General features: G+C 35.8%; 57 protein-coding genes and 1 tRNA gene (2 of these 58 cut by a window edge). 18 read left to right on the plus strand and 40 right to left on the minus strand.

Features of this window, described 5'->3' with window-relative positions; all coding sequences use genetic code 11:
* The 3 genes from B554_RS0116615 to B554_RS0116625 form a co-directional block, all read right to left on the minus strand.
* A protein-coding gene (locus tag B554_RS0116615) for a YebC/PmpR family DNA-binding transcriptional regulator (RefSeq protein ID WP_004702129.1) crosses the window boundary here: on the minus strand, positions 1–475 show its 5' portion. Its footprint begins 275 nt before the window's first position; only the first 475 of its 750 coding nucleotides appear in the window; it begins with the start codon at positions 473–475; the stop codon falls past the left edge of the window.
* A gap of 162 nt (positions 476–637) precedes the next feature.
* Positions 638–1,183 (minus strand): 1-acyl-sn-glycerol-3-phosphate acyltransferase, encoded by a 546-nt coding sequence (locus B554_RS0116620; RefSeq protein WP_019458939.1) that lies wholly within the window; start codon positions 1,181–1,183, stop codon positions 638–640.
* A 192-nt stretch (positions 1,184–1,375) separates the two neighbouring features.
* A complete protein-coding gene (locus B554_RS0116625; RefSeq protein ID WP_019458940.1) occupies positions 1,376–1,939 on the minus strand; it encodes a TetR/AcrR family transcriptional regulator in 564 nt (187 codons plus the stop codon).
* Between the two features lie 276 nt (positions 1,940–2,215).
* Here B554_RS0116625 and B554_RS0116630 point away from each other — a divergent pair, with 276 nt between their 5' ends.
* A complete protein-coding gene (locus B554_RS0116630) occupies positions 2,216–3,079 on the plus strand; it encodes an iron-containing redox enzyme family protein (protein ID WP_004702120.1) in 864 nt (287 codons plus the stop codon).
* 505 nt (positions 3,080–3,584) lie between these two features.
* Here B554_RS0116630 and B554_RS0116635 read toward each other — a convergent pair.
* The 3 genes from B554_RS0116635 to B554_RS0116645 all read right to left on the minus strand — a co-directional run bounded on the left by B554_RS0116635 (position 3,585) and on the right by B554_RS0116645 (position 6,071).
* Positions 3,585–4,301, minus strand: a complete 717-nt coding sequence (locus B554_RS0116635; RefSeq protein WP_019458941.1) for a LuxR family transcriptional regulator — start codon at positions 4,299–4,301, stop codon at positions 3,585–3,587.
* Between the two features lie 417 nt (positions 4,302–4,718).
* On the minus strand, positions 4,719–5,126 hold the full coding sequence (locus B554_RS0116640) for a hypothetical protein (RefSeq protein ID WP_031944963.1): 408 nt from the start codon (positions 5,124–5,126) through the stop codon (positions 4,719–4,721).
* A gap of 868 nt (positions 5,127–5,994) precedes the next feature.
* Positions 5,995–6,071 (minus strand) — tRNA-Ile (locus B554_RS0116645).
* A 160-nt stretch (positions 6,072–6,231) separates the two neighbouring features.
* Between B554_RS0116645 and B554_RS0116650 the strand changes: the two genes are divergently transcribed.
* Complete coding sequence (locus tag B554_RS0116650) at positions 6,232–7,458, plus strand: integrase family protein (RefSeq protein WP_019458943.1); 1,227 nt, start codon at positions 6,232–6,234, stop codon at positions 7,456–7,458.
* A 251-nt stretch (positions 7,459–7,709) separates the two neighbouring features.
* Here B554_RS0116650 and B554_RS0116655 read toward each other — a convergent pair whose 3' ends face one another.
* Positions 7,710–8,609, minus strand: a complete 900-nt coding sequence (locus tag B554_RS0116655) for a LysR family transcriptional regulator (protein WP_019458944.1) — start codon at positions 8,607–8,609, stop codon at positions 7,710–7,712.
* Between the two features lie 89 nt (positions 8,610–8,698).
* Between B554_RS0116655 and B554_RS0116660 the strand changes: the two genes are divergently transcribed.
* A complete protein-coding gene (locus B554_RS0116660; RefSeq protein WP_019458945.1) occupies positions 8,699–9,136 on the plus strand; it encodes a PACE efflux transporter in 438 nt (145 codons plus the stop codon).
* A gap of 59 nt (positions 9,137–9,195) precedes the next feature.
* Here the strand turns inward: B554_RS0116660 and B554_RS0116665 are convergent, their stop codons facing one another.
* The 3 genes from B554_RS0116665 to B554_RS0116675 all read right to left on the minus strand — a co-directional run bounded on the left by B554_RS0116665 (position 9,196) and on the right by B554_RS0116675 (position 12,372).
* A complete protein-coding gene (locus tag B554_RS0116665) occupies positions 9,196–10,611 on the minus strand; it encodes a purine-cytosine permease family protein (protein ID WP_019458946.1) in 1,416 nt (471 codons plus the stop codon).
* Between the two features lie 252 nt (positions 10,612–10,863).
* Positions 10,864–11,328: a hypothetical protein gene (locus B554_RS0116670; RefSeq protein WP_004702108.1), complete on the minus strand. Its 465-nt coding sequence runs from the start codon at positions 11,326–11,328 to the stop codon at positions 10,864–10,866.
* A 114-nt stretch (positions 11,329–11,442) separates the two neighbouring features.
* The gene (locus B554_RS0116675) at positions 11,443–12,372 is read right to left on the minus strand and encodes a DMT family transporter (RefSeq protein ID WP_019458947.1); all 930 of its coding nucleotides are present in this window, start codon (positions 12,370–12,372) and stop codon (positions 11,443–11,445) included.
* Between the two features lie 94 nt (positions 12,373–12,466).
* Between B554_RS0116675 and B554_RS0116680 the strand changes: the two genes are divergently transcribed.
* A complete protein-coding gene (locus B554_RS0116680) occupies positions 12,467–13,318 on the plus strand; it encodes a LysR family transcriptional regulator (protein ID WP_019458948.1) in 852 nt (283 codons plus the stop codon).
* 953 nt (positions 13,319–14,271) lie between these two features.
* Here the strand turns inward: B554_RS0116680 and B554_RS0116690 are convergent.
* The 4 genes from B554_RS0116690 to B554_RS0116705 form a co-directional block, all read right to left on the minus strand.
* Complete coding sequence (locus B554_RS0116690; RefSeq protein ID WP_019458949.1) at positions 14,272–15,291, minus strand: fimbrial protein; 1,020 nt, start codon at positions 15,289–15,291, stop codon at positions 14,272–14,274.
* Positions 15,288–17,825 (minus strand): fimbria/pilus outer membrane usher protein, encoded by a 2,538-nt coding sequence (locus B554_RS0116695; RefSeq protein WP_019458950.1) that lies wholly within the window; start codon positions 17,823–17,825, stop codon positions 15,288–15,290. Before B554_RS0116695 ends, B554_RS0116690 begins: the two co-directional genes overlap by 4 nt.
* A 54-nt stretch (positions 17,826–17,879) precedes the next feature.
* Complete coding sequence (locus B554_RS0116700; protein WP_019458951.1) at positions 17,880–18,620, minus strand: molecular chaperone; 741 nt, start codon at positions 18,618–18,620, stop codon at positions 17,880–17,882.
* A gap of 73 nt (positions 18,621–18,693) precedes the next feature.
* Positions 18,694–19,230 carry a fimbrial protein gene (locus tag B554_RS0116705; RefSeq protein WP_004702089.1) on the minus strand — a complete coding sequence of 179 codons (537 nt, stop codon included), beginning with the start codon at positions 19,228–19,230 and terminating at the stop codon, positions 18,694–18,696.
* A 444-nt stretch (positions 19,231–19,674) separates the two neighbouring features.
* Here B554_RS0116705 and B554_RS0116710 point away from each other — a divergent pair, with 444 nt between their 5' ends.
* Together B554_RS0116710 and B554_RS0116715 are read left to right on the plus strand one after the other, a co-directional pair.
* A complete protein-coding gene (locus B554_RS0116710; protein WP_004702088.1) occupies positions 19,675–20,025 on the plus strand; it encodes a hypothetical protein in 351 nt (116 codons plus the stop codon).
* Positions 20,026–20,089: 64 nt separating this feature from the next.
* Positions 20,090–20,302: a hypothetical protein gene (locus B554_RS0116715; RefSeq protein WP_004702086.1), complete on the plus strand. Its 213-nt coding sequence runs from the start codon at positions 20,090–20,092 to the stop codon at positions 20,300–20,302.
* A 42-nt stretch (positions 20,303–20,344) separates the two neighbouring features.
* Here B554_RS0116715 and bioB read toward each other — a convergent pair whose 3' ends face one another.
* Both bioB and queG read right to left on the minus strand, forming a co-directional pair.
* Positions 20,345–21,334: a biotin synthase BioB gene (gene bioB, locus B554_RS0116720; protein ID WP_004702085.1), complete on the minus strand. Its 990-nt coding sequence runs from the start codon at positions 21,332–21,334 to the stop codon at positions 20,345–20,347.
* Between the two features lie 87 nt (positions 21,335–21,421).
* Positions 21,422–22,522, minus strand: a complete 1,101-nt coding sequence (queG, locus tag B554_RS0116725; RefSeq protein WP_025465260.1) for a tRNA epoxyqueuosine(34) reductase QueG — start codon at positions 22,520–22,522, stop codon at positions 21,422–21,424.
* Positions 22,523–22,548: 26 nt separating this feature from the next.
* Here queG and B554_RS0116730 point away from each other — a divergent pair, with 26 nt between their 5' ends.
* Positions 22,549–24,009, plus strand: a complete 1,461-nt coding sequence (locus B554_RS0116730; protein ID WP_019458953.1) for a bifunctional ADP-dependent NAD(P)H-hydrate dehydratase/NAD(P)H-hydrate epimerase — start codon at positions 22,549–22,551, stop codon at positions 24,007–24,009.
* Between the two features lie 4 nt (positions 24,010–24,013).
* Here B554_RS0116730 and ruvC read toward each other — a convergent pair whose 3' ends face one another.
* A complete protein-coding gene (gene ruvC / locus B554_RS0116735; RefSeq protein ID WP_002121356.1) occupies positions 24,014–24,559 on the minus strand; it encodes a crossover junction endodeoxyribonuclease RuvC in 546 nt (181 codons plus the stop codon).
* A gap of 226 nt (positions 24,560–24,785) precedes the next feature.
* Here ruvC and B554_RS0116740 point away from each other — a divergent pair, with 226 nt between their 5' ends.
* The 3 genes from B554_RS0116740 (at position 24,786) to B554_RS0116750 (ending at position 26,908) form a co-directional block, all read left to right on the plus strand.
* Complete coding sequence (locus B554_RS0116740; protein ID WP_019458954.1) at positions 24,786–25,379, plus strand: helix-turn-helix domain-containing protein; 594 nt, start codon at positions 24,786–24,788, stop codon at positions 25,377–25,379.
* The gene (locus B554_RS0116745) at positions 25,376–25,921 is read left to right on the plus strand and encodes a GNAT family N-acetyltransferase (RefSeq protein WP_019458955.1); all 546 of its coding nucleotides are present in this window, start codon (positions 25,376–25,378) and stop codon (positions 25,919–25,921) included. Before B554_RS0116740 ends, B554_RS0116745 begins: the two co-directional genes overlap by 4 nt.
* A gap of 426 nt (positions 25,922–26,347) precedes the next feature.
* Complete coding sequence (locus tag B554_RS0116750) at positions 26,348–26,908, plus strand: FxsA family protein (protein WP_019458956.1); 561 nt, start codon at positions 26,348–26,350, stop codon at positions 26,906–26,908.
* 77 nt (positions 26,909–26,985) lie between these two features.
* On the opposite strand, the gene B554_RS0116755 is transcribed toward B554_RS0116750, so the two are convergent.
* Entirely contained in the window at positions 26,986–27,168 is a 183-nt protein-coding gene (locus B554_RS0116755; protein WP_019458957.1) for a hypothetical protein, read from the minus strand.
* 258 nt (positions 27,169–27,426) lie between these two features.
* On the opposite strand from B554_RS0116755, the gene B554_RS19025 reads away from it, so the two are divergent.
* Complete coding sequence (locus B554_RS19025; protein ID WP_004702072.1) at positions 27,427–27,675, plus strand: hypothetical protein; 249 nt, start codon at positions 27,427–27,429, stop codon at positions 27,673–27,675.
* 123 nt (positions 27,676–27,798) lie between these two features.
* Here the strand turns inward: B554_RS19025 and metK are convergent, their stop codons facing one another.
* A complete protein-coding gene (metK, locus tag B554_RS0116765; protein ID WP_002049844.1) occupies positions 27,799–28,965 on the minus strand; it encodes a methionine adenosyltransferase in 1,167 nt (388 codons plus the stop codon).
* Positions 28,966–29,490: 525 nt separating this feature from the next.
* Here metK and tkt point away from each other — a divergent pair.
* Complete coding sequence (gene tkt, locus B554_RS0116770; RefSeq protein ID WP_019458959.1) at positions 29,491–31,479, plus strand: transketolase; 1,989 nt, start codon at positions 29,491–29,493, stop codon at positions 31,477–31,479.
* 53 nt (positions 31,480–31,532) lie between these two features.
* Here the strand turns inward: tkt and B554_RS0116775 are convergent, their stop codons facing one another.
* Positions 31,533–31,940 carry an OsmC family protein gene (locus B554_RS0116775; RefSeq protein ID WP_019458960.1) on the minus strand — a complete coding sequence of 136 codons (408 nt, stop codon included), beginning with the start codon at positions 31,938–31,940 and terminating at the stop codon, positions 31,533–31,535.
* A 213-nt stretch (positions 31,941–32,153) separates the two neighbouring features.
* Between B554_RS0116775 and B554_RS0116780 the strand changes: the two genes are divergently transcribed.
* Entirely contained in the window at positions 32,154–32,735 is a 582-nt protein-coding gene (locus B554_RS0116780) for a YceI family protein (protein WP_019458961.1), read from the plus strand.
* A 46-nt stretch (positions 32,736–32,781) separates the two neighbouring features.
* On the opposite strand, the gene B554_RS0116785 is transcribed toward B554_RS0116780, so the two are convergent.
* The gene (locus B554_RS0116785) at positions 32,782–33,372 is read right to left on the minus strand and encodes a lecithin retinol acyltransferase family protein (RefSeq protein ID WP_019458962.1); all 591 of its coding nucleotides are present in this window, start codon (positions 33,370–33,372) and stop codon (positions 32,782–32,784) included.
* Positions 33,373–33,561: 189 nt separating this feature from the next.
* Here B554_RS0116785 and B554_RS0116790 point away from each other — a divergent pair, with 189 nt between their 5' ends.
* Positions 33,562–34,308, plus strand: coding sequence for a phosphodiester glycosidase family protein (locus B554_RS0116790; RefSeq protein ID WP_019458963.1), 747 nt, complete (start codon positions 33,562–33,564; stop codon positions 34,306–34,308).
* Positions 34,309–34,343: 35 nt separating this feature from the next.
* Here B554_RS0116790 and B554_RS0116795 read toward each other — a convergent pair whose 3' ends face one another.
* The 4 genes from B554_RS0116795 to putA all read right to left on the minus strand — a co-directional run bounded on the left by B554_RS0116795 (position 34,344) and on the right by putA (position 40,345).
* A complete protein-coding gene (locus tag B554_RS0116795; protein ID WP_002050077.1) occupies positions 34,344–34,574 on the minus strand; it encodes a hypothetical protein in 231 nt (76 codons plus the stop codon).
* A gap of 247 nt (positions 34,575–34,821) precedes the next feature.
* Complete coding sequence (trmA, locus tag B554_RS0116800) at positions 34,822–35,907, minus strand: tRNA (uridine(54)-C5)-methyltransferase TrmA (protein WP_019458964.1); 1,086 nt, start codon at positions 35,905–35,907, stop codon at positions 34,822–34,824.
* A 106-nt stretch (positions 35,908–36,013) separates the two neighbouring features.
* Positions 36,014–36,487: a GrpB family protein gene (locus B554_RS0116805; RefSeq protein WP_019458965.1), complete on the minus strand. Its 474-nt coding sequence runs from the start codon at positions 36,485–36,487 to the stop codon at positions 36,014–36,016.
* A 105-nt stretch (positions 36,488–36,592) separates the two neighbouring features.
* Complete coding sequence (putA, locus tag B554_RS0116810; protein WP_019458966.1) at positions 36,593–40,345, minus strand: trifunctional transcriptional regulator/proline dehydrogenase/L-glutamate gamma-semialdehyde dehydrogenase; 3,753 nt, start codon at positions 40,343–40,345, stop codon at positions 36,593–36,595.
* Between the two features lie 124 nt (positions 40,346–40,469).
* On the opposite strand from putA, the gene B554_RS0116815 reads away from it, so the two are divergent.
* Complete coding sequence (locus B554_RS0116815) at positions 40,470–40,958, plus strand: Lrp/AsnC ligand binding domain-containing protein (RefSeq protein WP_019458967.1); 489 nt, start codon at positions 40,470–40,472, stop codon at positions 40,956–40,958.
* A 35-nt stretch (positions 40,959–40,993) separates the two neighbouring features.
* On the opposite strand, the gene putP is transcribed toward B554_RS0116815, so the two are convergent.
* From putP to B554_RS0116885, 14 genes are all read right to left on the minus strand, one after another.
* A complete protein-coding gene (putP, locus tag B554_RS0116820; RefSeq protein WP_019458968.1) occupies positions 40,994–42,484 on the minus strand; it encodes a sodium/proline symporter PutP in 1,491 nt (496 codons plus the stop codon).
* A gap of 408 nt (positions 42,485–42,892) precedes the next feature.
* Positions 42,893–43,600, minus strand: a complete 708-nt coding sequence (locus tag B554_RS0116825; RefSeq protein WP_081400449.1) for an SIR2 family NAD-dependent protein deacylase — start codon at positions 43,598–43,600, stop codon at positions 42,893–42,895.
* Positions 43,601–43,698: 98 nt separating this feature from the next.
* Positions 43,699–44,073 (minus strand): glycine cleavage system protein GcvH, encoded by a 375-nt coding sequence (gene gcvH / locus B554_RS0116830; protein ID WP_019458970.1) that lies wholly within the window; start codon positions 44,071–44,073, stop codon positions 43,699–43,701.
* Between the two features lie 38 nt (positions 44,074–44,111).
* Positions 44,112–45,137 (minus strand): AraC family transcriptional regulator, encoded by a 1,026-nt coding sequence (locus tag B554_RS0116835; protein ID WP_019458971.1) that lies wholly within the window; start codon positions 45,135–45,137, stop codon positions 44,112–44,114.
* 108 nt (positions 45,138–45,245) lie between these two features.
* Complete coding sequence (locus B554_RS0116840; RefSeq protein ID WP_019458972.1) at positions 45,246–45,686, minus strand: MaoC family dehydratase; 441 nt, start codon at positions 45,684–45,686, stop codon at positions 45,246–45,248.
* Positions 45,686–47,533, minus strand: coding sequence for an ABC transporter ATP-binding protein (locus tag B554_RS0116845; RefSeq protein WP_019458973.1), 1,848 nt, complete (start codon positions 47,531–47,533; stop codon positions 45,686–45,688). Before B554_RS0116845 ends, B554_RS0116840 begins: the two co-directional genes overlap by 1 nt.
* Before the next feature lie 374 nt (positions 47,534–47,907).
* Positions 47,908–48,444 (minus strand): DUF2058 domain-containing protein, encoded by a 537-nt coding sequence (locus B554_RS0116850; RefSeq protein WP_004702033.1) that lies wholly within the window; start codon positions 48,442–48,444, stop codon positions 47,908–47,910.
* A gap of 3 nt (positions 48,445–48,447) precedes the next feature.
* Positions 48,448–49,125 carry a YoaK family protein gene (locus B554_RS0116855; protein ID WP_019458974.1) on the minus strand — a complete coding sequence of 226 codons (678 nt, stop codon included), beginning with the start codon at positions 49,123–49,125 and terminating at the stop codon, positions 48,448–48,450.
* 5 nt (positions 49,126–49,130) lie between these two features.
* On the minus strand, positions 49,131–50,333 hold the full coding sequence (gene sstT, locus B554_RS0116860; RefSeq protein WP_019458975.1) for a serine/threonine transporter SstT: 1,203 nt from the start codon (positions 50,331–50,333) through the stop codon (positions 49,131–49,133).
* Positions 50,334–50,758: 425 nt separating this feature from the next.
* Complete coding sequence (locus B554_RS0116865; protein WP_004702027.1) at positions 50,759–51,067, minus strand: ArsR/SmtB family transcription factor; 309 nt, start codon at positions 51,065–51,067, stop codon at positions 50,759–50,761.
* A 474-nt stretch (positions 51,068–51,541) separates the two neighbouring features.
* Positions 51,542–52,108, minus strand: coding sequence for a TetR/AcrR family transcriptional regulator (locus tag B554_RS0116870; protein WP_019458976.1), 567 nt, complete (start codon positions 52,106–52,108; stop codon positions 51,542–51,544).
* A 360-nt stretch (positions 52,109–52,468) separates the two neighbouring features.
* Entirely contained in the window at positions 52,469–53,632 is a 1,164-nt protein-coding gene (locus tag B554_RS0116875) for a cupin domain-containing protein (RefSeq protein ID WP_019458977.1), read from the minus strand.
* 30 nt (positions 53,633–53,662) lie between these two features.
* The gene (locus B554_RS0116880; RefSeq protein ID WP_019458978.1) at positions 53,663–54,256 is read right to left on the minus strand and encodes a Maf family protein; all 594 of its coding nucleotides are present in this window, start codon (positions 54,254–54,256) and stop codon (positions 53,663–53,665) included.
* The gene (locus B554_RS0116885) at positions 54,256–54,639 is read right to left on the minus strand and encodes a DUF2237 family protein (protein WP_004702019.1); all 384 of its coding nucleotides are present in this window, start codon (positions 54,637–54,639) and stop codon (positions 54,256–54,258) included. The genes B554_RS0116880 and B554_RS0116885 overlap by 1 nt, the downstream gene beginning before the upstream one ends.
* Positions 54,640–54,777: 138 nt before the next feature.
* On the opposite strand from B554_RS0116885, the gene B554_RS0116890 reads away from it, so the two are divergent.
* The 3 genes from B554_RS0116890 to fba all read left to right on the plus strand — a co-directional run bounded on the left by B554_RS0116890 (position 54,778) and on the right by fba (position 57,489).
* The gene (locus B554_RS0116890) at positions 54,778–55,965 is read left to right on the plus strand and encodes a phosphoglycerate kinase (RefSeq protein WP_019458979.1); all 1,188 of its coding nucleotides are present in this window, start codon (positions 54,778–54,780) and stop codon (positions 55,963–55,965) included.
* Positions 55,966–56,087: 122 nt separating this feature from the next.
* Positions 56,088–56,330 carry a hypothetical protein gene (locus B554_RS0116895; RefSeq protein ID WP_019458980.1) on the plus strand — a complete coding sequence of 81 codons (243 nt, stop codon included), beginning with the start codon at positions 56,088–56,090 and terminating at the stop codon, positions 56,328–56,330.
* A gap of 121 nt (positions 56,331–56,451) precedes the next feature.
* Positions 56,452–57,489 carry a class II fructose-bisphosphate aldolase gene (gene fba, locus B554_RS0116900; protein ID WP_004702014.1) on the plus strand — a complete coding sequence of 346 codons (1,038 nt, stop codon included), beginning with the start codon at positions 56,452–56,454 and terminating at the stop codon, positions 57,487–57,489.
* A gap of 120 nt (positions 57,490–57,609) precedes the next feature.
* On the opposite strand, the gene B554_RS0116905 is transcribed toward fba, so the two are convergent.
* Positions 57,610–57,671 carry the 3' portion of a peptidylprolyl isomerase gene (locus B554_RS0116905; protein ID WP_019458981.1) on the minus strand. 1,249 nt of this gene lie beyond the right edge of the window, so the window shows 62 of its 1,311 coding nt (coding positions 1,250–1,311); the start codon falls outside the window, past its right edge; its stop codon occupies positions 57,610–57,612.

Raw genomic sequence — 57,671 nt, forward strand, 5'->3', positions numbered from 1 at the left:
CAGCTTCTAGAGCAACTTCCATGATTTTATCTTCTAAAGAGACATCTTCAAAAGTAATTTCACCACGCTTAGTAAATAGATAAGATACAGAACCCGCAGTTCCTAAATTACCATTTGTTTTACTAAAACAGTGACGTACATCTGGTACTGTACGGTTTAGGTTATCTGTCATTGTTTCAATAAGAACAGCAACACCACCAACGCCATAACCTTCGTAAGTTACTTCTTTTAAATCATCATTATCTTCACCACCCACACCGCGTTGAATTGCACGGTTAATGGTGTCACGTGTCATATTGACAGAAAGTGCTTTTTCGACAACAGCACGAAGGCGAGGGTTACTAGCAGCATCTCCACCACCAAGTCTGGCAGCAGTCACAATTTCACGAATATATTTAGTAAAAACTTTACCGCGACTTGCATCTTGTTTAGCTTTACGATGCTTAATATTGGCCCATTTAGAATGACCCGCCATGGAAGTGAACTCCAAAAATTAAAAAATGCAAAAGTGCCAGAATATTATCATAGGCATGGTTTTCTTGAAAACTGTTGTCCTATGTTTTGTTAACCAATTAAGCACGCTTTGAGAGTCTAAATTTAGGTAAAAAAATAGACTCGAAGTTTGTGACTAAATTGGTTAGCTAATCTTTACATCAATATCATATTGCGCATAGAGTTCTTTAATTGTTTCAAGATCCTTTTGCAAATCTGAAGGGTAAATTTTGCCTAAAATACCGCCTTTTTTTGTTCTTGCATTTGCGTACATCAGTATTATTGGCACATTAGCAGCTTTAGCAATATGCCAGAATCCAGTACGGATAGGTCTGCGTTCAGATCCATCTTTTGCACGTGTTGCTTCAGGTGCAATGACTAGATTAAATGTATCGTGACTTTGAAATTTTTCGACCATTTGGGAGACAATATCTTTACTCGCTTTTCGATCTACAGGTATTCCACCTAGTTTCTCCAGAATAGGCTTCATTGGACCTTTGAAAAGTTCCTTTTTTATTAAAGTATGAATTTTTAGGTCTAACACTTGAAACAGAGCAATAGATAAGATTGCATCCAAATTGGAAGTATGCTCAAAACCAATAATAACTTGTTTTTTCTCAAGAATTGTAGGATCTACATCATAGGTCCAACCAACTGCTTTAAAGATAGAATTGCCTAAAAACTTTTTCATAGAGATATGGGAGACAATAAGGATGCGGAATTCTAATATGAGTTTGTCCAAAAAGGTAGAAAATTATCACTGCAGTAAATTTCATTTATTTTAATATTAATACTCAATAAACTTTATATTTATTAGTGCTATATTTTAACTAGTCAATATAAAAATATATAATATATTTGTTTGAGATTAACTTTTATCAGTTCAACTAAGATTTTCAGTTTTAATTAAATACTCGATATATTGCCATTTTTTGTTAGGATCAATCAAATCTTTATCAATCGTTCCATCAATGATAATCCCATCAATAACTGAGATAAGCATATGAGTAAGCGGAGTAGGATTTTCAATACCAAGCTCTACTAATAAACTATTTAATAAATTGATTAACCAATTTGTATATTCTTGAAATGGTTCTCGAATTGAAGTGTATTGTTTAGATACTTCAATAAATGCCTTCTTAAATAGGCAGCCATTAAAGTTTTCACTGTTAATCCAGTCGATATACCAATTAAAAATCAGATGTATTTTTTCAAGTGGCTCTGCATCTGGATGTGCATTCAACCTTTCATAAATAGAATTTTGTATATTAATGTTTCTATGCTCTAGGCATTCCATGATTAAACTTTCTTTAGAGGGAAAGTATTTATAAAAAGTCATCTTGGCGACATTTGATTCAGCAATAATTCTATCTACACCCGTAGCGTTATAACCTATTTTATTAAAAAGGTTTAAAGCAGTATTTATAATATCTTCTTTTTTTGACATTATTTTTCCATATAGTTAGAACTAATTATGAGTTGGCATAGCTTTTGATTTTTTAATCAATTTGATCATAATCAAAAACATAATTTGATTCAAGTTAATATTATAAAAATAATCTTTATTATTTTTAAATTTTTTTAAATATTCTATTTGATTTAATATAATTTTAATTCTAAGATGGATTTTTAACAAAAGGAGTTTGGATTTTAGCGTAATTCTTTGTTTTTAAAATAAAATATGGAAATCAGATAACTTTAATAAGTTTAACGAGAGTGAATTATGCCAAAAAAATTTGAGAACTTTAATAATCCTAGGAAAAAGGCACTCGCAGGGATGAAACAAAGCATTTCAGCTGAGCTTTGGGATAAAAATCTAAATTTTTTAAACCAATTAAGAGTTAAGATTTCAAAACATCCTGTTTCTCATCATCCTGCAATAGAAATTTTAAACAATGGAGAAATCAGTAAACAAAATTTAAAGCGTATTCATTTAGAGTATCGCCATGCAATTGTACAAACTTTTACAGATGCTTTATTAATGGCTCAATATCAGACAAAGCAATTAGAACCTAAATTGCATGCTGGAGCCAAAATGTTCCCGCGTTTTCTTTTAAGTCTGAATATATTTGATGAGTTCGGATTCAGGCCTGGTGCTGACCGAGATGGTTATTATCAAGGAAACCCTGAATATGCTCATTATCCATTATTTGAAGATGTTTTGAATGATTTTGGAGTAACTGAAGAGGAGCGTCGCAACTATAAGCCAACAGAAATCGCGCATCAGGTGAGAGATTTTTTAGAGAATTCTTATAATGACTATAAAGCTGTTTCTGCTTTATTAGCTGTGGCTGAAGAAGAGGTGATTTTGTATAGTCCACCTTTGCGTAAAGCAACCAGTGCTGTCGGTATAGATGTCGAGGGTGGTGGTTATTACCATGTTCATGGCATTTCTGAAGATGAAACTGCCGAGGCAGCAGATGATGATCATGAAGAAGATTTATGGTTCATTTTGATGCAGGCTTGTACTGAAGAAGACTATATTTATTTAGAAAATCTATGCCTTGAATATTGTAATTTGTGGGAAAAATTTTGGGATGTTCAAATGGAGATATCAAAATCAATGCCTAAACAAAATTTGGCTTAAGAATATCTCAAATATTGAACTCATAATTTATAATAAACATAAATACTAAAAGGAATATTGAAAATATGGAAATAGCAAAACTCTTTTAGTCTTTAAGTGAGCAATCTTTGAATTGTGTATGCTATTCAATTGTATTTTAAGATATTCAGAATTATAAAACCCCCAAAATTAAATTTTTAGGGGGTTAAATTTGGCTAGGCAATAAATTAGAGAACTTAAATATTTTTATTTAAACTTAGATTAATCAGTTGCTTATGATTTTTTCTATGCCATTAGTAATTGGGTTTAGTGCTATTTAGGGGCAGATGTATTCTGGTCATTGTAAAATCGGAATATCCTTACAATGAGATTGTATTTGCATAATATTGTTGGTCAATTCAATCAATAAATATGAGTTTATCCCTAATATATTAATAATTTATAAGAGTTTACGATTGGCGGTGGATCTACATTATTTTTTAAATGTTGATTTATATTAGCTTGCTAAATTGATTTCGATGCAAATTTATAGCAATCCTAGCATTATTGCTCGAATGACTGCTGAAATTTTATTGTTTACATTGAGTTTTTGCATGGCATTCACCACATGAAAAGTTACGGTTCTCTCACTAATAGATAGAATTAGTGCAATTTCTGAAGCGGTTTTTCCTTCTGCGCTCCAACGCAATACCTCTTTTTCTCTGTTAGATAACTTAAGATTTAAATCACGGAACTCTTTGTCATTCACGATTTTGGCAAGACTACTATGCAGCATTTGAGCAAGCCAAAACATTTTTGAGGATTGCGATTTTTGTTCTTGTTCAGAAATTGGATCGGCTGATCTGGCAAGTGTGAGCATGCCTTGCGTACCAATTAAATCTCGACATGATTGTGACCAACCAACGCTCAAGCCAAATGATTGTGCTTCTTCCCAAAAATCTTTTAGTGATTGTTTGTTTGCTTTTCGGCTAGACCAAATAAGTGGTTTTAATGAGCTTAGACAATGGCGCACTGTTGGATCAATAACAATATACCGATGCTTAGCATAACGTTGCTGCCATTCTTCGGGATAGTTATTTAATAAGATTAACTTAGGTTGAGTAATAGAGAGTGGGATATGCATGCCATAAGCACAATAGTTATATCCCAGTTGCAAGCTAATGGACTTGGCTGTATCAAACAGCTGATCCGTATCTTTTGCATTTAAAGATGCAGAAAGCAGATCTTCTTGCCAATTTTCCATGTTTTCCCCTTGTTCTTAATGCATAAAATTTTATTAAAAGTATTTGATTTTTATGGTCAAGTATTCCCTTGATAGGATTTTTATAACTGCAAATTATTGGTATTAATTGGTTAATAAACAAACTGCATGAGTGGTCCTTGCTGCTTTGACTTCGGTCTCACCAATTCACCATTAATAATATAATAGGTTTTAAATTGTATATTAATTATACATTATATTTAATCTTTAATTAAAGCCAAGTTTTTACCTACGAACAAAAGCTAATCATGAATAAGAAGTAAAACTCCTGTCTTTTAATTATAAATGATGCATTTATTTTGATTGCCCTTAAATATGAAAATTCGTGTAGATGACAAAAAGTATGAATCTGCTGCACTATAAAATTATAGTGCAGCAGATTGATGTGATTGGTTAGATTTAACAAGAACCCCAAACAACACCAGACCAAACAGGATTGTTGTTAAGATAGAGTGTAATTTTTAAACCTTTAGGGATACCCCATGTTGTACAAACATCACCACAGACTTTTAGTGTGGCGCCAATTGGAATACTAATAGGAGATGGGAAGCAAATTTGCCCAATGATTGGAAAGTTGAAGCATATTTTGTTTGTTTTTGGATCATAAGAAGCTGAAACACAAGCTTGGAGGTTTAATGCTTGAACTCCAGCTGAATCTAGTTGGCTTTTGAGGCCTTCTACAGTTATATTATTTTCAGCTGTTAAGTTATTATTGTCACTTGCTAAATTAGCGTTTGCAGGTTGATTTTCAAATCCGACTTTTGTGTAGTCAGGGATCACGTCTTTTTCACATTGACATTTGCTCATTTTAATACTTCCTTTTAAATTTTCGTACTCGTCTGGCTTTTCCGAAATTCGCCCCATTTATTTGTTGTGGTTTCTGGAATCCACAGTCACTCCGTTATGGAATGATTTCTTGTAGATAGATGCATTTATAAGATTCCGTGATATCAATACATCTGCTTATTCTTTGATCAAAATTTAATGGTTTTTTTGAAAGAAAATAACTGTAATTTTTTACGGTTTTTAAGCAAAAAATGATGTTTTTTAGCTTTGAAAGGGGCAAGTTCAATTAGTTGAACTTTTTAACGATGATAAGAAGGTGTAATGGTTTAATGATGTAATTTTCACTGTTGTTTTTTCACAATCATTTATATTCGGAACTAAGAAAAATTCTTTAAAAACCAATATTTTTTGTTTTAAGCTACAAAGTATGGCTTTATTAAATAATGAAATAGACTAGCGTACTCATGATGGGTAATTGTCATAAGTGAAAATTTTTAACTACAGTCTGACGTGTTATTAGTAGGAAGTTGAGAACATTCATAGGGAGATGAATATAAATACTTTTATTGTCTATCATGCACAGTTCAAGAAAACATTATGAAACCGCTTGTGCTAATAGGAAAAGGGGTAAGTAGCTGAAATTTTAAATTTTCCGAAGATAGATCGTTTTACTTTCATTTTTAGTTATGAGGTATTGAATGATAGGACAGATATTTAATACTGATAAGAAAGACAAGATATTTAAAAAATTAAATAGTGTGAAGTTTGACCTATAAACCAACGGATTATTAAAATTATGAACCACTGAAAAGATATCAAGATCCAGATGTTCTGAAAAATAGAAGACATTAAAAAACCTCATAACCTAAAAGATTATGAGGTTCGAATTTGGTGGGCCCACCGTGACTTGAACACGGGACCAACGGATTATGAGTCCGCTGCTCTAACCAACTGAGCTATAGGCCCTATAAGAAAGAAAAGCTTTTATTCTCAAGGCTTTTCAGTGCCTGCAATACTAATCAATTTTTTGATTAAACACAAGTATTTTTCAAAACTAGATATGCAGTAGACCCGAAAAATATTTTGATATATTGTTAATTATCACAAGCGATACGGATTTTAGCTTATGAGCACTTCACGAGTAAAGCTAACTAAGTCATTTATTGATCAACTTAAACTCATTCCGGCAATTTATCGCGACAGTGAGATTATCGGCTTTGCTATTCGTGTGAATAATTCTTATAAAACATATATTATAGAGAAGAAAATAAAGGGTAAATCTATACGTTGCAAAATAGCTGACTATGAAAAAATTACTCTTGAAGACGCACGTATACTTGCACGGCAAAAGTTAAAAGATTTATCTGATACCAATCTTGCTAGTATTAAAAATGATGAAATATTAAAAAATAATTTAAATAAGGAATATTATCAGCCCACTCTAGCAGAGTCTTTCCAAGCCTATATCGATCATCATAAATTGAAAGAAAGAACACTTGCTGATTATAAAGAAGTTATAGAAAAATACCTAATAGACTGGAAGGAACTTAAATTAATTTATATTACTGAACAAATGATTATAGATAAGTATACTCAGCTATCTAAAAATAGTTACGCAAAAGCCAATTTGTCTATGCGTGTTCTTCGAGCTATTTATCACTTTTCGGTAAGATATTATAAAAATGCGCAAACAACAATCCCAATCATGAATCCAATTGCTTTGCTGAATTCAAGAGAAGTATGGCGAGAAATTCCAGCTCGAAATGATTATATTGATATAGATAATTTGAAAAAATGGATCTATACAATAGTTGAATATAAAAATAGGGGGAAGGAGAATGAAACAAATAAAGATTTTTTATTCACGCTTGTCCTAACTGGACTTCTTAGAAATGAGTGTGAGTGTTTGCGTTGGGAAGATCTAGATTTATACGAAGGAACACTTTCTTTTATAAATACTTATAATAATGAGAGTTATAAACTTTATATGGGTGATTTTCTATGGCTTTTAATGAAAAAACGTAAAATGCAAATGGAGGGAGAGTGGGTTTTCCCATCTGCTAAATCTAAAACTGGTCATATTGTTAATATTTCTAAATTCCGAAAAAAGATAAATGAACAAAGTAATATTTCTTTTACTTTTCAAGATTTACGTAGAACATTTAATTTTATTGCAAGTAATTTAAGTAATGAACCCATATTTATAAAAAATACAAATAAAAAGAAAATAATATTAGAATCTGACCATGTTGTTCATGATCAAGATATGCGTCACAAAATGAATAAAATTGAACAAATCGTTTTAAGTTCATATAGAGATGAACTTATTGCATTAATGAACATCAATTCCTAAGAACTTTTATTCTCAAAAATAAAAAAACAGAACCGACACCCCTTATCAAATAAGTCTAAGTTTTGTCTGTAAAACGCAGAATGAATATTTCTTCACATTTTTCACAACTATTTGTAATTGATGAATTTTATACTTGACTAAATCACTTGGAATTTATACAGTACCAGAGTATTTTCTCATAATTATTAATATTGCTTAGTCCTGAAATACAGTAAGAAGCCTATTCACTATGAATAGGCTTTTTGCTTTTTTTAATGGGTAAGCTTAGATAGGCTTGATTGAATAGTTTGAACCAGTTCTCTTGCAGCTTTTGATAAGGGTTTATCTTGGAGCCAAATGAGATAAATAGAGAGAGGCAAATGATTTTTTGTATTTTTAAAATCTAGTTGAACTAAATGCCCCTGTTCAATTTTTTCTTTTACTAAAGATAAAGGAAAATTTCCCCAGCCTAAACCTGCCTCAACCATATTAATAGCGGTTTGTAAATTATTGGTTTTCCAATACATTGCTCCAACGATTGAACGTGAGTCCTGCATATTTAATTCAGTACTTGCGACCACAATTTGTCGGACATTAATTAATTCTTCAATAGAAATGAGCTTATTCTTTTGTTTTAAAAATGGATGATCAACAGAAATTGTGGCGACTAAAGTTTCATTCATAACTAATTGTAAGCTTTCACGCATTTTTATATTGAGATCTGAACCTGCAAGGCAAAGACTAATATTTTCTGTATAGAGCAACTTTAGAATATCGTCTTGTGGAGCGGTAATAATCTCTATGTTAAGTAAGGGAAATTTGTCAGCCAATTGTTTTATCGCTTTAAGAAGTAAATCGGTGTTGGCATCTGAAACAACACCAATTTTCAGTTTACTTTCTAGTCCTAGAGAGAGCTCATATGCATGAGTACCTAATAATCTAAGTTGTTCAGCAATAATTCGTGCTTGAGGTTCTAATGCTAAAGCCGCAGAAGTAGGAATCACTTTACGGTGAGTACGTTCAAATAGATGATAACCAAGCTCTGCTTCTATATTAGCAATAGCCATACTCACTGCTGACGGTACTCGACTTAATTTACGGGCCGCAGCAGAAAAAGATCCTGTATCTAACACAGTTAAGAAAAGCTCGATATTTTCGCTATTAAAATTCATTTTGATATCAGTACAACTGAAAGCTGTTAACTTTAATTGTGATTTTAACTGAAACTAAAATAAAAGGAAGTTAGAAAAGTTGATTGGTTATGCAAGGTTTAAAGCGTCGTATTGTTTATGTTTCTTCATATGAAGTTATTGGAATGGTAATTTCATCGGTAGGTTTAGCACTTTTGGCTGGAGACAGTGTAGGGCATACTGGCCCACTTTCAGTGATGATTACGACCATCGCGGTAACATGGAACTTTATTTACAACATTCTTTACGAAAAGTGGGAAGCTCGGCAAGACAGTAAGTCACGTACTGTTAAACGTAGAATCGTACACGCGATCGGATTTCAAATTACTTTAGTGATATTCTTAATTCCGCTTATTGCATGGTGGATGGAGATTTCTCTCGTTGCAGCATTCTGGCTAGATGTTGCCTTTATTATCATCATTCCAATTTATACATTTATATTTAACTGGACGTTCGATAAATTATTCGGATTACCTGCTTCTGCACAGACTAAGCCTATTCAAGAATAGACAAAATTTCAAAGAGATATCAAAGTATTGATCTATTAACTTTGATATCTCATCTGAAATTATTTGATTTGTTCAAGCTCAAGATTTTTTGAAACTTTTATTTGAGCTCTTTTTGCTAGTACATAATATAAAATTGCAGTCGATAACAATCCAACTAACCATGATAAATCAATACCGCCTAACATCTCAGCAATTTGTCCTTTGTAGAATTTACTGTCAATAAAGGGAAGTTGAAGTAATATTCCAAGAAAATAGCAACTAATGCCAATGGTGTTCCAGCGGCCATATTTTCCATTCGGGTCATATAGTACGTCTACATCACATTCTTCTTTAGAAATAAAATAATAATCAACTAAATTAATTGCACTCCAAGGAATGAAGAATGTCAGAAGAAATAAAATAAAAGCTTTGAATGCACTTAAGAAGGTTTGTTCACCTACAACTGCAATGAACGTCGAGATTAAAACCATTACAAGAACAATGATAAGTCGGGTTAGTTTTGAAATTTGTCCAGTTGGTTTAAAGCTATTCCAAATGGTCGCTATACACATAAAACTGCCATAAGCATTGAGTGTCGATAAAGTGACCTTTCCAAAAGCGATACTAAAATATAAGAAAGTAATGATGAGAGCGATGGGATTCATACCTACAACATACTGAACTTCATTACCAACAAAACCACCATTTGAGACTTGAGCAATTAATACGCCAAGTGTCATGGAAATTTGTGAACCGATCAAAGAGCCAAGACCAACTGCCCAAAATACCCGAGTTGAAGATGTTTTTGTTGGTAAATAACGCGAGTAGTCGGCAACATAAGGCCCGAATGAAATTTGCCAAGAAGCCGAAAGAGAAACTGCTAATAGAAATGATGACCAGCTAAAGTGGCGTACAGCAAGCAATTCTGAAAAATTCGAGAGGGCCAAAATTTGAGTAAGAATAATAACAAAAGCAATTAAACCGATAATGCTTGCGACTTTTCCTACCCAATGAATCAACCGATAGCCAATTGTTGCAAATGCAATAATGAAACAAGCATAAATTAAAATACCTGTTGTATTACTGACTTGTGTAAGGTGTGCAAGTGCTTTGCCTGCGAGTACTTCACCAGTTGCGGTAAAGCCAATATACATCAGGCAAACCAGAATAATAGGAATACATGCACCATAGACCCCAAATTGCACCCGACTCGAAATCATTTGGGGAAGGCCAAGTTTTGGTCCCTGAGCTGCATGCAAAGCCATAACAGCCGCACCAAAGCACTGTCCAATAAATAGTCCAATGATTGACCAAAGCACATCACCGCCTAATACGACGGCTAAAGCACCCGTGACAATCGCTGTAATCTGTAAATTAGCACCAAACCAAAGGGTAAATTGGGCGAATATACTGCCGTGCCTTTCATTTTCAGGAATAAAGTCAATACTGCGGTTTTCAACAAACCCATTTTTAGATGTTCCTGTTGCTGAATCCATATAACACTCTCCTTATCCTTTAAGAGCTTTTCTTTTATTTGAGTCTATTTTGTACAAACAAATACAAACATGTATATACAAGTAATTCTAAAAAGAAGCAATGGGTCAGTGAAATCACATTTATAAAATTTTTACGTCTATAAGTTTAAATACGATGGAAAATTCAACGGGGCTATAATCATTTTTATAAGTATGAAAATGTTTAATCAAAAAGTTAATTTCATAAAAAAGCCCTCCAATGAGGGCAGATAGTCAGACTTCAGCATCAAGAATGGTCTGAAAAAATTCAGGTAGTTCTGAAAATTGAACTAATTGAGTTTTATCATCATGCTTATAATAGTATTGATAATGTGGTGTTTCAAAAGCACTATCGAGATATTGAGTTGCATCGGAAAATTGGGCTTTGGCAACAGGTTTGTCTTTTTTAAATTTAACAATGATAGGATTTACAGAGTTTAATTTAACGGGTACACCATTTTCAAACTTGGCAGTTTCAATGAGTAAAGAGATTTTAAAGTCACCAAATACAGCACAAAATTGGCCTCCTTTTTCTGTTTTAATTTCACGATCGTGAAACAGTTCTTTAAATAAATCTTTTAACGATTCTCTGTGCTTGTCTAAGGCTAATTGAAAATCATGATCTTGCTGTTCTAGTTTCTCTTGCTCTTCTTTTAGCAATTTGGCCTGTTTTTCGATTGTTGTAAAATCCAAATTCATCTTAATTTCTCCTTATTGTATTTTTAAAACTATATATGGCAGCCATTTGTTAAGTTTTAAAGAAACATACAATCTTTGTTACAACGCAATAATTAAGATGAATTTGTGTGACTACTATTTCGTACAAGGTTTAGCCATAAGTGTCGGACGTTTAATGTGAATAAACCCACCACTGCTTAGCACACCGAGCATGACTAAAGCAGTCCCTATAATTTGCCAGATATTAAGAGTTTGACCAGCCAATAGTGCCACCAACATGCTAAAAACTGGAACAAAGTTAAAAAAGATTGATGCTCGACCTGCGCCTAGTTTTTGAATGCCATTAAACCAAAATAAATAAGCAATCATGGTAGAGCAAATAATGACGTAACCCATTGCCAAGTGTGCAGTAATAGGTGCCATAACTACTGCTTTGATTGGATGTTCGAAAATTAGGCTTAATGTGATTAAAGTCAAAGCACCGAACAACATAGAAAAAGTTGTAGTTTCTAGAGGTGTAGCATTTTTTACATAGCGACGTGATAACACATTGGCTAAACAAAAACTGATACCACCGAGTAAGATAAATAAGTCACCGATTGCTATTTTTAAATGAAGTAGCGTTGATAGATGACCATGACTAATAACAAAAAGCACTCCACTTAAACCAAATACAACACCAATAGATTTAGCAAGTGTTAATTTTTCTCCATCAAGCAAAATTGCTAACAGTAGAGTAATCAGTGGAGTAGTTGCCATGATTAAAGCACCATTGACTGCCGATGTTGTTTGTAAACCGTAGAAACAGCCTATATTAAAACCAGCAATACCTATAATTCCAATAAGCAGATAGATAAGTAAATTCTGCCGTAAAGCATCCCAACGCAATTTACCGGTAGCCGAAAAAATAATAAATAGCCCAAGGCTTGCAAGTGTAAAGCGCTCAGCTGCTGCTGAAAGTGGAGGCATATGTTGGATGATATAAGACATTGCATTAAATGCTGAGCCCCAAAACAGCATTGTGATTACAACGCCTGTATAGGCATAAACCATTGTTTTATTCATGATGGGACTCCGAAAAAGAATGTCTCTATTCTGAGTAATCACTTAAAGGTGTACAATTCCATATTAATTCATCTTTGATGTGAAAATTTGCACAATGATTGATTGGGAAAATTTACATTACTTTTCAGTTTTTTCAGAAGAGAAATCACTTTCAGCTGCCGCAAGAAAGTTGGGAGTCGACCATGCTACTGTTGCAAGAAGAATCGCACAGTTAGAGCAGAACTTAAAATTAAAGCTAGTTGATCGTAGGCCACGTACATACGTACTTACTTCAGATGGAGAGCGGCTTGCTAAAGTTGTAGCTCGTATGATGGAAGAAACTTTTTCTATTGAGAGACTTGCTCAGGCTGGACAGCAGGAAGTTACAGGTACTGTTTCTATTAGTATGCCTCCGTTAACTGCTGCTCACCTCATCATGCCTCAGCTTGGAAAGTTTTATCTCCATTATCCGCAGTTAAAATTACGTGTACTTGGTGATGTTCACTATGTATCTTTGCTGCATAGCGAAGCGGATATAGCTGTGCGATTTGGACGACCTAAAGATGATTATTTAGTTGCTCGTAAAGTTGGAGAAATCCCTTTTGGAATATATGCTGCTCCAAATTACTTAGCTGTTACGAGTGAAGAAAATTATGAATGGATTAGCGTGGAGGTAGGTGGTGTACATGGACAAAAACAACAAAAATTAAAAGAAAGATTAAATAATAAAGAGCCGATTATGATTACTAATCATCCTGAGTTGCAATGGAGAGCCGCATGTGGGGAAGTGGGTTTAGCTGTTTTGCCTGATTTTTTAGGTGGTCTTGGTAACTTAGAGAAACTTTCAGATGACCAGCCGATGAGTGCAGAAATCTGGTTGGTGACTCATGAGGATTTAAGGCACAGCCCAGCAGTGCGAGTAGCAATTGATTTTCTTGTGAGTTGTTTTGAGTCTTTTAAAGTTTAGATTTCGTTAATTAAAAATGAGTTTATATTAATCAACTTAAAAGCTGCTGTAGCACAGCAGCTCCTTCAATTCGATAGATCTTCCCAGGCGCACTTTTATTCCTCTACGTAAATTAGATTGGTCCCGATCAGAGTTAAAATTAATGTTTTAATGCTTCTGGTTGCCACGTTACTTAAATTATTCAGGGAAGTGACCTGCATCTTCTCGCCCTTGTTTTAAAGCTAGAAAAAAACATAGTAGAAAAAGTAAACCAATAAAAAACAAGAAAAAATCTAGATTGCTAATACCAAAACCAATTGCCGAAGCCCCTAAGCTTAATAATAAAATGCAAAATATTTTCCAAAAAATGAGCATGCTGTTTTGTTGTAAACATTTGAAGTTAGACTGTAATTGAAGAATATTTAAAGATTTTTTTATGTTTTTTTTCTTATAGGTTGTGTAAAACTTTATAATTTTTAGACTTTAAATACAGTGAAATGACATTCAACATTAAAAAAGACGATGTAATAGATTTTTTAGCTATATTGAACATTAATCTTTGTAAATTTCAAATTTTCTTAATTAATAGAATGGTAATTCTTTAGAAAGTCTGTAGAATAGTGATATTGAATTTTATTTTTAATTTAATTGTATTTAAAATTAACCAGTTAGGTATGTTTATCAAACCTTTGTTAAAAAAAAGACTTGATATTTAAGTTAAATTTTGGAATTATAGTGATGCAAATTGTGATCTATTTCCCACAATTTGTATTTCAGGTTAAGTGGTTATCACTAATGCTCATTGGCTTTATTCGCTTATGAGCATTTTTTTAATTTATTAGTTAGTAAAATTTAAAAATTGTCATTATTTAAAATCCTTTTTGTTTAGTGTTAATTAAAAATAATAGTTTATATAGCTTTATTCACACTACAAATAGAGACGTAATAAAACTCAGTTTTGTATAAGTTTACTGCTAATCATATTGAATGGTTACAGTTGCATTAGCTTTGACTTCGCCTGCTGTAACAGTAGTTGCTGTTTGATAGTAACGTGCTGTTAAAGGCACATCATATTCTACAGTTTGATTAGAACTTACAGTGCCAATATCTAGTGGGTTCCCTTTTTGAATAGGGCTGTTCGCACCATTCATATTCCATAAAAGCTCTACACCAACGCCGTTCGCTTTTGTTGAATCAGCAGCACTATTATTAATAACCTGATTATTTGAGCTATCCGAATTATAGTCAAAGCTTAAGCTCAATGAATTGCTGGTAGGTACTCCTGAGTTATTCTCGCCTCCATTACAAAGAATAGATAGGTTAAAGTTTTTTTCACCTTGCGTTGAACCAATAGCTCTAAAACCTGATTTTGTTACTGTGGGAAGTTGCACAACAGTATCTGGACCATTTTGAATTTCACAAGATGATGATGCAATCAGAATAGGGGAGCTACCTAATACTGTGGTTGTTAAGAAAGGGCGGTTTTGTTGTCCTGCCACATAGTAGGTACTATATCGACCTGTCACCAATGCACCGGAACCTGTAGTGGCAGCGGTTTTAATAATTTCAAGAACAATGTAGCCTGGTGAAAGAGTATATGTTGTGTGAGGCGTCAATGTAAGTTTATAAGGGTAATAGCCAGAAGCGTTTGAAGAGTCTGTTACTTCACGATAAATTCGAATGCCTATACCCGGAATGTTTGTAGCATATACATTATTGCCTATTGAGCTAATTGGATAATTTAGTGGTAATGCTGCTGTAATTTGGTCACCTGGACGGTTACACGTTGCCGTAGAATTATTTGGCGAAATCGTAAAAGTATTTTTTTGTAGAACTGTGCCTATTGGATCAGTCGGACGAACGATAATCGTACCAATTGTTATAGGAATATCTACTGTAGTAAAACCTTTGCTTAAAGTGCAGTTTGCATAAGCTTGGTTATAAATAAATAGACTAGTTACTAATAAGCCACTTTTCATTAGTACTTTTTTCATTTGCAGATTGCCTCTGTCATAATAATTGATTGTTTTTCCTGAGAGATTTTTGATTGAATGTCATATTCAAGTTGACATTCCTCATTATTCCTTTCACCCCACCTCACATACAGATGATCGTGGATTAGAGGTGTACGTAAATAAATTCGACTACCTTGGGCGACCATCCCAACTAATTCTTTGTTTTGGTTAAAAACTTGTGCTGCAAAAGGAAGATGAGTACCCGTTGAAGTTTGGGTATTAATGAAAAGTGCATATCCAGTTTTTGTCGAGAAATTTACCTTGGTGATGGATCCAGCATAAGGTGCTATACGATGACTTGTTTCTGAAAGCTCCACATTTGAAGGCATGCCTTGAGGATCTAAACTAATGTCATTTAAGCGATAAGGCGTAACATAGGGAATAACAGCATATCCTTGCTTATTAATACTTAAACCTGTTGTATTACCTATCCGTGCACCGGTAGCCTCAGGAGCATAGACCAATACCATCGTTTGGGCCTGGTCAGGTCCAAATAAAATACCTTGAGAGTGGGCAACAATGTTTCCATTTAAATTGATCATTTCTTGTTGATATGTATCGGATTGACTATAAGAAGCCCCTACGGTGGTGTAGTTAGTACGATAGTTGCCATTAATATTTATGCTTGTCTGAGCTTGATCTTGATATGTAACAGATGAACCATAGTCGAAGCGGTTGCCGATATAACCACTCATTCCTAAAGTTTTACTATCTTCTGAAATAGAGCTATTAAAATTAACCGTATTCTTCTTAAATTTGAGTGGAAAGGATAATGACAATAAATATTGTGTCTCATGTCCTGAATCTTGTTTTTCTAAGTCAAGTTCATGCCTAACTACAGAAATACTGTAAGTTAAATCTTTAAACTGATTACTGTATCCAAATTGAAATTGTTGATTACGATTAGGTTGATTCCAGTAATTAATCCAAGAACCCACTAAGTAAAAATTACCCCATTGGTTCGGAAGACCTTGGTTTAATGTGATCTGAAATTCACTTTTTTGTTTCCCTACTGAAAAACTATCTATATTTCGTTGTTGTAAATCTTGGATTAATATTGAATCTCTTAACTTTAAATAATTTTCTGTTGAATATCTGTATGTTGCTACAGTTAGGTTAGTGCGAGTTGGGGTAAATAATCGATTGTAACTTAGACGATAACTTTGCCCTTTGAGGGTAGGACTTTGGTCAAAATCAGCTTTTGATTGAGTTACATCAAATGCAATTGCACCAATTGGTGTCGCAAAAGCGCTACCTATTAAAAATGACTGATAATGTTCAGCAGATTGAAAACCTGCATAGCTTGTTAAATAGTTGTTTATACCTCTTTGGTATTTACCTTGTATCAACCACGGTTTTAAATCGATATTCGCATCTCTAAACTGCCCTAAGGTAAAAGAATATCGACTCATTTTGGGACGAAGCATTTCTACTACAGATGCATAGGGAATAGAGAACTTTTGAATCTCTCCATTTGTTTCGTATACAGAAACTTGGAGTTCACCACCAAAACCAGTGGGATAAAGATCGTTGATTTCAAAACTTCCCGGGGTAACGGTAGTTTGATAAATTAAATTTCCCTGTTGGCGTACCTCTACTTTTGCATTGGTTTTTGCATAACCTCGAATTTGAGGAGCATATCCAAGCATACTGTTCGGAAGCATGCGGTCATCACTTGATAGGTTAATACCCCGATAAGGAAGAGCCTCAAGAAAATTACTATTTGTAAAATAATCTCCTACAGTTACGACGCTATTTAATTGAGGAAAGGCTTTTTGGGCGTAGGTATTATTTGATGTATAAGAAGAATTCTTGTTCTGTATTTCATTATGATCTTGCCATTTCCATTGTCCAATATGGCGTAATTGCCAGTCGTACAAATTTATCCCAACATTTGTACTCATAAAAGCATGATTTGTTTCATGATCATTATTTACAATCCGATAAGCAGAGGTGTTGTATGAAAAAAAAGCGGCGTTTATGCCACGATCCCATAAGCGTGGATCGACATATCCTTGAGCATTTTTCTGCAAAGCGACCTGTGGGATTGAAATATCGAGCCTAAGACGAGCCGTATCAAATTGATAAAAGGCATCTTTGATCCATTTTTCTAAATCATTACAGGTAGGTAAATTATTTGCTTCTCTATCAAGAATTTCTGATTTAACTCCATATTCCAAAAGCATATCTGCCGTAAAACAGGTTTTTGCATTTTCATTGGAGTTTGTAGTCTTAAAAAGAAACTTTCTTTTACCGAACCATTGTCCATTAATATATACATCAAGACTATATTCGCCAGGTAAAATAGGGTTGCCGTATTTAAATCGACCAATATCAATTTTCTGCGCATTTCCTACTAAAAAATTAGTATCAAAGTCAGCTTTTAACGCATTTTCGTTATTCATATTGTCAGAAGCATATACAGCCAAAGGCACATTAATTGCGATGCTTAACACTAAATAATATGTACTTCGCTTTTTTAAGCAAATATGGGGTATGAACCACTCTGACATCATCTTTATGCCTATTCATGGATAGGTGTTTAAATTTAAAAATGGTAAATAAAATTAGAACTTGATTACTTGTTCAACTCGACCACCGTAATCATTTATGTAAACAAAACGCATATTTGTTATATTGTTGTTTTTAAGTTTTATGTGATCTTCTGAAAAAGGAGAAAGCATTAAACCTTGTTTTAACAAATCTATTTTTTGATGATTTACTTCTTGAAAAATCGAACTTAATGTAACGTGAAAAGGTGTTGGGTTTTTAATAAGCAAATTATCTTCATTTTTTATCCATTGAATTTTTTCACCCACTGTATCAATATTTTCTTTTAAATTTACAGGTCGATAAAAGAATTTAATTCGAGAGCGTATGGCTAATTGAAGGAAATTATTAGTTAATATTTCACTATTTTCTTGTTTTTTCCCTTCTGGTCTTGGGGGAATATCTAATACATTAAGCCAAAATATACTTTCCTTATTTTGATTTAATTGTGATGCATTGGGTAATGCCGTAATTCTTAAAGTTTGCCCTTTAGACGGTTCGACTCTTGAAATAGGAGGTGTAATAATAAAAGGTACATTCGACTCATCTGGCGTAGATTTTGGATTTCCATCATCAATCCAAGCTTGAATCAGTGAAGGTGTTGTTCCGTTATTGCTTAGCTGTAAGCTAACTTCTCGAGCATCCGATGGATATACTACACGCGTACCATGTAGTACTACTTCAGCATGTGCTGTAATAGCAATAGCTGCTTGAAGACAAGCCATTCCCCAAAAAAATTTACGACCACTAAAAAGCATGAGTCATATTCTCAATATAATAAACAATAGATGAGATATAGCTTCTATTTGATAATAGAAGCTGATTTTTAGTTTATTGATAAATAATGGTGTATTTAACTTGTGAAGTTACGGTACCAGCAGTCGATACACCCGTCGCATAATATTCAGCATAGTAATTAAGGTCAGCATTACCACCAGCTGAAACATCTACCCACTGTGAGTTATCTTGTGCGCCTGAAGCACCTTTAGCAAGTACAGGAATTACTGCATTATTGCTTCCTAATAACTGAATATTGACATTAGTAGCCGCACCAGTTGTTGCTTGGTTTAATAAGCGTCCACTATTAAAATCGACTGTTGCACCGGGTTCAAAATAAGTTGCAACTTTACCAGCTGAAGCGCAATTCGTTAAATTGATTTGGAAGGGAGTACGTCCAGCAATATCACCAACATTTTTTAAAGATTGAGATGATACTGTAGGTAAATTTACGGTTAGATTTTTATCACCTGTATCGATCGTACAAGTATTATCGGTTACTAAACCATTAATAGTAATTGTGCCATCCGCAGCCTGTGCAGTGGCAATATTAAAAATAGAAGTTGCTGCTATAAAAATAAGCTTTTTCATAAATTCCCCAGAATATTTTATAAAGTAGATTTATTACTCTTCAGTGCTTTTATTCTGATCAAGTAACGCCGTGGAAATATAGCACCTTTCATGTAAAAAACAAGAATTACATTATATTTCTATGTATTTTGATTGGTTGTTTTTTATGTGAAATTTTGTTTTAAAATTTAATTTATACTATATGGTAAAATAATTAAGTTTTATTTTGTTAAAATAAAATTGATAATAATTTTCATTTAAGTTGTTGAATTTAATTAATTTAAGTTTTTCTTTAGAAAACAATACAAATTATTTATAAAATGCTTTATTAAGTATCTGTTTTTTATTAATAAAAATAATTTGTTTATGTTGTATGAAGATATTTGTTTTTTTAAGAATTTTTTAAGGTTTAATTCCTAGTGTTTTAGTTGTGATTCAATAAAAGATCGTCTGGAGTTTATTTCCATGAACAGCATGAAATACAGTTATAAACCAAATTATTTTTTCTTTGCCCATAAATTAGTCTTATTCTTAAAGGACTATTTACTTAAACATCCCACAGAACAGAATACGACGTTTAATTTACAAACAATTTATGACATCTTTAGTCATGATTTAGCGTCTAGTACAACGAATCTTGAGGGTATTCTAAATATTGCGGATGAATACGTGTTTGAAACTGAAGAAGGCTTACTTCCATTGATTAGTAAGCATTCAATCAATCTTAAGAATCATGTGCTATCTTTGGAGTTTTCTCCTCAGGCTTTAGCAAGTTTGTTATCGGGACATTCGCTTGTGAATCCTAAAGCTGCTTAGATTCTCTTTCAAGGTAGAGTTAACTCATATAGAATTCATAAATATTTATTTTTAAGAGTGATTTATGAGTAAAGACTTTAAAGCCTTAACTTATATTGCGGATGAGAACGTAGCAGATACAGTGACTTGGCTCATGCATCACCAAGATGTTTTTGAAACTTTCCACTTTGATGTGCTGAGCCAAGAGTTATCGGTTACACATGCAGCAGGTAGGGATATTATTCGAGTTGGAACTTTTCTGAATGCGACTTATGGAATACTAGTAACATCTATATAAAAAAAGCCCTGAATGATCAGGGCTTTTGAATTCTTGATGCTATTAAGCACTCATCGCATCTACCGATAGATCAGCAACAGTTGGTTTTGGCTTTTCAGCAGTTAAACCAAGTTTGTTAAATAATGCTTGGTCTTTACCTTCACCAGCATTTGGAGTGGTAAGCAATTTATCACCAGAGAACAGAGAGTTCGCGCCTGCCATAAATGCTAAAGCTTGATCTGAATCACTTAAAGATTCACGGCCTGCAGAGAGACGGATATAACTATGTGGCATAATGATACGTGCAACTGCAATAGTACGGATCCATTCAATTACATCAAGCTTTTCAACATCAGCTAAAGGTGTTCCTTCGATTGGAACAAGCATGTTAATTGGCACAGATTCAGGATGAATCGGTAGAGTAGCTAGTTCATGCAATAGACCAATACGATCTTCACGGCTTTCGCCTAAACCCACAATACCGCCGCTACAAACTTTCATACCAGCTTGACGAACATAATCAAGTGTATTCAAACGATCATCAAAAGTACGAGTACTGATAATGTGAGAATAGTATTCACGAGAGGTATCTAAGTTATGGTTGTAATAATCTAAACCAGCAACTTTCAGGCGCTCAGCTTGAGATTGATTAAGCATACCTAAAGTCATACAGGTTTCCATACCTAATGCTTTAACTTCGCGTACCATTTCTAAAACATAAGGCATATCGCGTTCATGTGGGTTACGCCAAGCAGCACCCATACAAAAACGTGAAGAACCTGAATCTTTTGCAGCTTTCGCTTCACTAATTACTTTTTCTACAGCAATACGCTTTTCTGCTTCTAGTTTTGATTCGTAATGTGCCGATTGTGAGCAGTATTTGCAATCTTCAGGACATTTACCCGTTTTAATAGATAAAAGGGTACTGACCTGAATTGTATTGGCAGTGAAGTGCTCGCGGTGTACTTGTTGAGCCTTGAAAACTAAATCCAAAAAAGGTTGTTCATATAAAGCTTGGATTTCTTCACGATTCCAATCATTACGTAGAGTCATTGTCATATCCATGATGATGGCATTAATTCACTGTACATAATCATACAGAATTCGTATTAAAGCTATAGGGCAAAAAACATCATTTTTTTAATTTGATCGCTGAAGTTGATTAAGTTGCTGCTCAATTGCCCAATCAATATGCACATTAACGATTTCGTCATGTAAATTTTTGCCTTTGTGTAGTTGATCTACAATCTCTTTGGAGTACGGTGCATTACCTAAACCAATGGCGATATTGCGTTTAAATGATTGGTAACCTGTACGGCGTATTGGACTGCCTTCTGTATTGGCTAAAAAAGTGGCTTCGTCCCACTGCCAGATATCCAGCAGACTAATATTATCTAAACCATGTCTAGGGTTGAAATCGGTAATAGAAGCTGTTTTTGCAAAGCTATTCCATGGGCAAATTAACTGACAGTCATCACAACCAAATATTCGGTTACCAATACCTGCACGTAATTCTTCATCAATAATTCCCTTATATTCGATTGTTAGATAAGCAATACAGCGTCTAGCATCTAACATATAAGGTTCGACAATTGCCTGCGTTGGGCAAATGTCGATACACGCGCTACAAGAGCCACAATGTGCTGTTGCAGGTTCGTCAAAAGGCAGGTCGAGTGATGTAAACAATTCACCTAAGACGAAAAATGAACCTGACTTTTTATGAATGAGCAAAGTATGTTTACCTGTCCAGCCCATTCCAGCACTTTCAGCCAGTGATTTTTCAAATATAGGTGCCGAATCTGCAAAAGGGCGTGATTCAAAATCTCCGACTTTTTCACGAATTCGTGTTGCTAAAGTTTTTAATCTACCACGCATCACCTTGTGATAATCACGCCCACGCGCATAACGGGCGATAATGGCTGAGTTCGGTTCAAACGGGACATATCGTGGTTTTGGAGATTCCACAAGATAGTTCATGCGTACGCAAATAATACTTTTTGTGCCCGGAACTAATAAGGTCGGATCAGCTCGCTTTTCTAGATTTTCTTCTAAATAGGTCATATCCGCATGATAACCACGTTCAAGATACTCTAAAAAACGTGGCATTTGCTCTTGAGCATCTGGTTTTGCAATGACACAATCAGCAAAACCCAAGTCTAATGCTTGAGCTTTGATCCATGCTTTTAGTTCATAAGGATCAATTTGTTGCACTGCAATGCGTGATGTGTCGGAAAATGTCATAAACCAAAATGCAAGAGGATAATAATATGCAGGCCGTAGTTTACCATAGCGATGATATTCGAGCATGGGAGCAGCGCTGGTTTGCTGCGCAAAACTCATCATTAGGCTTAATGCAGCAGGCAGCTTGGTCAATCACTCAACAGCTCATCGTACTTTTTGAAAATCATGCTACTAAGAATATTGCGGTCTGGTGCGGACAGGGTAATAACGCAGGTGATGGCTATTTTATAGCAAGTTATTTAAAACAAAATGGATTTCATGTAGAGATATTTGCGGCTGAGTTGGGCGACTCAACTGATTTACAATATGCTGTCGATTTTGCGAAAGAAAATAATGTTCAGGTTCACCAAGATTTTGAGGTGAGTAAAACCTTTGATTGCCATATTGATGCACTATTTGGGATTGGTTTAAACCGAGAGTTAAATGATTATTGGCAACATGCTATTCAACAATTTAATGAGCAGGCTGGCTTAAAAATCTCGATTGATATACCAAGTGGTTTGCAAGCAAATACAGGACGTATTTTACCCTCAGCTGTAAAGGCAGATCATACATTTGCTGTTTTAGGTCTTAAGGCAGGACTGTTTACTGGTCAAGGTAAAGAGTACACGGGACAAATTCATTTAGTTAATTTAATTCCAATAGACCAAGAGCTGAAACCTTTAGCTTATTTGACACCAACACATATCAGACTTCCTAAACGTTTGGCTTTTGGGCATAAAGGAAGTTATGGGCATGTTTTGGTGATTGGTGGGCATGAGCAAATGGGTGGAGCTGTCATTATGGCTGCGGAAGCTGCGTTTCATGCAGGTGCAGGTAAAGTGACAGTGATTTGTCATCGCAACCATCATCAGGCTATTTTGTCACGAGCACCTAATATTATGCTTCGTGATATTAATGGACTTGATGAAAATGGCATTCAAGATATTTTGTCTCAAGTTGATGCCGTATGTTTTGGGATGGGATTAGGCCGTGATGACTGGTCACAGCAAATTTATCAACAATGGTTTAATTTCTTAAATCAGGCTTCACACTTGGAAGTTGTATTAGATGCGGATGCATTATGGTTCCTTGCGAAGCAGCCTGAAAAATTAGGTGTGCATGTTTATGCGACGCCTCATCCGGGAGAAGCAGCTACCTTACTGGGTTCTTCTACAGCGGAAATTGAAAATGACCGAATTGATGCAATTTATACGTTGCAGCAAAAATATAGTGGGCAATGGGTGCTTAAAGGTGCTGGTAGCTTAAGTTTAGAGAATAACTTGTACATTTGTACCCAAGGTAATGCAGGTATGGGTACTGGTGGCATGGGAGATATATTGGCAGGTATGATCGCAAGTTTAAAAGCTCAGTTCCACAAAGATATTGCATTACATGAGATAGTGACTTTGCATGCTCAGGCAGGTGATGAACTTGCAAAACAGGGCATGCGTGGTTTACAGGCTTATGAAATGAATCAGGCAATTACTCAAGTCGTGAATCAATAAAGCTTTAACGTCTACGGCTACTCGAGCGACTTCGTCCGCGTGCCATACCACCTAAAGCATTTAAGACCGAAAGTTTACTCATACTTCCTGATGCATGAGCATGGCAAATCGCTGCTGCAAGGGCATCGGCTGCATCGGATTGCGGTTTAATGGTCAGATTAAGTAATCGCATAACCATCATTTGTACTTGTTCTTTATCGGCAGCGCCATAACCCACCACAGATTGTTTGATTTGACGGGCAGTATATTCTGCAACTTGTAAATCTAAATTAACCAAAGCAGCTATGGCAGCACCACGGGCTTGTCCTAGTTTTAAGGCAGAGTCTGGGTTTTGAGCCATAAAAACTTGTTCAACCGCAGCTTCAGTAGGGCCGTGAAATTTCACAATTCGCTCAACGCCAGCGAAAATGCGCTTTAAGCGCTCTGGCATTTCTTGAGTTTCAGTTCGGATTGTACCAGCATCGACAAAACGCAGTTTACTACCATCTTTTTCAATGATTCCATAACCTGTTAAGCGTGAACCTGGGTCAATTCCAATAATCAATGCCATGTGAAGACTTATATAATTAGTTTAGAGAGTATTGTTACATAGCCAAAACGGTTCTGCATGCGTAATTTAAATAATGCTGCTGTAAATGGTTATTTTTCGGGTTTAACTGGTCTAATTTATAATTGTTTAAAAGTTTATAAATACTTATAAACCATAATGTGAAATGATTTGATGTAATTCTATTTTAATGGAATACTTATCTATAAATATGGAATGAGTTTGCTCGATGGATGATATCAATATCAGAATTGCACATCGAATACGAGAGTTACGTTTGGCGCGTGGATATACATTAGAGATGCTTGCCACTCGATGCCAAGTTAGCCGTTCAGCTATTTCTTTAATTGAAAGAGGGGAAACAAGTCCTACAGCAGTTGTGCTTGAAAAACTAGCAAATGGACTTGAAGTACCTTTAACCCAAATTTTTATCAATGAAACAAGTAGTTCATCTCCTCAACCGCTTATTCACCGAAATGAACAAGCTGAATGGCGAGATCCGGAAACTGGCTATATTCGCCGTACCGTTTCGCCACCCAATTTAAGGCTACCATTTCAGATTGTTGAAATTGAGTTCCCGCCTCATTCTCGAGTTACTTATGAAATTAGTGAAAGCTCTAAAGTGGTACAACAGCAACTTTGGGTAGTTGAAGGGCAAATTGATATTCAATTAGGAAACAATTCTTATGCATTAGGCCAAGGCGATTGCTTGGCTATGCAACTAGATCAACCTGTCATATACAGCAACAATTCATCACAAGTCGCACGTTATATTTTAGTTGTCTCTAATCAACTTGTGTCTGCTCCCAAGGAATCTTTATGAACTATTCCCTCGATTCTAGTTTTCGTTTAATTGACTGTAATGAAGCAGAACATGCTGTGGCTATTTTAGAGATTTTGAATGATGCGATTATTAACTCAACAGCATTATATGACTATGTGCCGCGTTCGCTTGATTCGATGAAAACATGGTTTTCTGTAAAAAGAGAAAACGGTTTCCCTATTATTGGTGTAATAGATGAATCAGGTAAATTATTAGGATTTGCTAGTTGGGGAACTTTCAGAGCTTTTCCAGCTTATAAATATACAGTTGAACATAGTATCTATATACATCATGAACATCGTGGTGCTGGTTTGAGTAAAGTCTTAATGCAAGTGTTAATTCAGCGAGCTCAAGAAGCTCAGCTTCATGTATTGATTGGGTGTATTGATGCGACAAATCAAGCCAGTATAGGCCTACATGAAAAACTTGGCTTCACACATGCTGGTACTTTTAAACAGGTAGGTTTTAAATTTGGACAATGGTTAGACGCTGCTTTTTATCAGTTAATTTTAAATACCCCATTTGAACCTATTGATGGCTAAATTATAAAAGTCTTGGATACACAATGACTCATATCAATTTTTAGATAATTGATATGAGTCATATAGTAGATATATAGAATACTTAATTTTTCTAAACTTTTATAAAGTAATCTCTTTTCGTATAAAACTAAGCATTTAAACTGACAAAAGGGGTTAATTTAAGAAAAAATTGCAATCTTGTAGAAAAAACACTTGATAAAGTTTTTATAGCACTCATTAATAATGAAGTATGGCTATTTTATTAATTTGAAATCAGTCTTATTGATAGTATTGCAGAGTTTGGGCTTAGCGACGATTTTAGTTAAGTTACAAGAAAATATTGTCTAAGCTTTACTACCTATTCAACTTTTTTCAATTGAAAAGGGTTCATAGGTTAGATGGTGAAATCTGCAATGAATTTTCTTTTTGAGATAGATAAAGTTTTACATGAATTTACTTCTTATTGTGGTTCTGGGCGCGATTCTTGAAATTGCCGTATGGATTGGCGTAGCACATTTCATAAGTGGATGGTATGTGTTTTTCTGGTTCATCATTGCCTTCTTTATTGGTCTAACGCTTATTCGTAAGAGTACGGCTGGTATTATGCCGCAATTACAACAAATGCAGATGACTGGACAATTAGGTAGCGATCCGACCGTGACCAAAAAACTAGCATATGCTTTTGCAGGTTTTTTATTGATGGTACCTGGGTTGGTTTCAGATGTTTTAGCGCTCCTAATTCTAATTCCGGGTGTGCAAACTGCGTTCCGTAATATCGCAATGAGAACACTTGCGAAGCGTCAGCAAGCCATGATGGAAAAAATGATGGGTGGCATGGGCGGTGCAGGTGGTGGTCAAAATCCATTTGCTGATTTAATGCGTCAAATGCAGGATATGCAGAACCCACAAGGTGGTAGCCCATACCGTGGAGATTCAAGCATTATTGATGGTGAAGCACGAGAAGTTACTCCAGACCATAAGAAAATTGAACATAAAAATAAGGATTAATTAATTCCTTATATAAAAGATAAAAGGCCTAAATCTTAAATGTTTAGGCCTTTTTTATATTCTATCGATTATGAATTTTAAGAATCAGTATTATCTGTTCCAGCTTGAGCTATTGCAGTTGGATTTTCTTCTAACTTCGTCTGAGGCTGATATTTATTTGAAGGTAGGGCTGTTTGTTTGTTTTCAGATTGTTGATATTTTCGGCTTCTATTGGCTCTTTCACGAAAGCCACCTTTATTAATGAGCTGTGTGTGTGACATAGACTGGCCTAGAAAATAAACTATTTATGCATTTTATCAAATTCAGCAAAATATCAAAATAAGAAAAATAGTACATAAAAAATAATATTTAATTTATCTCATTGTATAAATTAAATATTTTTAAAATGAACGCATTGTTCATTCAGATTGAATTCTCTTTTCATTTCACATAGGATAAATATAAAGGATGTATAAAGTAAAAATTGTAGCAAACCTATTAAAACAACAACGGTTGAAGTGAGGGAAGGAGGGTTACCTATGCTATATCAATATCATTGTGCATGTTGTGACAAAGTCGTGGCATCAACTGACAAATCATGTCCATATTGTGGTTCACACCATATTCGAAGCCCGTATGGGTTATGGATGTTCTGTGTGATGGCATGTCTGGCTGTGGTTGTTGTATTTAAAGTTGTTCATATTTATATTCAAAATCATCAAGATACACCTACGCAGTCGACTTTATTGGACGTGCTAAATGAAGGTGATAAGACCACTAAACAATAGTATGACTTAAGTTGTTGCTAAATACCTTTAAACAAAGTGTATCGAAAAGCTTATTGTTTAATATTAACAGCATATAAAAATAATAAAAAAGCCCGCATTAAGCGGGCTTTTAATATATGGGACTTAGAGGCCCGCAGCATCTTTAAGTACTTCAACTTTGTCAGTTTTTTCCCATGTAAATGCAGAATCTGAACCTTCACGACCAAAATGGCCATAAGCAGCTGTTTGTTTATACATTGGCTGAATTAAGTTAAGCATACGAGTAATACCAAACGGACGTAAATCAAAATGTTCACGTACTAATTGGATAATTAACTCATCAGAAACTTTTGCAGTACCAAAAGTGTTGATTGAAATAGAAGTTGGTTCTGCAACACCAATTGCATAACTCACCTGAATTTCACATTTGTCAGCAAGACCAGCGGCAACAATATTTTTAGCTACATAACGGCCAGCATATGCAGCTGAACGGTCTACTTTAGATGGATCTTTACCAGAGAAGGCACCACCGCCGTGACGAGCCATACCACCGTAAGTATCAACGATGATTTTACGACCTGTTAAACCACAGTCACCTACAGGACCACCAATAACGAACATACCAGTCGGGTTAATGTGGAATTTAGTGGCTGCATGGAACATTTCAGCAGGAATAATTGGCTTGATAATTTCTTCAATTACAGCTTCTTTAAGCTGAGTTTGAGTAATTTCAGGGTCATGTTGAGTAGAAAGTACTACTGCATCTAAACGTACAGGTTTGCCATTTTCATATGCGAAAGTAACCTGACTTTTTGCATCTGGACGTAACCATGGTAATGCGCCTGAACGACGAAGTTCAGCTTGGCGTTCCATTAAGCGATGTGCATAAGAAATAGGAGCTGGCATAAGCACGTCAGTTTCACGACTTGCATAACCAAACATTAAACCTTGGTCACCGGCACCTTGATCTTCAGGTTTTTGGCGGTCAACACCTTGGGCAATCTCTGGTGATTGTTTACCAATCATATTGATCACTGCACAAGTTGAACCATCAAATCCTAAATCTGAGTGGTGATAGCCGATACCGTTAACAGTTTGGCGAACAACAGCTTCTACATCAATATTCGCAGTAGTTGTGATTTCACCTGCAAGTACAACAGCGCCTGTTTTTACCAGTGTTTCACAAGCAACACGTGCGTATGGGTCTTCTTTTAAGATTGCATCCAAAATAGCGTCGCTAATTTGGTCGGCCATTTTATCGGGATGACCTTCGCTTACAGATTCCGAGGTAAAAACAGCGTACTCGCGCATGAAAGTCCTATCTTGGTTATTTCAAAAAGACATAATATGTTACATCGACTTGAGCTTGAGGACTAGTTCATACTGACTAAAAAGCATGAATTTATTTCATTTCTACTATGTTTTAATTGATAAGTGTATCAGCGAAATTGATATAGTAGGTTGAAAATTAATTATTTTTAAACACGAGTTGCTTATAGTCGTTTAAATTTTAAACATTTGATTTTGCGAAATATTAATCAATAAAATTTACACTGTGAAGTGGAAAAGTATAAATAGCATACGCAAATTCATCTTTATATGCTCTTTATAGTCATCAAACGTCTACAATTGTTAATTAAAGAGGAACTATAAAATGCATTGTTTTATGCAACTTAAGAATCTAAATGTTTTTTGAGTAACCAAGAAACGGTTAAAAATAAAGAAATATACAGTGTTGGGGTTTACCCATAGGCGTTTTTTTAAGACAATATAGCGGCACTGAATGGTTATTCATCTTCTTCTTTTCATCAATCTATTAAAATTGGATTCTGATCTATGACGACCCCTTTAAACGAACGTCGTATTGCAAACGCAATTCGTGTATTGGCAATGGATGCTGTGCAACAGGCAAACTCAGGGCATCCAGGTGCTCCAATGGGGATGGCAGATATTGCTGATGTCGTCTGGCGCGAGTTTTTAAATCACAACCCAACTAATCCACAATGGGCAAACCGTGACCGTTTTGTTTTATCAAATGGCCATGGCTCAATGTTGCAATATGCTTTGCTTCATTTAACAGGTTATGATCTTTCAATTGAAGATTTAAAACAATTCCGTCAATTACACTCAAAAACTCCTGGTCACCCTGAATATGGTTATGCACCAGGTATCGAAACAACTACTGGTCCTTTAGGTCAAGGTATTGCAAATGCTGTTGGTTTTGCATTGGCTGAAAAAACTTTAGCTGCTCAGTTCAATAAAGATGATTTAAAAGTAGTTGATCACTTCACTTATTGTTTCTTGGGTGACGGCTGTTTAATGGAAGGTATTTCTCACGAAGTATGTTCATTGGCAGGTACTTTACAGCTGGGTAAATTGATTGCTTATTATGATGACAACGGCATTTCGATTGATGGTGAAGTAGAAGGTTGGTTTAGTGATGACACTGAAGAACGTTTCAAAGCTTATGGCTGGCAAGTTCTTCGTGTAGATGGCCATGATGCTGATGCTATTCGTCAGGCAACAGTTGAAGCTAAAGCAGAAACTCAAAAACCAACGATTATTATTTGTAAAACAATTATTGGTTTAGGTTCTCCAAACAAACAAGGCAAAGAAGACTGTCACGGCGCGCCATTAGGTAAAGATGAAATTAGCTTGACTCGTGAAGCTTTAGGCTGGACAGAAGAAGCATTTGTTATTCCTGCTGATGTATATGCTGCATGGGATGCTAAAGCAAAAGGTAATGAAGCTGAAGCAGCTTGGAATGAAGTATTTGCTCAATACCAAGCAAAATATCCTACAGAAGCAGCTGAGTTACTTCGTCGTATTAACTGTGATTTACCAGCAGAGTTTTCAGCTCAAGCAGATGCGTTTATTCGTGAGACAAATGCTAAAGCTGAAACTGTAGCAACTCGTAAAGCAAGTCAAAACACATTACAAGCATTTGGTCCTTTATTACCTGAATTGTTAGGTGGTTCTGCGGACTTGGCTGGTTCTAACTTAACACTTTGGAAAGGTTGCCAAGGTATTCAAGAAAACCCAGCGGGTAACTACGTGTACTATGGTGTACGTGAGTTCGGTATGACTGCAATTGCGAATGGTGTTGCATTGCACGGTGGCTTTATTCCTTACGTTGCAACATTCTTAATGTTTATGGAATATGCACGTAACGCAGTGCGTATGTCTGCATTGATGAAACAACGTGTAATTCATGTTTATACACATGACTCAATTGGTTTAGGTGAAGATGGTCCAACACACCAACCGATTGAACAAATTGCTTCTTTACGTGGTACACCAAACTTAAACACTTGGCGTCCTGCTGATACTGTTGAAACAGCAATTGCATGGAAATCTGCTTTAGAGCGTAAAGACGGTCCTACAGCACTTATTTTCTCTCGTCAAAACTTACCATTCCAAACGCGTAATGAAGAACAAATTCAGAATGCAGCAAAAGGTGGTTATGTTCTTGCTCAAGAAAAAGGTGAGCTGAAAGCAATTATCATTGCGACTGGTTCTGAAATTTCGTTAGCGATGGAAGCTTATGCTCAACTTGACGGTGTGCGTGTAGTTTCTATGCCATGTGCAGAAGAGTTTATGAAACAAGACGCTGCATATCGTGAAGCTGTATTACCAGCTCATATCCGTGCACGTGTTGCTGTTGAAGCAGCTCATGTTGACTACTGGTGGAAGTTTGTTGGTCTTGATGGCAAAGTAATTGGTATGTCAACTTATGGTGAGTCAGCACCAGCGAAAGACTTGTTCCAATTCTTTGGTATTACAACTGAAGCTGTAGTAGCTGCGGTTAAAGAATTGACTGCTTAATCTATTAAGTAGTATAAAAAAGCGCTCTGATTAGGGCGCTTTTTTTATAAATTTTAAATATTAAGCTCGGTTTGAATCGAAATATTCGAAGTCAATAACTTATGAATGGGGCAGCTTTCAGCAACTTTTAGTAGTCGTTTATGTTGGTCTTCGGTGAAATCACCCTTAAGTGTGATTTTACGCTCAATGTTATTTGTGCCTGCTTCTGGATCACCATTTGGATTTAAGGCTAAATCGACTTGCACATGCTCAAGCTTAATCCCTTTGTGACTTGCATACATTTCTAAAGTAATGGTGGTACAAGCACCTAAAGCCGATAGTAAAAGCTGAACTGGATTTGGAGCTGTGTCTTGTCCACCTTTATCAGTTGGTTCATCTCCAAACCATTGATGACCAGACGGATCGGTAAGTGTTACTCGGTAAGGAGTAGAAGTGCTTTGTGCTTGAACAGTGTTAACCATGTTTTACCTTGTTATTTATCAATAAAATCGAAGTAAAAACCAATAAATCTGAAGGTTTCGGATAGAAAAATATCTATACTTTATAATATGGGTTTTGAATAACAACTGTAACGCTTTTATTGTTGCATGGATGAAACATATCGTTTTATAAAGAATAGTGAATTAAATTACTTGATGTATACACTAACGACTATATCAATAAAGGATACGAAAATGCATCTTAAAACATTAAGCTTCGGTTTAGCAGTAGCATTGGCAAGTACAGTTACTTTGGCTGCTCCAGTGGACTATAAAATTGATCCAACGCACACAGCTACTGTTTTTTCATGGAATCACTTTGGTTTTTCAACACCAAGCGCTAACTTCTCAGACATCCAAGGTGTAATCAAAGTTGATAATGCTAAACCAGCAAATTCTTCTGTAGATGTTACAATCCCTTTAAGCAGCGTAAATACAAACGTACCTGCTTTAGATAAAGAATTCCAACAAGAAGCTTGGTTTAACGCAGCTAAATATCCAAATATTACTTTCAAAAGTACGAAAGTAGAAACTAAAGACAAAAAGCATTTCAAAATTACTGGTGACTTAACTGTTAAAGGTGTAACTAAGCCAGTTGTGCTTGATGCTGTTTTAAATAAACAGGGCGAACATCCAATGGCAAAAGTTCCAGCGATTGGTTTCAACGCGACAACTTCATTCAATCGTTCTGAGTTTGGTCTAGGCAGCTATGTGCCAAACGTAGGTGATAAGATCACTGTAAACATTACGACTGAAGCAACTGCAGCTAAAAAATAAGTTGTGAGTTTTCTAAAAAGTCCTCAATTGTGAGGACTTTTTTTAATTAGATGGGTTCTTTTTTATCTGATTCTATAAAAACTAAAGGTTGAGCAGGATCAATCTTTCTTTTCTCTGCTTTTTCTCTTAAAAATTGATATGTCGGGACTTTCATTTTTGCCTGATCACGTAATTTCTTTTTAATATAGAGAACAAGAGCAAAGGAGGTCGTTGCTACCGTCAGCATCATGCCATTCATATAACTCATAATTGAACTTACATAGCCTATTGTAGTTAGACGATGCATCATGCGTTCAACTTGAGTACTGCTTTCTATACCTGTAATTGCCCAGCTACATAAATGTTCGCAATTATTAATAATCAAATGATAATGATTTTCGTGCATGCGTGAGCGCATACGTCGTACAACAACCTTGCCTTTGTAGCGTGGAGCATCATAAGAACGTACATGAATTTTTTTGCCGTGAGAAAAGGCATCTATTGAAGTGATTTCAATAGGACGCTTTTTTATAAAATGTGCTAGGCCTGAATAATGAATAACTCGACCTCTCCCAGCGTAAATACCATGATGGCTATAACCGAGATGTTTTACAATAAGATGGGCCCCTAAAGGGTAGCGTTTATTTGTTTGTTGCATATTCACGCTGATCCGATAAAGTTTTAATCACTTTTATTAAAAGCTTTGACCATTATAGCGAATATGATTGTGTCCTAGTGTATTGATTAGGTGGAATAAGCGACTTTCGGGTATACATCTTATGAAACCTTTTTTAATTTAATAAAGTGTATTTTATAAACATAAAATGACTTATGAGATTCATCGTTAATGAAAATAGTAATACTGTGTATTATGAACTTTTTTGTCTTTGTGCAGTCTGCTTTAGCATTAGAGCATCGACAAATTGAAAATGATACGGATGATCAATTTGAAGTTATTGAAATTTCTAATTTAAATCAATTACGTCTATTTCTGAAGAAGCCACAAACGAATGAATATTATAAAAGTTTCGATAATATTCAGTACCAGCTCAAGTCATGTGAACAACTTACTTTTGCAATGAACGGAGGGATGTTCCATTCAGGCTTTTCACCTGTAGGCCTATATATTGAACAAGGGCAAGAGATCCAACCTTTAAATCAGGATAAAGGGTGGGGGAACTTCTTCTTGCAGCCTAACGGAGTTTTTGCATGGAATAAAAGACAAGCTATTATATGGACAACTGAACAATACGCAGCGAAAGCATTTCAGGCAGATTATGCAACACAATCTGGTCCAATGTTGGTGATTAATGGAAAACTAAATCCCTTATTTCTAGCAAATAGCGATTCAAAGAAAATACGAAATGGGGTGGGTATAAAAAATAATAAGCTTTATTTTGTAATTTCTAAAAATAGAGTGAATTTTTATAATTTCGCTGAATTTTTCAAAAAGAATTTAAAAGTAGAACAAGCTCTTTATCTTGATGGTTCTATATCTAGTCTTTATTTGAAAAAAAATAACCGTAATGATAGAAAATTTTATATGGGGCCAATTATTGGTGTGGTTAGTCGTAAAAATTGTACAGTCAAATAAAATGCAAAAAAGCCAGTACAAGACTGGCTTTATTATTAATGAATAGATGGTTTTTGAATGAGTTCATTTAACTCTTTTCGGCTATACCCACGGGAAATAAGAACTTTTTTTATTCCCATAATGACATCTTCATCTGTTGCTTGTGCAAGCGCACTTAGAAGTTGTTCATTAGTTTTACATGAGCAGTCATTTTCAACACAAGCAGTTTGATTCTTATGCTCGTTATGCTGTTGATCTGCTAAGAACAGCTTTTGCCAAAAACTCATAGAGCCTTCATATACAACCTAACATAGCTCGAAATATAGCCAATTTAAATTAAAATACAAGACTCTATATGTGATAAATCCACCAGTTGAACTCAAGAATTTTCGATAGTAATGGTTGAGTTAAACGAAATTATGACGAGTAGATGACTTGATATTTTTAAAAATTTAAGTGCTTATATGAAATGCATTGAAAAATAAGGAGATATTTAATCTCCTTATAAAATTTGGTTACATTGAAAGATTTTGTTTAAATCTGCTCAAGTAATACACCTGACTCGACATGATGTGTATAAGGAAACTGATCGAACAAAGCAAACTTAGTCACTTGATGAGTTTTTGTGAGTGTTTTTAAGTTTTCATATAAAGTGTCGGGATTACATGAAATGTAGATGATACGCTCAAAACCTTGTAAAAGTTTTAAAGTTTCATCATCAATTCCTGCACGTGGAGGGTCTACAAATACGGTATCAAAGTCGTAGCTCTGAATATCAATATTTGCTTCTTGTAGACGGCGGAACTCACGCTCACCTTGATATGCTTGAGTAAACTCTTCAGCCGATAGACGAGCTACCTGAATATTATCGATCTGGTTTTGTTCAATATTCCATTGAGCGGCATAGACTGATGATTTAGCAAGTTCTGTAGCAAGTACGCGTTCGAATTTTAGTGATAACGGAAGGGTAAAGTTACCATTACCACAATAAAGTTCTAATAAATGTTTTTTCGAACCTTCCGCTGCATCACATGCCCATTGCAGCATTTTTTTGCAAACTTGAGCATTAGGTTGGGTAAAGCTGCTTTCAATTTGCTTATATTTGAATGTACGATTTAAAAGCTCAAATTCTTCTACAACAAAGTCGTCGCCAATCACAATTTTCTGGCCGCGGCTACGGCCCATAATTTTAATATTTAGCTTTTCAGCAAGTGTTTTGGCTGCTTGTTCCCATTCCTGATCTAATTTACGGTGATAAATTAGAGTAACTAGCATTTGCCCGCTTAGTGTTGTGAGGAAATCCACTTCAAATATACGGTTAGAAAGCTTATCTTCTGCTTTAAGTTCTTCCAAAAGTTTCGGCATTAAATCATTAATGCTTTTATCAGCAATAGGAAACTCGTCTATGCGAACAACTGTTTTTTGCTTGTCTTCATCGTTACGTTCAAACATGGCATAAAACATATCATTTTCTGTATGCCAGATCCGAAACTCAGCACGCATACGGAAATGTTGTTCAGGTGATTCAAACACTTCTAATGTAGGCGGTGTAAATTCAGAAAATTGAGTAGTAATGCGATCAATTTTAGCTTGAAGTTGTTGACGATAAGAAGAGGTCATAGACAAAGAAAATTTAAACAGAATCAAATAGTGAATGGTACCAAAAAAAACGCGCTTGCAGGAGCCAATTTTACTCAGATATTCATAAACAAATAGGGTACTTAAATTAGAGATGATTTAAGACATTTTGAATAAAATCTGATTTTACTTTTCTATATTGATTATGGTCTAAATGACTACACTCTAATTTTAGTTGATTATATTCGTTCACGAGCTTTGGTGAGTCTATAAGCTTATTTCTAAATGTTAAGAAAAACGTAAATACTGAATCGGCTACTACAACTTGAAATGCAACATCATCGTTGTTCAGTGATTCGAGCATGCAAAGCTCGTGTGTTCTAAGCGTATTTTGTTTCTCTATAAAATTAAGTGTTTTCAACTGATTTATTGCGAATTCAAATTGCTCAGGCATAACTTCGATATAAATATCTAGATCACCTTTGGAAATTGCATGAGGTATTGCAGAAGAACCTATATGCTCAACTTTGGCAAATGGGAGAAGTGTGGAAATATCTTTTTTATACGAATTAAAAAGTTGAATACATTTTTGTTGATATTGCTCTGATTCTAAAAAGATCACTTCGAAACTCTCTAATCTATAAAACTTATATATTTAAAAATAGATTACTTCATTAAATAAAAAAGCCCAAATACTGAGATTTGGGCTTTTTAAATAAATTATGCGTTAGTCAGACATAGTCATTAAGCTTGCATTACCACCAGCAGCGGCTGTATTCACACTAATTGCACGTTCAATTACTAAACGTTCAAGTGGAATCGATTCATTGGATTCAACATGTGTAATGCCAACAATTGCGCCTGAGCGGCTAGCAATTTCTTGCTGTAATGAAAGAACCTCTTCACGATTGCCATGATGTAAAACAGCATCAAAATTATCTGATGTGATGTTTTTAACTGTAGTAATTGCATCAAGTACATCTTTTGGCAACGTTTGTTTATGTTTTACCAGCAATGGACTATTTGGCATTACAGTAGCTTGGCTACCCACTGCAAAAATTGCGAGCAATTGATGTAATTGATTTTCTTCAGTGTCAGCAATTGAAAGCACACGGTGACGCGGCAAAATAATATATTGGTTACTTTCCCCAGTAGGGCCTTGTAACTCATAAAACTTGCCTACACCAAATGGTTCAATATCACGATTTGCTTGAGGTAAATGCTGTTTCGCCCAGTTTTGTAAGCTCTGATAAACCTCTCGGTTAAAACCTTCATATACAGTTTGTTCATTTTTCATAGCAAATGGTGTTGCTAATACTTTATTTGAACAATTTTGCATTAAGCGATACATATAAAGCGGGCCACCAGCTTTCGGACCTGTACCAGATAAACCTTCACCACCAAATGGTTGAACACCAACAACAGCACCAACAATATTGCGGTTGATATAAAGGTTACCAACTTCAGCATGTTGAATAACGGTTTGGATGGTTTCATCAATACGAGTATGCAGACCCATTGTTAAACCATAACCTTTGGCATTAATACGTGAGATAAGTTGTTCAAGCTCGCCGTACTTATAGGTAATGATGTGTAAAACAGGACCAAAAACTTCGCGTTGTAAGTCATCGAGGTTAGGTAATTCAATTGCTGTTGGTACAACAAAAGTTCCTTTGCTCAATTCATTTTGACTAGTTCCACCAAACATCAATTGATGTACTGGATAGCCTTTAGACTTCATTTTTTGGATATGCTGATCAATTGTCTGTTTTGCTTCTTCATCAATAACAGGACCAATATCCGTTTTTAAAATAGCTGGATTACCTACGATTAACTGCTGCATTGCACCTTTAAGCATTTTAATAACGCTTGCAGCACTATCTTCTTGTACACATAAAATACGTAAAGCAGAGCAGCGTTGACCTGCGCTATCAAATGCAGAACTTACAACATCTAGTACAACTTGTTCAGTTAATGCAGATGAGTCCACAATCATTGCATTCTGACCACCAGTTTCTGCAATGAGAGGAATAGATTGGCCATTAGCAGCCAAACGTTTTGCAACTGTTTTCTGCAAAATCTTTGCAACTTCAGTTGAGCCAGTAAACATGATGCCATCAATGCGTCGATCTTGGCTAAGCTGAGCACCTACTGTTTCACCACGGCCAGGTAATAATTGTACAGCACCATGTGGAATACCAGCTTCCCATAAAATTTGCACTGCTTGAGCCGCGATTAAAGGTGTTTGTTCAGCAGGTTTTGCAATAACACAGTTACCACTGACTAATGCTGCAGCAATTTGACCAGAGAAAATTGCAAGAGGGAAGTTCCACGGACTAATACAAAGTACAGTACCAAGCGGCTGAATAGTTGTATTTGCAGGAAGATTTTCAACTTGAGTTGCGTAGTAACGTAAGAAATCTACAGCTTCACGAACTTCTGCAATGGCATTGGCATAAGTTTTACCACTTTCACGGCAAAGTAATACCATTAATTCTTGGATACGGCTTTCCATAAGGTTAGCTGCACGTTTTAAATATTGTGCGCGTTGATCTTTAGGCGTGTTTGCCCATTCAATTTGTATTTGTTCAGCTGCATTCAATGCAATTTCTACATCATTAAGATCAGCTTCTTGTACATACCCAACAATTTCATCATTTTGTGCTGGGTTTGTAATTGCAACAGAATGGCGTTGTTCTGTTGAAGCGTTATTTCCTAGTAATGGATGGCTTTGCCAAACACGGTTACGAAGTTGTTGAGCTGTGCTATCTAAAGCTTCAAGCGGAGTGTCGTTTGCTAAGTCATATCCTTTAGAATTTTTACGGAGTGTGCCGTACATATCTAAAGGAAGAGGAATTGATGGGTGTTTTAAACCAATTGAACCTTCAAGTTTAGCTGCATTGCGTATATCGTAAATTGGAGACTGAATAAGGTCTTCAACTTTAAGTGTTTTATCGGCAATACGGTTAACAAATGAAGTATTTGCACCATTTTCAAGTAAACGACGAACCAGATAAGCTAGCAAAGTTTCATGGTTACCAACTGGAGCATAAATACGGCATGGCACGCCTAATTTATTTTGCTCGCGTGGACCAACAACTTGTTCATAAAGCGGTTCGCCCATGCCATGTAAGCATTGGAACTCATATTGACCAGCATAATATTTGCTTGGATCAGCTAAATGATAAATTGTTGCCAATGTCTGAGCGTTATGAGTCGCAAATTGCGGATAGATATATTCTGGCGCTGCAAGTAATTTTTTAGCACAAGCAATATAAGATAAATCTGTATGTACTTTACGTGTGAAGACAGGGTAGTCATCCATACCTTCGATTTGTGCTTTCTTGATTTCGCTATCCCAATATGCGCCTTTTACAAGACGAATCATGAGGCGTTTTTGGCTGCGTTTAGCAAGGTCTATAATATAATCAACTACAAAGAAGCAGCGTTTTTGGTAAGCTTGAATAACGAATCCAATACCTTTCCAGTCCGCTAGTTCTGGCTCGAAACAAAGACGTTCGAGTAACTCAAGCGAAATTTCTAAACGCTCTGATTCTTCAGCATCGATATTTAAACCAATATTGTAGTGTTTGGCTAAACGAGCGAGTTCAAATACTTTGCCGTAAAGTTCTTGATGAACACGTTCAATTTGCGCACGTTGATAACGAGGGTGTAAGGCAGAAAGCTTAATTGAAATACCCGGGCCATCATAAACGCCTTTACCATTAGACGCTTTACCAATTGCATGAATAGCTTGCGTATAATCATTAAAGTAGCGTTCAGCATCATGGTCAGTTAAAGCTGCTTCACCTAACATGTCATAAGAATAACGAAATCCCTTATCTTCAAGCACTTTTGCATGGTCTACAGCTTCTTCAATGGTTTCCCCAGTTACAAACTGTTCACCCATCATACGCATTGCAACATCAACTGCTTTACGAATAATGCCACGTCCACTACGTGCTAAAAGGCCAGTAAGTACACTTGAAAGACTGGTTTGCTTTGGTGTTTCCATAAGCTTACCAGTTAACATGAGGCCCCATGCAGCAGCATTGACAAACATTAAGCTGCTTTGGCCAACGTGTTCTTTCCAGTTACCTTGGTTGATTTTATCTCGAATCAGTAAGTCACGTGTTGCTGTGTCTGGAATACGAAGCAAAGCTTCGGCAAGGCACATTAAAGCCACACCTTCTTGTGAAGACAGAGAGAACTCTTGTAATAACCCTTGAACAATACCAGCTTTACCCGAAGAGGTCTTACGTTCACGTAAATTATGGGCAAGGTTAAATGCAAGGTCATAAATTTTATGATCTAAATCATCAGATACCGCAGCAGCTTGTAATAACTCTTCTACAGCTTCAGGTTCGGCACGTCGCCAAGCTGTATTAATGCGCTGTTCAAACTCACTTTTATCGTTGAATTCGGTGATATAGCCTTGGTGAGATTTATCCATTTGATGAAAAGTATCCATTGTGTTCATATCTATTTCCGACAACCGACTCTCATAAACTCATCTTGAGTAGAGAGGTTTAGATAATTTATGATTACAGAAGAAACACCGAATAACTCACTATATTTAGCCTATTTTTTAGAGGAAAATTCAGATGAATGGCCCATTATTAAGCCTTGATCGCACTGATTTAAAAATTTTGGATATTCTTCAAACAGATGGGCGAATTTCTAATAGCAAATTAGCCGAAATGGTGAACTTATCTCCAACCGCTGTTATGGCTCGAGTGCAGAAGCTAACAAAAGATGAATTTATCTTGGGCTATGAAGCAAAATTGAATCCAATCAAACTGAATGCAAATTTTTTAGTGTTTGTAGAGGTCTTGCTCGATAAAACAACGCCTAACGTTTTAGACGAGTTTATTGATGCAGTCGTGCATTATCCAGAAATCGTTGAATGCCATATGGTCAGTGGAGGATTTGATTTTTTAATTAAATTACGAAGTGGCAGTATGGAGGAGTTTAGACGTATTGCTGGGCAAGTACTATGGCAACTGCCGGGAGTGAAAGAAACCCGTAGTTACCCTGTAATGCAAGTAGTCAAAGATACTTCAAAAATTAAAATCAAAACGAAAAATAAATAAAAAGGGGCTGAAGCCCCTTTTTATTTTATTCATTTTTATACACTTTCTTTGTAGAGTTTGTCGCCTTGTTCAAAACGATCAGTCACATCAGAGTTTGGAGCTTTTGAAATTAAGCTCACTACAATGATGCTGATAAACGCACAGATAAAGCCAGGAATAATCTCGTAAACCCCAGTGCCTGCGAAAAGATTTTTCCAACCGATCACAACAACGGCACCTACGATCATGCCCGCTAAAGCACCTTCTAAAGTCATACGTTTCCAGAACAATGACAAGATGATGAGTGGACCAAATGCAGCGCCAAAGCCAGCCCATGCGTAAGCAACAAGACCAAGAACTTTACTGTCAGGATTACCTGCAAGCACAATTGCAAGAACTGCAATTGCAAGAACCATGATACGGCCAACCCATACAAGTTCTTTTTGAGATGCGTTTTTACGGATGAAACCTTTGTATAAATCTTCAGTTAGCGCACTTGAACATACTAAAAGCTGACAGCTTAATGTACTCATAACAGCAGCCAAGATAGCAGCTAGAATGATACCCACAATCCATGGATTGAATAAAATTTTAGTCAATTCCATAAATACAGTTTCAGGGTTTTTGCTTACAACTGCTGCAAGTTCAGGGTGTTGCTGGAAATATGCAATACCGAAGAAACCAGCACCAACAGCACCAACTAAACATAAAATCATCCAAGTCATACCAATACGGCGAGCAGCAGGAATTGATTTTACAGAGTCAGCAGCCATGAAACGTACAAGAATGTGCGGTTGGCCAAAATAGCCTAAACCCCATGCCATTGAAGATAAAACGGCTACCACACTTAAATCTGAAACGATGTTAAATGCATGTGGGCGAGCAGTTTCAATAAGCGTTACAAACTGAGTTGTGTCGCCAATTGCAAGGTAAGTTACGATTGGGGTGAGCAAAAGGGCAAAAATCATTAAGCCAGCTTGGAAAGTATCAGTCCAGCTAATTGCTAAGAATCCACCAATACAAACATAACTGATTGTTGCAATAGCACTTAACCAGATTGCGGTGGTATATGACATACCAAATAAATTTTCAAATAAACGAGCGCCAGCTACCATACCTGAGGCACAGTAAATTGCGAAGAAAACCAAGATAATAACGGCAGAGAAAATACGAAGAATCTTTTTCTTGTCATCAAATCGACTTGTAAAATAGTCGGGCAGAGTGAGTGCATTATTTTGGATTTCAGTATGAACGCGTAATCGACCAGCAACCAGTAACCAGTTAAGCCAAGCACCGATAATTAGACCAATTGCAATCCACGCTTCAGATAAACCAGAAAGATAAATTGCTCCTGGTAAGCCCATGAGTAACCAACCACTCATGTCTGATGCGCCTGCGGATAATGCAGTAACAAAACTGCCTAAACTACGACCACCAAGAATATAATCAGAGAAGTCGCTTGTAGCACGGTAGGCGAATAAGCCAATAAGTACCATTGCTACGATGTACACCATAAACATGATGAGGGTGGGATCAAAATAACTCATAATGGATGTGTGTCCTTATATCCATAATCCGTGATTGTAACCTAATCCAGGTCGCTGTTTTCTTGTACGGCATTTCAAGAGGTTGAGATTCAACCACAAAAGAATTTTTTGCTCTGTTATCTTTGTGATGTATTTTGTGTATTTTTATGTAAAGCAATGTAAAATTGGTTACACTTTAAATTAAATTTATTTTAATCAATGGCTTATATGAGTTAAATAATTCATTTATTCTTTAGAAAATTATAAAAATAGTAAATTTAGAAAATAGATCAGCATGTTTGGTTACAAAATTAGCAATGACAATATATGACTCAAGAAAAAAATTGACATGAGTTGAGTGTTTTTGCATCAATTTCATGTGAAAAGACAATTTTAGAGGTGAAATCTGCAATAAAAATGAAAGAAATATTAGCTCGTCAACTGATGAAATAGCTCTTTCATACCTTCTGTGGCTGTCATATTTAATAGTTTATATTTAGATGGAACACGAGAATGATCTGCTTGGGGATCTATATAGTAGGCTTCAGTGTAATTTGGAATTTCATGAACTAAAGCAGCAACAGGATAAACACTTAAGGTTGAACCAATAACAATGAAAATATCTGCTTTCTGTACTTGCTTTATGGCTTCTTCAAATGCGGGAACTGCTTCACCAAACCAAACTACATGAGGACGAAGTGGATAGCCATTGGGGCAAAAGTCATGTTCTAAGTCTAACTTCCAACCATTAATTTCATAAAATTCAGTTGTATATTGTGCATCTGGTCCCGAGCTTTTTGCTAGTCGAATATTGCCATGTAGATGCAAGACATTGTGGCTACCAGCGCGCTCATGTAAATCATCAATATTTTGAGTAATAACTTGTACATCGAAATGATCTTGTAGTTTGGCAATGTACTGATGAGCTTCATTTGGCTGAGCTTCTAAAATATTTTTACGGCGTTCGTTATAAAACCGCTGGACTAAGGCAGCGTCTTTATTCCAAGCTTCTGGAGTGGCAACTTGTTGTATATCATAATTTTCCCATAGGCCATTACTGTCACGAAAAGTACTAATTCCACTTTCTGCACTCATGCCTGCACCAGAAAATACAACAAGTCTTGTCATGTCAGTGATCCTATTCATCCAGTTTTTAGAGCTGATTTATACATATATAAAAAAACCAGTTTAAAAGTAAACTGGTTTTTATTAAATAGTGAAAGCGAGACTATCTTTTATAAGCCTGCTTCATATTCAGCATTTGTTAAAAGTTTTTCAACATCTGCCATGTTGTCTGGCTTGATTTTATAAATCCAGCCTTTCCCGTATGGATCTTCATTTACAAAATCTGGATCATCTTCAAGGTCTGTATTTACTTCCACTACAGTACCAGAAACAGGAGCGTGGATATCAGAAGCAGTCTTAACTGATTCAACTACTCCAGCTTGTTCTCCAGCTGTTACTTTGCTGCCAATTTCAGGAGTCTCAACATAGACCAAGTCTCCAAGTTCATCTTGTGCATGGTCAGTAATCCCTGTAATAACAAGATCACCTTCAATTTTTACCCACTCATGTGTACGTGCATACTTCAATTCTGAAGGGTGGTTCATGACAACTCCTTAAGCTTGTGTCCAATATTTTAATAACATTATAAATAGGGGTCTTTGCGCCAGTTGCTTGGACTACGGCCACTCCAGCGTTTAAAAGCACGGCTGAAATTTGCGACATCGGAGTAACCAAGTTCATCCGCAATTTGTTCAAGACTATAATCTGTACGTGAAAGTAAAGAAGTCGCATGACGATAGCGGACTTCATCTACTAATGTTGAAAATGATGTTCCTTCAGCAGCCAACTGTCGTTTTAAAGTACGATCTGACATGTGTAAGTATTCTGCTACATTTTCTATGCTTAAGTAATGTTGTTCAGAATTACTTAGAATATCACGGACACGCATTGCCAAACGGCGACGTTCGCCTAAAGCTGATAGTTCCGCTTCACATTGATTAATAGCGATTTGACTGGCGATTGGATCTGAATTAATTAATTTAAGACCTAAATATTTTTTATCAAAGCTAGAAATTAAATGAGGTTGATTAAAACGAATAGTGCTGCTTAATTTACTTTTATATTTATCAAAGCCTGCTGGTTCAGGAAAGTCTAAATCAACATCACCTGCTAAATCTTCGATACCTGTCATTGCTTTTGCCATCGTCATGATGCCAATCGTTAAGCCTAAAACAATTTCGGTGCGAAGTGGCTCTAATTCAATATCACATTGCAACTGTAATGTGGCTTTGGGGCCAAATGTAGAAAAATAGAGTTGTAGAAAGGGTAAGCGTAACTGGATAAAACGAGCAGCAAGAGCAATCGCTTCTGTAATATCCTTTGCTGTCATTATTGCGTAACCAATAAATCCATGAATCGAAATGCGCATTTGGGTGCCAATGTGGAAACCTAATGTACTTTCACCAGTAAGATTTAAGGCGTGTTTAACTAGTTCATTTGCTACAGGTGTTGAAATACGATACTCAGGGTCGGCCAATTGCTCACTAGTAAGATGAAAAGGAGCAAATAAAGTCTCATCGTTGTATCCCCAACGTGAAACAACATCTAAAAGCAATAAGCCATAGACTCCTGGAATACCTTGATCTTGACGAGCTGAGGTAATTTTCATATGCGTTCCGTTGCTCTCATCAATTCTCTACGTGCATTTCTTACACATCTTGTCATGAAATATAATTTGAGTTTATAAAAACTGTTAGACAATCATATCAACGATTCATTAAACATTCTTTTTAAAGACAACGATTTTTGTCGTCGAAATAAGTAAAACATCCCCATGTTGATTTAAGGCTTGTGTAACGTAACTTACAATACCACGATCCAATTTTGTTTTGGATGGTGTAATGGCGGAAATTTCAGCTTCAACATGAATACGATCACCTGGTCGTGTTGGACGTGGCCACCGCAGACTAGACTCTGAACCCACTAGTCCGCCATGAATTGGCATACACTCTGTCCATAAACGCATCGTAATTGCAGAAGTATGCCACCCACTAGCGGCAATACCTTTAAAGATAGGGTCTTCTTTAGCTAGCTCTTCATTTGTATGAAAAGGTTGGGGGTCATACTGGCTTGCAAACTGTTTAATTTCATCTAGTGTAATTTCATATTCACGACTAATAAAACGATCACCAACTTTTAAATCTTCTAAATAAAGCATTAATCTTGACCCTGTACTACTTTTTGCTCAATAAGAAAGCCACCAGTTTGACGTTTCCATAATTGTGCGTATATACCATTTTTGGCAATTAATTCTTCATGTGTACCTTGCTCTGCAATTTTACCTTCATCAAGAACAATTAAACGATCCATTTGAGCAATGGTAGACAAGCGGTGAGCAATTGCAATAACCGTTTTATCAACCATCAGGTCATTTAAACTAGACTGAATGGCTGCTTCAACTTCAGAGTCTAGTGCACTTGTTGCTTCATCTAATATTAAAATTGGTGCATCTTTTAGGAAAACACGTGCAATAGCGATACGTTGTCTTTGACCGCCTGAAAGTTTGACACCACGTTCACCAACTTGTGCTTCATAACCAGAACGACCCTTTAGGTCTACAAGCTGGGGAATAAACTCGGCTGCTTTAGCTTTATGAACAGCACTTTGCATATCGTGATCAGTTGCATCTGGACGACCATATTTAATGTTCTCGGCAACTGAGCGATGTAATAGGGACGTGTCTTGAGTAACTAAAGCAATATTCGCTCTCAAACTATCTTGTGTAACATCTTCAATATTTTGTCCATCAATTAAAATTGCACCTTCTTTAAGATGATAGAAGTGTAAAAGTAATTGGATGAGTGTAGACTTACCTGCACCTGAGCGCCCAACAATACCGATCTTTTCACCTGCTTTAATATGTAGATTAAAGTGATCGATAACATTTTTATTGTTATAGGCAAAAGTGACATCTTTAAATACGATTTCACCTTGTTTTACTGCAAGTGGTTTTGCTTCTGGTTTGTCTTGAATATTGATTTTTTTGCCGAGTGTTTGCATACCATCTTGAATGGTTCCAACATTTTCAAATAATGCTGACATATGCCACATCATAAACTCAGCCATACTATTAAGTTTTAAAATCATGGCTGTGGTTGCAGCAATGACACCTAAAGCTGCTAAGCCTTGAGTCCATAACCAAACTGCGGTACCAATCACGCCTACAAATAAAACAGCAGAAAGCATATTAATACTAACTTCAAAAAGAGTACCTAAACGCATTTGAGCATAGACCGTTGTCATAAACTCTTTCATTGAGGCTTTTGCGTATTGGCTTTCACGGCCCGCATGGGCAAATAGTTTAACTGTTTGAATATTTGTATAGGCGTCAGTTACGCGGCCAGTCATTACGGCACGTGCATCGGCTTGTTGTTGTGATACTTTACTTAAACGCGGAATAAAGAACCAAGCACTTAATAAAAATAAGCCTAACCAAACCATAAGTGGAATAAGTAAAGTCGGTGAAATTGCACCAAGAACAATACTAACAGTAATAAAGTAAATGCTGACGTAAGCCAACATATCGCCCAGAATAATCCAGAATTCGCGAATGGCTAGAGCTGTTTGCATAACCTTTGCTGAAAGGCGACCTGCAAAATCATTATGGAAAAAATCTAGGCTTTGTTTTAATAAAAGATTGTGAAAGCGCCAACGTAAGCGCATTGGAAAAGTGCTATATAAAATCTGATGTTTTATAATGGATTGAATATTAACAAATAAAATATTAGCAAATAAGACACTTATTAAAATGAGGATATTTGAAGCATGCTGGCTTAAAAAACTTTCAGGTTGACTTTTACTTAACCAGTCTACAAGTTGTCCAATTTTTGAAAAGAGCAATGCTTCAAATGTCGCTGCACCAGCTGTACAGATAACAAGAAGCAGTAAGTATGGGCGTACACCTTCAGTAGCTTGCCAAACAAATGGGGAAAAGCGTGTTGGTAAGGGCTCATCCAGACCTTTGGTTGGATAAGGATCGACAAGTTTTTCAAACCACTTCAGCATGAATGACTACCTTTATACATCAGCTAGTTTATTAAAATTCCGCAATTTAATTTTGCAATAAAGTCAGTTAGATCAAGTTCGACAAAGATGTTGATCTTTCGGATATGTGTGAAAACACATCAAAGTTTATGTTTTATATCTTTGGCTAAAACTGACATGATTTAGACAAGACATAAAGTTGGAATCGGGAAAAGCCTAAAAGGCATGGTAAAGACAAAATGTTTTATTCATTATATCGATAATAATAGATGAAGTGGTGAATGAATTCGACCTGAATGTAATTTTTATAGTTTTTTTTAATAATTGATAAAATATTAATAATTAATTTAAAAAGTATAAGCCTTTATCGCATAATTGATAAAGGCTTGAGAAAATTACCACATCAAGTCATCTGGAATCACATATGCTGCATATGGATCTTCTTCGTCGGTAGTTTGTTCGTTTTTCTCTGCATTATTAATCAAAATAAAGCCTTGCATCTTTTGATCAATCTTTTCAGCTAAAGCCTTTGGAAGGTAAGCATACTGATCTTGATCTTTAGCAATCACTAAGCTTCCTGTTACAAGGGCATTATAGACTTGCTGAGATAGGTAGACTTTTTTAACTTTATTTTCATCAATAAATTGATAAGCGACATCGCCAGCAAAATCAGTAATTTTGTGTTGCTTAATCATTTGAATGATTGAAGCTTTCAATGCTTTTTCTTCAAGTTGTTGCTGTTTTTCTAAATTTAGAGCTTGATCTTTTGCTAGTTTCTCTTTTTGAGCTTTTTCAATATTTGCCTTAATTTCTGCCTCATTACTTTGGCCTGTACGTTGCTCGTGTTGAGCTTGTTTGGTTAGCTTTTTCGCTTTTTTATTATCAACTAAACCAGCTTTGAGTAACTGAGCTTGTAAGGCATTTTTAACCATGACTTAATCCGAATTTGAAGAAGAACTGTGAAAATAAACAACCCAATACGAGATACTGAGAGTTAAACTCAAAATTGCTGGAAGCAAAAATGCTTGCAATTTTAAGTAGGGGTGAACTAAAGCAGCAATTATACCACCAAGCAGAAAACCTGAAAAAATAAGTAGATGCAAAATTATACGACGGTTTTCAACTTTTAAACCACGTGCCATATAACCAAGTGCAAGACCAAGGTCTGTCAAAACACCTGATAAATGAGTGGTTCTGATAATGGTCCCTTTATAATGGCTGACCATGGCATTTTGTAATCCCATGGCGACACAAGCCCATAATAATCCATATTTGGGAAAATAAGGGAGTAATAGCCAACAGAGAAAAATAAAGAGAGCAACTAAACTTAAAGGAAGGCCATAGCGACGGCCTAATTTAAAATGACTGTTACCTAAAATAAAGCCACTATAAAATGATCCACATACATAACACAGTATAACAAGTACTAAATATATGATGTGTTCAAATTGCCAGTTTACCAAACTCATCGCTAGCATACTGACATTACCTGTCATATGCGAAACTGATTGATGTAAAAGGGTGATTAGCCCTAATACATTAATCATTCCGGCATTTATTGCCAGTAAGAAGGCACCAATTTGGAACCAGTTTGGTAAACGTTGAAATGGCATGTTCTCTAAGAGTTTTGTTTGGAGCGAATATCAACTGCGGCTGTAAATAAAACATCAGTAGATGAGTTAAGAGCCGTTTCCGTTGAATCTTGTAATACACTAATAATCATACCTACCGCAACAACTTGCATTGCAATTTCTGATGAAATACCAAATAAACTACAAGCTACTGGAATTAAAAGTAGTGAACCTCCTGCAACACCAGATGCTCCACATGCTGAAACTGTAGCGACTACTGATAAAATAATCATGGTTGCTAAATCAACATGAATTCCTAATGTGTGTACAGTTGCTAACGTGAGTACTGTGATGGTCACAGCTGCACCAGCCATGTTAACAGTAGCACCTAAAGGAATAGAAACGCTTGCAGTAGATGGGTTAACACCTAAACGCTCAGCTAAATCGAGGTTAACTGGAATGTTAGCTGCTGAACTACGTGTAAAGAATGCCGTAATACCACTTTCTTTTAAGCATTTAAAAACGAGTGGGTATGGGTTACCACGAATTGTTAAACCTACTAAAATTGGATTAACTACAAGAGCAACAAAAAGCATTGTTCCTAGTAGAACAGCTAATAATTGTGCATAGCTCTCAAGCGTTGCTAAACCGGCATCAGCAAAAGTTACTGCCACTAAACCAAAAATACCCACCGGAGCAAATGCAATCACTTTATGGATAATCGCGCTCACTGCATGTGAAACATCATGCATCACTTGCTTAGTGGTATCTGAGCTGTGGCGCATTGCCAAACCGAGACCAATTGCCCATGCAAGAATACCAATAAAGTTTGCTTCGCTAATCGCTTGTACTGGGTTTGCAATAAAACTTAAAAGCAAGTTTTTTAATATATCAGCGAGGCTACCTGGCGCTTGTAGGTTGTTATGTGAAACAGTGTTGAGAAATAAGGTACTTGGAAAAGACAAGCTAGCAATTACCGCACTAAAAGCAGCTAATAGCATGCCCACAACATAAAGTAATAAGACTGGACGTAAATTTGCACTATGACCTACTTGGAAGTTGGCAATAGAAGAAAGAACCAATACAAAAACTAAAATAGGAGCAACTGATTTCAATGCTTTAATGAACAGTTCACCAAACAAGCTTAGATAGGGTGTAACGTTTGGAAATAATAGTGCAACGCCTATCCCTAAAACAATCGCAATAATAATTTTGGTGACTAAGCTTAATCGAGAAAAGAATTCAAGCATATAAAGGCCTTATTAACCTATTCGTGGCTAAAGGTTGAACAAGCGGAGTATTTTATACTTAAGTGATCGGAATCTTAAGCTTTTTTATAGCAACTAATCGGGTTTATAAGCTGTGGTAATATTAAGTATATGTTTTTAAAATATTAAAATAATATTATTAAAGTGCCAAGAAAGATGTTTTGCTTACATTACAATCAATAAACCAATTATGTAGACTTGGTTATTTAGTAAATGAATGGTTGAAGATAAAAGATGTAAAAAGAAATAGAAGAGATTATTTTTGTTTTCAATAGATTTGAATACTAGAAAAACTACGCGAATTTTCAATCCTCTTTGCTGGAACAACTACACCCGCTACCAAGTTGAAAAATCGCATATTTCAGGAAATACATTAATATTATTATAATTTTATAAGCGCAGATCAGTTACTTTATGCAATATAACTGATAAAGCATATTTAAAATTGAATGCATCTTATCATCCTTTATAGAGTAGAAAATTTGTTTGCCATCACGACGGGTTGAAACAACATCACTTTTACGTAACATCATCAATTGTTGTGAAAGGGTGGGCTGGGTAATTTGTGTTTTGTCTTCGATCTGAGAGACATTCAACTCCTCATGAGCTAAGTGACATAAAATTAATAAACGGTCAGTGTTAGCTAAAGACTTTAATGTTCCTACGACAGAATCGGCCGCATTTTTCATTTCTTCAATTTGGAGTCCATCTTTCATACTTTATACCTATATCAATATGGCCGGCATAGTATAGATTGATCTTGCAGAAATGAATGTAGCAAAACTAATCAATCCAATTGTTTTTGTTGAAAAGGTTTATAAGTGTAATTGATAAATATATAGCATTATTAAGGTAAAACAAGAATTTGTAGTTGTTTTGTGTCAAAAGTGTTGCGTTGTGTGAGAAGCGTAATTGTTAAGTATAAATGAAACAAAGTCAAAGTAAACAATCCATGTTTTAACTCGGATCAATAGTTAATTCTGATTTATGTCAAAAAAGTCGATAAAAAAAGATTGAGTTTTTACTTTTTAAAGATATAATGGATCATGTACAGACAGGTCTGTATATTCTGGTTTGGAATCTTATTCCAAAAAGAAGTCTAACTCTAAACTAGAATGACTTTCAGACGCAGCGTGATGAATAAGAAGAAGATTCAACAACATAAGAAGAATAATATCACGCTTTATTTTTTAATGTGCAGTTTTTTCAAACTCAATTAATCTCTCCACACGTTTCCAGTAGTCATAAATTTTTACTGAACCATGTTCAACTTGAGCTTGAATGGTCATACCTTCTAAAATATTGACTAGAAGTAAAGCTAAAGGGCGGGACTCTTCAATTTTAAGTTCAATAAGAAGGTCTTGCATTAGCTGGGTTAACCATATTTTATATAAGGTTGCAGGCTGGTGAGTAGAAGGGTACTGTTTTAATACTTCTTCTAGGGCTTTTTGAAACATACAGCCATTAAAATCATCACTATTAAACCAATTTGAATACCATAAAAATATTGCTTTAATGCGAGCTAATGGATTGTTTTCATCTTCTTGGGAAATAGCAGCAGTAAGAGAATTTTGCAAAAGTGAGTTTCTCAACAATAAACACTCTTCAATAAGTTTCTCTTTTGAAGGAAAGTATTTATAAAATGTCATTTTTGCTACACCAGACTCACTGATGATACGATCTACTCCTATAGAATTATAACTATATGAGTTAAAAAGTCTTAAAGCAGTGGTAATGATGTCATCTTTTTTTGACATGTTTTGATAGCCTCACACAAATATTTTGCTCTTAGCCTAAATGGTGGAATGCATAAATAAAAAGCACGAACGCGCAATTTTACATTGTATTGATTGTTATTGATAGAAAAAAATACGTTTTTTGAAAACAATAAAAGATATAAAGCTAAATGCTCTAAATATAAATTTTATATTTATTAAAAAAAATTTCTATATTTTACAAAGCCTGTAATAGATCATTTTTTCACTTAGCAAGATTGATTTATACCATAAACGAATAACCATAAACATGGGTTTAAAGAATGGTATATTTAAACATGTATTTATAAAAGAAAAAAGGAGAAATTTATAAATTTCTCCTTTCGTGATGATTAGCTAATATTATTCCGCAGGAGGTAGAAGCATGATAATTGAATCATTTAATAATTGAACAATATTCTCTAAAATATCTAAACTGTTTAGTTCGTTATTGAAAGGAATACTTTTTCCGTCAGCTATAGCTTTAAGTTGAGTGGCAAAAGATTCCACAATTGGTAAATCTTCTCCATTACCCCAAAAATTTAAAATACCATTTTGTTCTTTATAAAGTAGGCGAGAAGCAGGTTCTAGCAATAATTCATAGCCTTCTGACAAAATAGCATTTAAATCTTCAATTTCAATTTCATCAGGTTCTGGAATATTGTCTGGATATTTAGGCTCAGTCATGTAGGCCATAATAGCAGCATCAAGTACTGATGAGTTTTGCAACTGAGCTAAAACCAAATTTCTTAAATAAGCTAATTCTTCTGGATTGATTTCACCAACTTGAGAAATATTCTTCCGAGCAATATCTACAACTGGGTTTTGTAGTAATTCATCGGTAGCAAATTGATCGCTAATTCTATCGATCATGCCTGAAATATTAGGCATGCGAAAACCAAGTGAGTAGGTTAAACACTCATCTTCTGCAACACCATAGTGAGATAATCCAGGTGGAACATATAAAAGGTCTCCAGGAGCCAAAACTTCATCAAAATGAACATCGATTTCAGGTAAAAGCTTTAAAGGTTGATTGGGTACAAATTGAGTAGTTTCATCACACATTTGTCCTAGTTGCCAACGACGGTGACCATGGCCCTGAACTAAGAACACGTCATAAAAGTCAAAATGTTTTCCGACTGAACCACCTTTAGGGGCATAAGAAACCATAATATCATCACGACGCCATTGTGGAATGAAAGGAAACTTCTTCCATAACTCGGCTAAATCAAATGAGTAATGATCAACTGCTTGTACTAAAAGCGTCCATAGTTTTGGGAGTTTTTGAAAGTCACCTTTGGTTAACGGCGATGATTTTAAATGCCATTCATTTGGGTTCTTATCTTTTTGACGAATAAGACGAGCACTGACATGATCTTCTACAGCAAGTTCTTTTACATCATTTGGCTCTAACATGCCAATAATTTCAGGCATAGCATTGCGTACAAGTAATGGTTTTTTCTGCCAATATTCTGTTAGGAATTGTTCAGCAGTAATGCCGCCTAAAACGGTTAAAGGTTGTGTCATGGAGATAACCTATAAATAAGCTAATAAATATTAAGGAATTTGAAGTTCAAGCTGTCTTAAAATCTGACAAAGCTGAATCATGGGTAAACCCATTAAAGTGGTTTGATCTTGGCCTATCATTTTTTCAAATAGACTAATACCTAGACTTTCACACTTAAAACTTCCCGCACAATGGAGGGGTTTGTCTAACTCGATATATCTTTCGATTTCAAACTGGGTTAGATTGCGGAATTTAACTTGATAGTGATCAATGAGAGTGTGTTCAAAACCCTTTTCAATGCACTGGACACTTAAAGCTGTACTAAAAAAGACTGTTTTACCAGAGTTGGCCGTTAATTGAGCTTTTGCATTTTCAAAGTTTAATGGCTTACCAATAAAATCATGAGGGGCATGTTCTCGCCATGCAACCTGATCTGATCCAATCACAATTGCTTGAGGATTCTGTTGAGCTATAAGCTGTGCTTTAGCAAATGCTAATCTTTTTGCTAAATCGTCAGCATGAGTCTCACCACAAGGACTTTCATCAATATCTGGGCTAATACAGGTATATTCGAGTTTTAAACGGTTCATCAAATCCTTACGCGTTTGACTACTCGATGCCAAGATAATTTTGGGTTGCTTCATCAAACTGCAAATTCCATTAACACATCTAAAGGAACGTAGCTTAATACTGCTTGATGACAAGCGTGGAGTTTGATGGGAGGTGCTTGCCCAGCTTGATAAGCTTCAACCCAGCGAGTTACACAGATGCACCAGAAGTCGCCAGGCTGTAAACCCGGGAAGCCTGCCTCAGGTAGAGGGGTAATAAGATCATTTCCAATTTTTTGTGAAAAATTTAAAAACTCTGAAGTCATTTGAGCACATACAGTGTGTTGCCCAAGATCTGTTACCGCTGTATGGCAAAAACCATTTCGAAAATAACCAGTAATAGGGTCAAAACAACAGCTCGCTAAAGGTTCACCTAAAACATTTAAACGATTGATTTGTGGATCTGGATGAATAGACATAATGGATGAAATATTAGTTTACTACCTCTATCATAATCAAAACTTTGGCTTTCTACAGCTTTTATGCAAAAAAACTAACCTTTTTTGATGTAATCATTTAAAATTGGCGCGTTTTTAAAATCATAAAGAGAGCTTTACATGAATTTTCAGCGTATGACTGACCTTAACTTAGCAGGTAAACGTGTACTTATTCGTGAAGATTTAAACGTTCCTGTTAAAAATGGCGTGATTACCAGCGATGCTCGTTTACGTGCAGCACTTCCAACAATAAAAGCTGCTTTAGAAAAAGGCGCTGCTGTAATGGTATTTTCGCATTTAGGTCGTCCTGTTGAAGGTGAGCCAAAGCCAGAACAATCACTTGCACCAGTTGCAGCATATTTAACTGAAGCATTAGGTCAAGAAGTTAAATTATTTACTGACTATCTTGATGGTGTAGAGGTTCAGGCTGGGCAAGTGGTTTTGCTCGAAAATGTTCGTTTTAATGTGGGTGAAAAGAAGAACAATCCTGAGCTTGCACAAAAGTATGCTGCTCTATGTGATGTATTTGTTATGGATGCATTTGGTACTGCTCACCGTGCGGAAGCGTCTACAGAAGGTGTTGCTCGTTTTGCTCCTGTTGCAGCCGCTGGCCCATTACTAGCTGCTGAATTAGATGCACTTGGTCGTGCAATGCAAACACCTGAAAAACCAATGGTTGCTATTGTTGCTGGTTCTAAAGTTTCAACAAAACTTGATGTTTTAAACTCATTGTCTACTATTTGTGATCAACTTATTGTTGGTGGGGGTATCGCAAACACCTTCTTAGCGGCAGCAGGTTACAACGTTGGTAAATCTTTATACGAAGCTGATTTAGTTGAAACTGCAAAACAAATAGCTGCTAAAGTAAGTGTTCCGCTTCCTACAGATGTTGTTGTTGCTGATGCATCTCAAATTAATTTTGAAGATTTCTTAGGTTCTTTAGCGGCAGCGGAAGCTGTTGTTAAGAAAGTTGAAGATGTAACATCAAACGATATGATTTTAGATGTTGGTCCTGAAACTGCTAAAGCTTTTGCAGAAATTTTGACTACTTCTAAAACGATTCTTTGGAATGGCCCTGTTGGTGTGTTTGAAGTTGATCAATTCGGCGAAGGTACTAAAGCACTTTCTCTTGCTGTTGCTGAATCTGATGCATTCTCGATTGCTGGCGGTGGTGATACTCTTGCTGCGATCGATAAATATAATGTTGCTGACCAAATTGGCTATATTTCAACTGGTGGTGGCGCATTCCTTGAGTTCGTTGAAGGTAAAACTTTGCCAGCAGTTGCAGTTTTATTAGAACGTGCATAATACATATATGTAAAAATAAGAAGGGGTTGGGTTCAACTCCTTTTTTCATGGATAAGTCATTAAATTGTCATATTTCTGAAATAAAATAATGAGCACTAAATCACCAATTGTGGAAAATAGTGATGAATTTAAAACTTACCTTAGCTGCTTTGTTAATTGTTCCAGTGATGTTGACTGCTTGTGGCAAAAAAGAAGAGTCTTCTAAAGCAGGGCAAGATGCTGCTTCTACAGCAGTTGCTGATAAAGTAACTCCTGAACAGCAAGCTACAATTGATTCGCTTGATAAGCCAGTTTTAGATGAAAAGAATACCGATGTGGTTGAAGGTGGCGCATCTAGTGAGCCGGCTGCTTCAGAAACTCATTAATTTGTTGTGTTTTGTTAAAAAGTCCCTGCAAATGCAGGGATTTTTTTTGAAATACTGTGATTTGTTGCTGAATTGAAATAAATGACAAGGTAGAATAAGCCGCACTACCTGGGAGGATATTATGGCACTCATTTCAATGCGCCAGCTCTTGGATCACGCTGCAGAACATAACTACGGCGTACCAGCATTTAACGTAAATAACTTAGAACAAATGCGTGCAATTATGCTTGCCGCGGATGCAACCAATTCACCTGTGATTGTTCAGGCATCAGCTGGAGCTCGCAAATATGCAGGCGCTCCATTCTTGCGCCATCTTATTTTGGCTGCAATTGAAGAATGGCCGCACATTCCGGTGGTAATGCACCAAGACCATGGTACAAGTCCTGAGATTTGTCAGCGTTCAATTCAGCTTGGCTTTAGCTCTGTGATGATGGACGGTTCATTAGGTACAGATGGTAAAACACCTACATCTTACGAATACAACGTTGATGTAACTCGTAATGTTGTTGCTTTAGCACATGCATGTGGTGTTTCTGTTGAAGGTGAGATTGGCTGTTTAGGTAGCCTTGAAACTGGTATGGCTGGCGAAGAAGATGGTGTTGGTGCAGAAGGTGTACTTGATCACTCACAACTTCTTACTTCTGTTGAGGAAGCGACTCAGTTTGTTGCTGATACCAATGTAGATGCTTTGGCGATTGCTGTAGGTACTTCACATGGTGCTTACAAGTTTACTCGTCCACCTACAGGCGATATCTTGGCAATTGACCGTATTAAAGAAATTCATGCGGCATTACCAAATACCCACCTTGTTATGCATGGTTCAAGCTCTGTACCACAAGAATGGTTGAAAGTGATCAATGAATTCGGTGGTGATATTAAAGAGACTTATGGTGTGCCTGTTGAACAGCTTGTAGAAGCAATTAAACATGGTGTGCGTAAGATCAATATTGATACAGACTTACGTTTAGCATCTACTGGTGCAATTCGTCAGTTTATGGCTGAAAACCCAGCCGAATTTGATCCACGTAAATACTTTGCTAAAACTGTAGATTCAATGAAGCAAATTTGTATTGATCGTTATGAAGCGTTTGGTACAGCTGGTAATGCTGATAAGATCCGCCCAATTTCTTTAGAGAAAATGGTTGATCGTTATAAATAATTCTCGTTAGGGTTTGATTTGTAGAAACCGGTTATGTAAATAACCGGTTTTTTATTAGCTGGATTTTTATTCATAAAAAAACCTGTGATAAACACAGGTTTTAATAGCGGCGAGAAGAACTTACTTTGGTAAGTTTTTCTTGTCGAGGCTAGGATCTTTAATTTCTACATAGGCATTAGCAC

Source organism: Acinetobacter sp. GG2, assembly GCF_000292385.1.
GTDB classification, from domain to species: domain Bacteria; phylum Pseudomonadota; class Gammaproteobacteria; order Pseudomonadales; family Moraxellaceae; genus Acinetobacter; species Acinetobacter seifertii.

Excerpts from the sequence above, each read along its gene's own strand:
- B554_RS0116650 (WP_019458943.1), top strand. The coding sequence starts at position 6,232 with ATGAGCACTTCACGAGTAAAGCTAACTAAGTCATTTATTGATCAACTT.
- B554_RS0116655 (WP_019458944.1), bottom strand. The coding sequence starts at position 8,609 with ATGAATTTTAATAGCGAAAATATCGAGCTTTTCTTAACTGTGTTAGAT.
- B554_RS0116715 (WP_004702086.1), top strand. The coding sequence starts at position 20,090 with ATGAGTAAAGACTTTAAAGCCTTAACTTATATTGCGGATGAGAACGTA.
- B554_RS0116850 (WP_004702033.1), bottom strand. The coding sequence starts at position 48,444 with ATGGTTAAAAATGCCTTACAAGCTCAGTTACTCAAAGCTGGTTTAGTT.
- B554_RS0116730 (WP_019458953.1), top strand. The coding sequence starts at position 22,549 with ATGCAGGCCGTAGTTTACCATAGCGATGATATTCGAGCATGGGAGCAG.
- B554_RS0116740 (WP_019458954.1), top strand. The coding sequence starts at position 24,786 with ATGGATGATATCAATATCAGAATTGCACATCGAATACGAGAGTTACGT.
- B554_RS0116775 (WP_019458960.1), bottom strand. The coding sequence starts at position 31,940 with ATGGTTAACACTGTTCAAGCACAAAGCACTTCTACTCCTTACCGAGTA.
- B554_RS0116865 (WP_004702027.1), bottom strand. The coding sequence starts at position 51,067 with ATGAAAGATGGACTCCAAATTGAAGAAATGAAAAATGCGGCCGATTCT.
- B554_RS0116620 (WP_019458939.1), bottom strand. The coding sequence starts at position 1,183 with ATGAAAAAGTTTTTAGGCAATTCTATCTTTAAAGCAGTTGGTTGGACC.
- B554_RS0116665 (WP_019458946.1), bottom strand. The coding sequence starts at position 10,611 with ATGGATTCAGCAACAGGAACATCTAAAAATGGGTTTGTTGAAAACCGC.
- ruvC (WP_002121356.1), bottom strand. The coding sequence starts at position 24,559 with ATGGCATTGATTATTGGAATTGACCCAGGTTCACGCTTAACAGGTTAT.
- B554_RS0116870 (WP_019458976.1), bottom strand. The coding sequence starts at position 52,108 with ATGTCAAAAAAAGATGACATCATTACCACTGCTTTAAGACTTTTTAAC.
- B554_RS0116670 (WP_004702108.1), bottom strand. The coding sequence starts at position 11,328 with ATGAATTTGGATTTTACAACAATCGAAAAACAGGCCAAATTGCTAAAA.
- queG (WP_025465260.1), bottom strand. The coding sequence starts at position 22,522 with ATGACATTTTCCGACACATCACGCATTGCAGTGCAACAAATTGATCCT.
- bioB (WP_004702085.1), bottom strand. The coding sequence starts at position 21,334 with ATGACTCTACGTAATGATTGGAATCGTGAAGAAATCCAAGCTTTATAT.
- tkt (WP_019458959.1), top strand. The coding sequence starts at position 29,491 with ATGACGACCCCTTTAAACGAACGTCGTATTGCAAACGCAATTCGTGTA.
- B554_RS0116790 (WP_019458963.1), top strand. The coding sequence starts at position 33,562 with ATGAAAATAGTAATACTGTGTATTATGAACTTTTTTGTCTTTGTGCAG.
- B554_RS0116780 (WP_019458961.1), top strand. The coding sequence starts at position 32,154 with ATGCATCTTAAAACATTAAGCTTCGGTTTAGCAGTAGCATTGGCAAGT.
- B554_RS0116635 (WP_019458941.1), bottom strand. The coding sequence starts at position 4,301 with ATGGAAAATTGGCAAGAAGATCTGCTTTCTGCATCTTTAAATGCAAAA.
- B554_RS0116890 (WP_019458979.1), top strand. The coding sequence starts at position 54,778 with ATGAATTTTCAGCGTATGACTGACCTTAACTTAGCAGGTAAACGTGTA.
- B554_RS0116750 (WP_019458956.1), top strand. The coding sequence starts at position 26,348 with ATGAATTTACTTCTTATTGTGGTTCTGGGCGCGATTCTTGAAATTGCC.
- putA (WP_019458966.1), bottom strand. The coding sequence starts at position 40,345 with ATGAACACAATGGATACTTTTCATCAAATGGATAAATCTCACCAAGGC.
- putP (WP_019458968.1), bottom strand. The coding sequence starts at position 42,484 with ATGAGTTATTTTGATCCCACCCTCATCATGTTTATGGTGTACATCGTA.
- B554_RS0116875 (WP_019458977.1), bottom strand. The coding sequence starts at position 53,632 with ATGACACAACCTTTAACCGTTTTAGGCGGCATTACTGCTGAACAATTC.
- B554_RS0116855 (WP_019458974.1), bottom strand. The coding sequence starts at position 49,125 with ATGCCATTTCAACGTTTACCAAACTGGTTCCAAATTGGTGCCTTCTTA.
- B554_RS0116695 (WP_019458950.1), bottom strand. The coding sequence starts at position 17,825 with ATGTCAGAGTGGTTCATACCCCATATTTGCTTAAAAAAGCGAAGTACA.
- B554_RS0116625 (WP_019458940.1), bottom strand. The coding sequence starts at position 1,939 with ATGTCAAAAAAAGAAGATATTATAAATACTGCTTTAAACCTTTTTAAT.
- B554_RS0116895 (WP_019458980.1), top strand. The coding sequence starts at position 56,088 with ATGAATTTAAAACTTACCTTAGCTGCTTTGTTAATTGTTCCAGTGATG.
- B554_RS0116680 (WP_019458948.1), top strand. The coding sequence starts at position 12,467 with ATGATTGATTGGGAAAATTTACATTACTTTTCAGTTTTTTCAGAAGAG.
- B554_RS0116745 (WP_019458955.1), top strand. The coding sequence starts at position 25,376 with ATGAACTATTCCCTCGATTCTAGTTTTCGTTTAATTGACTGTAATGAA.
- B554_RS0116845 (WP_019458973.1), bottom strand. The coding sequence starts at position 47,533 with ATGCTGAAGTGGTTTGAAAAACTTGTCGATCCTTATCCAACCAAAGGT.
- B554_RS0116785 (WP_019458962.1), bottom strand. The coding sequence starts at position 33,372 with ATGCAACAAACAAATAAACGCTACCCTTTAGGGGCCCATCTTATTGTA.
- B554_RS0116700 (WP_019458951.1), bottom strand. The coding sequence starts at position 18,620 with ATGCTTTTTAGTGGTCGTAAATTTTTTTGGGGAATGGCTTGTCTTCAA.
- metK (WP_002049844.1), bottom strand. The coding sequence starts at position 28,965 with ATGCGCGAGTACGCTGTTTTTACCTCGGAATCTGTAAGCGAAGGTCAT.
- B554_RS0116835 (WP_019458971.1), bottom strand. The coding sequence starts at position 45,137 with ATGAAAATTACCTCAGCTCGTCAAGATCAAGGTATTCCAGGAGTCTAT.
- B554_RS0116675 (WP_019458947.1), bottom strand. The coding sequence starts at position 12,372 with ATGAATAAAACAATGGTTTATGCCTATACAGGCGTTGTAATCACAATG.
- B554_RS0116640 (WP_031944963.1), bottom strand. The coding sequence starts at position 5,126 with ATGAGCAAATGTCAATGTGAAAAAGACGTGATCCCTGACTACACAAAA.
- gcvH (WP_019458970.1), bottom strand. The coding sequence starts at position 44,073 with ATGAACCACCCTTCAGAATTGAAGTATGCACGTACACATGAGTGGGTA.
- B554_RS0116660 (WP_019458945.1), top strand. The coding sequence starts at position 8,699 with ATGCAAGGTTTAAAGCGTCGTATTGTTTATGTTTCTTCATATGAAGTT.
- fba (WP_004702014.1), top strand. The coding sequence starts at position 56,452 with ATGGCACTCATTTCAATGCGCCAGCTCTTGGATCACGCTGCAGAACAT.
- B554_RS19025 (WP_004702072.1), top strand. The coding sequence starts at position 27,427 with ATGCTATATCAATATCATTGTGCATGTTGTGACAAAGTCGTGGCATCA.
- B554_RS0116710 (WP_004702088.1), top strand. The coding sequence starts at position 19,675 with ATGAACAGCATGAAATACAGTTATAAACCAAATTATTTTTTCTTTGCC.
- B554_RS0116795 (WP_002050077.1), bottom strand. The coding sequence starts at position 34,574 with ATGAGTTTTTGGCAAAAGCTGTTCTTAGCAGATCAACAGCATAACGAG.
- B554_RS0116880 (WP_019458978.1), bottom strand. The coding sequence starts at position 54,256 with ATGAAGCAACCCAAAATTATCTTGGCATCGAGTAGTCAAACGCGTAAG.
- B554_RS0116885 (WP_004702019.1), bottom strand. The coding sequence starts at position 54,639 with ATGTCTATTCATCCAGATCCACAAATCAATCGTTTAAATGTTTTAGGT.
- B554_RS0116815 (WP_019458967.1), top strand. The coding sequence starts at position 40,470 with ATGAATGGCCCATTATTAAGCCTTGATCGCACTGATTTAAAAATTTTG.
- B554_RS0116690 (WP_019458949.1), bottom strand. The coding sequence starts at position 15,291 with ATGAAAAAAGTACTAATGAAAAGTGGCTTATTAGTAACTAGTCTATTT.
- B554_RS0116840 (WP_019458972.1), bottom strand. The coding sequence starts at position 45,686 with ATGCTTTATTTAGAAGATTTAAAAGTTGGTGATCGTTTTATTAGTCGT.
- trmA (WP_019458964.1), bottom strand. The coding sequence starts at position 35,907 with ATGACCTCTTCTTATCGTCAACAACTTCAAGCTAAAATTGATCGCATT.
- B554_RS0116630 (WP_004702120.1), top strand. The coding sequence starts at position 2,216 with ATGCCAAAAAAATTTGAGAACTTTAATAATCCTAGGAAAAAGGCACTC.
- B554_RS0116705 (WP_004702089.1), bottom strand. The coding sequence starts at position 19,230 with ATGAAAAAGCTTATTTTTATAGCAGCAACTTCTATTTTTAATATTGCC.
- B554_RS0116755 (WP_019458957.1), bottom strand. The coding sequence starts at position 27,168 with ATGTCACACACACAGCTCATTAATAAAGGTGGCTTTCGTGAAAGAGCC.
- sstT (WP_019458975.1), bottom strand. The coding sequence starts at position 50,333 with ATGCTTGAATTCTTTTCTCGATTAAGCTTAGTCACCAAAATTATTATT.